Annotated in this window: 44 protein-coding genes (1 of these 44 running past the window's edge); 21 read left to right on the forward strand and 23 right to left on the reverse strand. The window is 43.3% G+C overall.

Translation table 11 applies throughout. The annotated features are described in order from the left end of the window. The 3 genes from Q0R52_RS24570 to Q0R52_RS24580 all read right to left on the reverse strand — a co-directional run. On the reverse strand, window positions 1-579 hold a 579-nt coding region (locus Q0R52_RS24570), incomplete at its 3' end, for an ATP-binding protein (protein WP_295799952.1). A gap of 10 nt (window positions 580-589) precedes the next feature. After that, window positions 590-2638: a hypothetical protein gene (locus Q0R52_RS24575; protein WP_295799954.1), complete on the reverse strand. Its 2049-nt coding sequence runs from the start codon at window positions 2636-2638 to the stop codon at window positions 590-592. A gap of 91 nt (window positions 2639-2729) precedes the next feature. After that, window positions 2730-2948: a hypothetical protein gene (locus tag Q0R52_RS24580; protein WP_295799957.1), complete on the reverse strand. Its 219-nt coding sequence runs from the start codon at window positions 2946-2948 to the stop codon at window positions 2730-2732. Between the two features lie 104 nt (window positions 2949-3052). Here Q0R52_RS24580 and Q0R52_RS24585 point away from each other — a divergent pair, with 104 nt between their 5' ends. The 6 genes from Q0R52_RS24585 (at window position 3053) to recN (ending at window position 12160) form a co-directional block, all read left to right on the forward strand. Then, window positions 3053-3811 carry a helix-turn-helix transcriptional regulator gene (locus Q0R52_RS24585; protein WP_295799959.1) on the forward strand — a complete coding sequence of 253 codons (759 nt, stop codon included), beginning with the start codon at window positions 3053-3055 and terminating at the stop codon, window positions 3809-3811. 781 nt (window positions 3812-4592) lie between these two features. Beyond that, window positions 4593-4964 (forward strand): BlaI/MecI/CopY family transcriptional regulator, encoded by a 372-nt coding sequence (locus tag Q0R52_RS24590; protein ID WP_295799961.1) that lies wholly within the window; start codon window positions 4593-4595, stop codon window positions 4962-4964. A gap of 116 nt (window positions 4965-5080) precedes the next feature. Continuing rightward, on the forward strand, window positions 5081-6982 hold the full coding sequence (locus Q0R52_RS24595) for a M56 family metallopeptidase (protein ID WP_295799964.1): 1902 nt from the start codon (window positions 5081-5083) through the stop codon (window positions 6980-6982). 37 nt (window positions 6983-7019) lie between these two features. Beyond that, on the forward strand, window positions 7020-9089 hold the full coding sequence (locus Q0R52_RS24600; RefSeq protein WP_295799966.1) for a M56 family metallopeptidase: 2070 nt from the start codon (window positions 7020-7022) through the stop codon (window positions 9087-9089). A 178-nt stretch (window positions 9090-9267) separates the two neighbouring features. Next, a complete protein-coding gene (locus tag Q0R52_RS24605) occupies window positions 9268-10290 on the forward strand; it encodes an alpha/beta hydrolase (protein ID WP_295799969.1) in 1023 nt (340 codons plus the stop codon). Window positions 10291-10468: 178 nt separating this feature from the next. Beyond that, window positions 10469-12160 carry a DNA repair protein RecN gene (gene recN / locus Q0R52_RS24610; RefSeq protein WP_295799971.1) on the forward strand — a complete coding sequence of 564 codons (1692 nt, stop codon included), beginning with the start codon at window positions 10469-10471 and terminating at the stop codon, window positions 12158-12160. A 130-nt stretch (window positions 12161-12290) separates the two neighbouring features. Here the strand turns inward: recN and Q0R52_RS24615 are convergent, their stop codons facing one another. Further along, on the reverse strand, window positions 12291-12893 hold the full coding sequence (locus tag Q0R52_RS24615) for a hypothetical protein (RefSeq protein WP_295799973.1): 603 nt from the start codon (window positions 12891-12893) through the stop codon (window positions 12291-12293). Then, the gene (locus Q0R52_RS24620) at window positions 12877-13353 is read right to left on the reverse strand and encodes a sigma-70 family RNA polymerase sigma factor (RefSeq protein ID WP_295799974.1); all 477 of its coding nucleotides are present in this window, start codon (window positions 13351-13353) and stop codon (window positions 12877-12879) included. Before Q0R52_RS24620 ends, Q0R52_RS24615 begins: the two co-directional genes overlap by 17 nt. 728 nt (window positions 13354-14081) lie before the next feature. Between Q0R52_RS24620 and Q0R52_RS24625 the strand changes: the two genes are divergently transcribed. Next, entirely contained in the window at window positions 14082-14894 is an 813-nt protein-coding gene (locus tag Q0R52_RS24625) for an SDR family oxidoreductase (protein WP_252788596.1), read from the forward strand. Between the two features lie 169 nt (window positions 14895-15063). On the opposite strand, the gene Q0R52_RS24630 is transcribed toward Q0R52_RS24625, so the two are convergent. After that, window positions 15064-15456: a hypothetical protein gene (locus Q0R52_RS24630; protein WP_295799979.1), complete on the reverse strand. Its 393-nt coding sequence runs from the start codon at window positions 15454-15456 to the stop codon at window positions 15064-15066. A 183-nt stretch (window positions 15457-15639) separates the two neighbouring features. Between Q0R52_RS24630 and Q0R52_RS24635 the strand changes: the two genes are divergently transcribed. Next, window positions 15640-16755, forward strand: a complete 1116-nt coding sequence (locus Q0R52_RS24635) for a carboxypeptidase-like regulatory domain-containing protein (RefSeq protein WP_295799982.1) — start codon at window positions 15640-15642, stop codon at window positions 16753-16755. Window positions 16756-16861: 106 nt separating this feature from the next. Here Q0R52_RS24635 and Q0R52_RS24640 read toward each other — a convergent pair whose 3' ends face one another. From Q0R52_RS24640 to Q0R52_RS24660, 5 genes are all read right to left on the reverse strand, one after another. Further along, complete coding sequence (locus tag Q0R52_RS24640; RefSeq protein ID WP_295799985.1) at window positions 16862-19324, reverse strand: TonB-dependent receptor; 2463 nt, start codon at window positions 19322-19324, stop codon at window positions 16862-16864. 18 nt (window positions 19325-19342) lie between these two features. Further along, on the reverse strand, window positions 19343-21814 hold the full coding sequence (locus Q0R52_RS24645) for a TonB-dependent receptor (RefSeq protein ID WP_295799987.1): 2472 nt from the start codon (window positions 21812-21814) through the stop codon (window positions 19343-19345). Between the two features lie 279 nt (window positions 21815-22093). After that, window positions 22094-22630 carry a dCTP deaminase gene (gene dcd / locus Q0R52_RS24650; RefSeq protein WP_295799990.1) on the reverse strand — a complete coding sequence of 179 codons (537 nt, stop codon included), beginning with the start codon at window positions 22628-22630 and terminating at the stop codon, window positions 22094-22096. 242 nt (window positions 22631-22872) lie between these two features. Next, on the reverse strand, window positions 22873-24066 hold the full coding sequence (locus tag Q0R52_RS24655) for a Gfo/Idh/MocA family oxidoreductase (RefSeq protein WP_295799992.1): 1194 nt from the start codon (window positions 24064-24066) through the stop codon (window positions 22873-22875). A 112-nt stretch (window positions 24067-24178) separates the two neighbouring features. Then, a complete protein-coding gene (locus Q0R52_RS24660; RefSeq protein ID WP_295799995.1) occupies window positions 24179-25021 on the reverse strand; it encodes a phytanoyl-CoA dioxygenase family protein in 843 nt (280 codons plus the stop codon). Between the two features lie 99 nt (window positions 25022-25120). Between Q0R52_RS24660 and Q0R52_RS24665 the strand changes: the two genes are divergently transcribed. Genes Q0R52_RS24665 through Q0R52_RS24675 form a run of 3 tightly spaced genes read left to right on the forward strand, consistent with a single transcriptional unit; the run spans window position 25121 to window position 27229 of the window. Then, window positions 25121-25756: a 4'-phosphopantetheinyl transferase superfamily protein gene (locus Q0R52_RS24665; RefSeq protein ID WP_295799997.1), complete on the forward strand. Its 636-nt coding sequence runs from the start codon at window positions 25121-25123 to the stop codon at window positions 25754-25756. A 4-nt stretch (window positions 25757-25760) separates the two neighbouring features. Continuing rightward, window positions 25761-26504: a lipoyl(octanoyl) transferase LipB gene (lipB, locus tag Q0R52_RS24670; protein WP_295799999.1), complete on the forward strand. Its 744-nt coding sequence runs from the start codon at window positions 25761-25763 to the stop codon at window positions 26502-26504. Continuing rightward, on the forward strand, window positions 26501-27229 hold the full coding sequence (locus Q0R52_RS24675; protein WP_295800003.1) for an SGNH/GDSL hydrolase family protein: 729 nt from the start codon (window positions 26501-26503) through the stop codon (window positions 27227-27229). Before lipB ends, Q0R52_RS24675 begins: the two co-directional genes overlap by 4 nt. Window positions 27230-27248: 19 nt before the next feature. Here Q0R52_RS24675 and Q0R52_RS24680 read toward each other — a convergent pair whose 3' ends face one another. Further along, window positions 27249-28565 (reverse strand): aminotransferase class V-fold PLP-dependent enzyme, encoded by a 1317-nt coding sequence (locus Q0R52_RS24680; protein WP_295800007.1) that lies wholly within the window; start codon window positions 28563-28565, stop codon window positions 27249-27251. 91 nt (window positions 28566-28656) lie between these two features. Beyond that, on the reverse strand, window positions 28657-30084 hold the full coding sequence (locus Q0R52_RS24685) for an L-serine ammonia-lyase (RefSeq protein WP_295800009.1): 1428 nt from the start codon (window positions 30082-30084) through the stop codon (window positions 28657-28659). Window positions 30085-30204: 120 nt separating this feature from the next. Between Q0R52_RS24685 and Q0R52_RS24690 the strand changes: the two genes are divergently transcribed. After that, window positions 30205-30702: a DUF5684 domain-containing protein gene (locus tag Q0R52_RS24690; RefSeq protein WP_295800012.1), complete on the forward strand. Its 498-nt coding sequence runs from the start codon at window positions 30205-30207 to the stop codon at window positions 30700-30702. After that, on the forward strand, window positions 30702-31067 hold the full coding sequence (locus tag Q0R52_RS24695) for a DUF2752 domain-containing protein (protein ID WP_295800014.1): 366 nt from the start codon (window positions 30702-30704) through the stop codon (window positions 31065-31067). Before Q0R52_RS24690 ends, Q0R52_RS24695 begins: the two co-directional genes overlap by 1 nt. Here Q0R52_RS24695 and Q0R52_RS24700 read toward each other — a convergent pair. After that, entirely contained in the window at window positions 31049-31774 is a 726-nt protein-coding gene (locus tag Q0R52_RS24700) for an RDD family protein (protein WP_295800016.1), read from the reverse strand. The genes Q0R52_RS24695 and Q0R52_RS24700 overlap by 19 nt on opposite strands. Window positions 31775-31860: 86 nt before the next feature. Here Q0R52_RS24700 and Q0R52_RS24705 point away from each other — a divergent pair, with 86 nt between their 5' ends. Genes Q0R52_RS24705 through Q0R52_RS24730 form a run of 6 tightly spaced genes read left to right on the forward strand, consistent with a single transcriptional unit; the run spans window position 31861 to window position 37978 of the window. After that, window positions 31861-32838 (forward strand): stage II sporulation protein M, encoded by a 978-nt coding sequence (locus Q0R52_RS24705; RefSeq protein ID WP_295800020.1) that lies wholly within the window; start codon window positions 31861-31863, stop codon window positions 32836-32838. Next, window positions 32822-33694: a hypothetical protein gene (locus tag Q0R52_RS24710; RefSeq protein ID WP_295800024.1), complete on the forward strand. Its 873-nt coding sequence runs from the start codon at window positions 32822-32824 to the stop codon at window positions 33692-33694. The genes Q0R52_RS24705 and Q0R52_RS24710 overlap by 17 nt, the downstream gene beginning before the upstream one ends. Window positions 33695-33697: 3 nt before the next feature. Further along, complete coding sequence (locus Q0R52_RS24715; RefSeq protein WP_295800027.1) at window positions 33698-34423, forward strand: DUF4129 domain-containing protein; 726 nt, start codon at window positions 33698-33700, stop codon at window positions 34421-34423. Then, the gene (locus Q0R52_RS24720) at window positions 34420-35598 is read left to right on the forward strand and encodes a DUF4350 domain-containing protein (RefSeq protein ID WP_295800032.1); all 1179 of its coding nucleotides are present in this window, start codon (window positions 34420-34422) and stop codon (window positions 35596-35598) included. Before Q0R52_RS24715 ends, Q0R52_RS24720 begins: the two co-directional genes overlap by 4 nt. A gap of 4 nt (window positions 35599-35602) precedes the next feature. Beyond that, entirely contained in the window at window positions 35603-36580 is a 978-nt protein-coding gene (locus Q0R52_RS24725; protein ID WP_295800483.1) for a MoxR family ATPase, read from the forward strand. Between the two features lie 51 nt (window positions 36581-36631). After that, window positions 36632-37978, forward strand: a complete 1347-nt coding sequence (locus tag Q0R52_RS24730) for a DUF58 domain-containing protein (RefSeq protein ID WP_295800035.1) — start codon at window positions 36632-36634, stop codon at window positions 37976-37978. 125 nt (window positions 37979-38103) lie between these two features. On the opposite strand, the gene Q0R52_RS24735 is transcribed toward Q0R52_RS24730, so the two are convergent. The 8 genes from Q0R52_RS24735 to Q0R52_RS24770 all read right to left on the reverse strand — a co-directional run bounded on the left by Q0R52_RS24735 (window position 38104) and on the right by Q0R52_RS24770 (window position 47655). Next, window positions 38104-38757 (reverse strand): mechanosensitive ion channel domain-containing protein, encoded by a 654-nt coding sequence (locus Q0R52_RS24735; RefSeq protein WP_295800038.1) that lies wholly within the window; start codon window positions 38755-38757, stop codon window positions 38104-38106. A 559-nt stretch (window positions 38758-39316) separates the two neighbouring features. Further along, window positions 39317-40951 (reverse strand): chaperonin GroEL, encoded by a 1635-nt coding sequence (gene groL, locus Q0R52_RS24740; protein WP_252788619.1) that lies wholly within the window; start codon window positions 40949-40951, stop codon window positions 39317-39319. A 103-nt stretch (window positions 40952-41054) separates the two neighbouring features. Continuing rightward, entirely contained in the window at window positions 41055-41330 is a 276-nt protein-coding gene (locus Q0R52_RS24745) for a co-chaperone GroES (RefSeq protein WP_252788620.1), read from the reverse strand. Between the two features lie 236 nt (window positions 41331-41566). Beyond that, the gene (secG, locus tag Q0R52_RS24750) at window positions 41567-41920 is read right to left on the reverse strand and encodes a preprotein translocase subunit SecG (protein WP_252788621.1); all 354 of its coding nucleotides are present in this window, start codon (window positions 41918-41920) and stop codon (window positions 41567-41569) included. 11 nt (window positions 41921-41931) lie between these two features. Continuing rightward, the gene (locus Q0R52_RS24755) at window positions 41932-44187 is read right to left on the reverse strand and encodes a hypothetical protein (protein WP_295800043.1); all 2256 of its coding nucleotides are present in this window, start codon (window positions 44185-44187) and stop codon (window positions 41932-41934) included. Between the two features lie 18 nt (window positions 44188-44205). Beyond that, window positions 44206-44727: an LptE family protein gene (locus tag Q0R52_RS24760; protein ID WP_252788623.1), complete on the reverse strand. Its 522-nt coding sequence runs from the start codon at window positions 44725-44727 to the stop codon at window positions 44206-44208. A gap of 6 nt (window positions 44728-44733) precedes the next feature. Further along, window positions 44734-45972, reverse strand: a complete 1239-nt coding sequence (locus tag Q0R52_RS24765; protein ID WP_295800048.1) for a sigma-54 dependent transcriptional regulator — start codon at window positions 45970-45972, stop codon at window positions 44734-44736. A gap of 138 nt (window positions 45973-46110) precedes the next feature. Further along, complete coding sequence (locus Q0R52_RS24770) at window positions 46111-47655, reverse strand: MiaB/RimO family radical SAM methylthiotransferase (protein ID WP_295800050.1); 1545 nt, start codon at window positions 47653-47655, stop codon at window positions 46111-46113. Between the two features lie 424 nt (window positions 47656-48079). On the opposite strand from Q0R52_RS24770, the gene Q0R52_RS24775 reads away from it, so the two are divergent. Next, complete coding sequence (locus tag Q0R52_RS24775) at window positions 48080-49891, forward strand: hypothetical protein (RefSeq protein WP_295800052.1); 1812 nt, start codon at window positions 48080-48082, stop codon at window positions 49889-49891. Window positions 49892-50015: 124 nt separating this feature from the next. Next, complete coding sequence (locus Q0R52_RS24780) at window positions 50016-50720, forward strand: head GIN domain-containing protein (RefSeq protein ID WP_295800055.1); 705 nt, start codon at window positions 50016-50018, stop codon at window positions 50718-50720. Between the two features lie 300 nt (window positions 50721-51020). On the opposite strand, the gene sprA is transcribed toward Q0R52_RS24780, so the two are convergent. Then, window positions 51021-57671, reverse strand: the 3' portion of a protein-coding gene (sprA, locus tag Q0R52_RS24785; protein WP_295800057.1) for a cell surface protein SprA. It continues 366 nt past the right edge of the window; the window shows 6651 of its 7017 coding nt (coding positions 367-7017); its start codon lies beyond the right edge, outside the window; the stop codon is at window positions 51021-51023.

Consider the following 57671-nt stretch of genomic DNA (forward strand, 5'->3'; position numbering starts at 1 on the left):
GTTCCACAATTCTTTTACCTCCTGTAAGGTATTTTGTGTTAAATCCCCGGCTTCGTCAATAATTACAATGGGGTTGGGTATCATTTTCAAATAGCACTTTATGTCCTCTTTTACATCGTACCATTTGCCGCCGCTATCAAGGCCGATGGCCTTTGCCAGTATGCGGGTAAACAGGGTTATTGATTTGCCCTGGCTGGCATCAACATAAAAGCAGTTTGGCAGGGTTGCAGCAAGGTATTTTGCTGTAAATGTTTTACCTATGCCGCATTCATCAACACAAAGCTTTGCCTTACTGTATTTTTTACAAAAAAGTATATCCTCCTCAATGGTGTTAAAAACATCAGTTCGGGCCATATTCCATTGTCTGTCAACCTGGTTAACCTGCAACTTGCGTCCGAGGCGCAGCCATTGATTATCTGGCATTAAGTTTTCTAATCTGCCTAAACGTAATTTAAGGCAGTTGGCGGCGCTTATACTATAGAACTTATAAAAGGCCTCGTCGATTGTCGATCGGTCTTTTATAACCGATATCAGCGCTGCTGCAACTTTATTTTTAAAATCAATGCTTAACTGCTCCATTGCGTTTTTATTAAAATCTGTCTTTCAATTCCCTTACAAAGCTTTGTGCCGGCAACAGATCGTAATCATCTGCTGGCAAGCTTGGCATTATACCGCCGCTTTCTTTTTTAGTCTCGTTCTTTTTAAGGCCGGGCATTACGAAGTCATTAAATTGAGCCTTCCTATAGTCAATTACCGTAACTTTTTCTATCGACTGTTTTACCCGCCTGCCATAGCCCTCAATTGTTGCCACGTAAGCGCTCATAATGGTACGTGCGGCTGCATCTTCCGGTCCCTGCTCTATCTTTGCACGGTTGTAGGTTGGTTTTGGTAACGCCTCGCAAATCAGTTGGTCGTCAATGTAAACAAGCGCTTTAAATACAGCGCCTTGATTATCATCAAGCCAATACACATCAATTTTTTGCCCCTCTACCTGTTTCATTAAGTTAATCAGGTTAGCCCCGAGGCTTACCTTGCCATTATTGCCAAGCAAAAACTCTTTACGGTCGAGCCTGATAATTCCCACATTGCAGCTTGTTTGGGTTTTGTAGCCTATATATGGCAGTATGGCGGCGTAATTGGTAGGCTTTAAATCAGGATGCTGCTTTTTGCAAAATACCTGCCAGCGGCTCAGGTGTGTATGAACGCTGTGCGGTTGGTTATTCCATGTTTCAATATCAGTTAATGCATTTTCAACGATAGTTGAATATGGCAGGGCAGGCATATCGTCAGCGCCGGGCTGATTGCTCTCACTTAATGCAAAGGGCCTTGCAAGCCAGCCATCGCGCTCCTTTTCAATTTCATAACGTAGGGTTCTAAAATAGCGCTCTATCCGTTTACCTCTTGCATTATTGGCCTCGATACGCACGTGCTCAAACATTGCGCCCTCGCGTAAAAAGCTATTAACATAGCTACTATTTAAACTTGCCTCAGCTTCTAATTCGGCAGGTAAGCTAAATCCCCATTGGGCGTAATTCCTTACAAGTTGCCTGTAAAATTCAAGTATAATACCCTCTTTAGTGCTGCCATGCACCCAGCAGGTAAATGCTTCACTACCTAGGTCTATACCGTTATAAAACCAAACCCTTTTACCGTCAGCCATTTTAAACGGCGGTTGCCTGTCATCAATTGAAATGATGCTACCGGCGTATTTTGGTTTATCGAGGGAATGATGCGGCTTAAACTGCTGCATAAGTGTTTGCCGGTTACCGCTGCGTATGGCGTAGGTGCCTATTTTACTTTGCCAGCTTGCCATGTATTTTTTAACAGTGGTATCGCTTAGCTTTTTAAAGTCGGCAGGGTTGTACACCTCGCCTGATGCATTATTGATAACTTCAATGTATCCGTTTAAAAAAACTTTATATTCCCGGTGTACTTCGGTAGCGTTTGGTTTTTTACTGCGGCCTGCAAAAAGGCTTTGCAGTAGGCTTAAGGTTTCGTCTGTAACCTTTCGGGTGTTTTGGTTGCCGTGTTTATCAGATATCAGGCTTATGTAACCTTGTGTTTCAAAGTCATTTAAAACCCGTTTAAAATGCCTTTCGCTGGCCGGTAAGCTGTGTTCTATATTGAACTTTGCTTTAAGGGCTTGATTAAAGCTTTGTACATCATTATGCAGGGCATCGCCTATTGATGGCACAGTGGTATTGCCGTTAATATCTTTTTTGCGTTTGAGGTTTCCCTTCATTGATCGCCGCATGTCGATACGCGCCAGGTTTAGCAATATGGCAGCTTTTAAAACACTTGCATTTACAATGTATCGCTCCTGATATTTCATATCGAGCGTCTCTCCATTTTCAAACTGGTAGGTTGAGTAAAACCTTACAGCTTCGCCGTCTTCTTTGTAGTACTTTAATAATATGTGGTCAACTTTGCGCGGGTCTCCTAGGCAATCTTGTATGTGTGGGGGTAATGTATCAAAATCAACAAGCATTTGATGGCCGGGGCTTGACCTGTTGAGGCGCTTAATTCCGTACGTATTTTCTTTATGCCGCCAAATAACCTTTTTAAGGGCATCATAAGAATACCATGGCACAAGTTCAGCCGCATTTACACCAACTTTTTTTCCTATTTGCTGTGGCATTATTAATTATTAATTGGGGTTATTGTTCCCGCCGGTGTGCGAAGTCCGGTAGCGCGTTCGGGAAAATTATTTTCTGTAGCCGTACCTGCCTTTAGTTAACTAATGATGCCACCTTAGCATTTAGTTCATTCTGTTTGGTTTTATGTTTTTCCATAAACTCAACTGCCGCTGTAAGTACATCCATGTTGTCAGACCGGCCATCTAACACCTTTTTTACGGTGTCGTTCGCCACGCCCACTTGTTTCGCAATAGCCGTTATACCACCCCAGGGTAATGCTTCGAAAAGTTTTTTTAATGCTTGTTTGTCCATGATTCGCTAATTTTAATATATTTACATTGATTATAGTACAATTATCACTAATTATATTCTTATTTGCAAATTTTTGTTGATTTTAATAGATTTTTATTTACAAAATGAATAGTTTACGCTCAAGAATTAACGAATTAATAAGCCATTTGAAACTGTCAAAAAATGAATTCGCAAGAGAAATTGGCCTTTCAAGCGCTATGGTGTCTAAAATAACCACAAAGGACATAAACTTCGGCATCGATGTGTATCAGAAAATAATTAGTAAATACACTAATCTAAATCAGCAATGGCTACTAACAGGAGTAGGTGAAATGTGGCTATCAAGCGAAAGAAATGCATCGGTCCGCGATTCCGATTCAAAAGCTACTGAACCATCTAATATGATTGATGTCATAAATTTAGGGGTCAAGTTGAGCGAGGATATTAGTAATAGGCCGGTGCTTTACGGCGGATATTTCGAGGAGAACAAACTTGCTTTTTATCTAAAACATTCTGATAAACGATTAGATGGTCTGCTTTCAAACGCAATAGACGACCTAAAAAACGTTTATGAGGCTTATCGAAAGCTTATCCTTTTTTCGGAAAGCATGGGCGCTCCTGATTTTGTTTTAGAAAAATTTCCGGCTATAGATGAATTCAAGGTATATAAACGAAAATTTGTAGATGCTGAATTTAAAGAAACATACGGGGTAATAACAGATAGTAAGGTGCTTAAATGTGCTAAGTTAATCGACTATGAAAGCAACCTTGAGCATTATACATTTTTACTTAACAAGCTTATTGAATATATGTACAGGTACGCAGATATGTACCAGGGATATCTAACGAGCGACCCGCTTAACAGAACTAATCAGCACCAATAATGCGGCGTATTAACGCACTTAAAGAGCACAAACAATACGCAGATACCTACGCGCACACAAAATTTAAAATCTAAGTTTTTTGTAAATACTTTATTACTTATTGATTTACAACAAGTTACACTTTTTTTAACAATATACTTAAATTGTTTTATCGGGGTACTTACGTGCAAAAAATTGCACTTTAACCCCCTTTTTTTGCACTTATCGGGGTACTTACGCGTTAAAAAATACACGGTAATGTCCCCCTGTTTGTCCCCCTGTTTGTCCCCCTGTTAACAAAACAATATCAAAACACCCTTTTTTGCAACGTTTTAGGCCTTACCGCTGTCATATAACCAGGCGCAAAACAGCCGGTTATGGCAGCGTATCCGGCCGTTTTTGAGTAGTTATAGGGAGTTCTTTAAAATATTAGCAAGGTATATAAAGTGTTTTTACAGGGCAAAAAAGGCCGTTTTATACAAGTTAAGCCATTTTTTTGAGTGTAAAATATAAGATAAATGGCAAGAGTGGGCCAAAAGCAGCCGGTTTGTACAAGTATTATCGTAGATAAACCAAGAATGTACATTTCGTTTTGCCCTGATGCTCTTTTAAAATCGGCTTAAAATCGGCCTCTACAATATCAAAAAGGCCGTTTTTTTGCGTTTTGCCGTTTTATCTTCTTTTGTACGTTTGGTTATACCCCCTATACCCGCGCGTCTTTTTTAAAAAAGTTTATAAATAATTTGCAAATACGAAACTTATCGTACATATTTGTACGAAGAAATTCGTATAACTATTTAAAATGGAAATTAAACCAACAGAAAGCGAGCTTGAGATACTACAGGTAATCTGGAAAAAGGGCCAGTGTACCGTACGTGATGTGCATGAGGAATTGGCAAAAAATAAAGATGCCGGTTATACTACAACTTTAAAGCTGATGCAGATAATGCACGACAAAGGAATGGTTGAGCGCGACACAACCGCCAAAACCCACCTGTACAAATCATTGATAACCCGCGAGCAGGCACAACAAACAGCCATCGATAAAATAATCTCGACAGTGTTTAAAGGTTCAACATCTGATTTGGTGATACAGGCCCTGGGCCATCACCGTGCATCAAAAGATGAGATAGATGCAATTAAGGATTATTTGAAACAGTTTGAGGGGAAGTGATTGGAGATAAGAGTTTAGAGATTAGGCAAAAAAGACAGGTAATAAATAAAAAGGTAAACGACAGGAGCCCCGGGATTGTAACTAATCTCTAATCTCCGGTCTCTAATTAACTAAAAATGGAAACTATACTATACAACATAAGCCAGGTTTTAGGCGTCACCATTATCCACTCGTTGTGGCAGGGTTTGGTGGTGTATTTTATTTTGAGGATTGTTTTCGCCGGCTCATCGTCGTTAACGGCTACAAAAAAATATAACCTGGCTATTGGCGCAATGGTTGCCATTACAGTTTGTTTTATTTATACGCTGCTTACCGAAATTAGCGCTTACAGCTGGGTAACCTTAAAGAAAAATCAGCTTTTGGCGTTATTGCCTTATTTAAATTTGCCTACCAACAGTCACTATCAGCCGGCATGGTACTATAAAATTTCGGGGTACCTGCCATTTATATGTGCAGTTTACTTTACCGGCCTCACCATAAATCTGGCAAGGTTGGCTATGGAATGGAGCAAAATAAGGCAAATAAGGCTATCAGTTTTACCCGCCGAACAAATGCAGCGGTATGTAAACACGTTCGCACAAAAGCTGGGCATCAAAAAGCATATCCAGCTAAAATTCAGCGAGCTGATTGACGTGCCCTGTATGATAGGCTACTTTAAGCCACTTGTACTTTTACCCGTATCGATATGTACAAACCTCTCGGCTGATGAAGTTGAGGCCATTTTATTACACGAGCTTTCGCACATCAAACGGAACGACTACCTGGTGAACCTGCTGCAGCAGTTTATAGGGGTGTTGCTCTTTTTTAATCCCTTTACCCAATTAATTACCCGGATTGTAAACCAGGAACGTGAAAACGGCTGCGATGATTTAGTAGTTGAAAAAACCGGCGAGCCTTTAATATATGCGCAAGCTTTAATAAAGCTTGAAGAGGTGCGCAAAACAAATTTTAAGCTGGCACTTGCGGCAACCGGGCAAAAGTTCCATTTATTAAACAGAATTGAACGTATCATGAAAACTAAAAAACATATTGGCAGCATCCGCCATTTAATGATAGCCCTGTTTTTATTAGCAGGCACCCTTAGCTGTATTGCATGGTTTAACCCTAAAACTGCAACACCCAAAACCCTTTTAACCGATTCCACAAACTACAGCTTGCAAAGCGATACCACCAAATACAAGCACAAAAGCAAAACTGTAGCCAAAAGTCAAAAAAATAAGCTGAAGGCCGGAAAGCAAAAAACAGGCAAAACCGAGCAATCTTACAGCAATACTTATTGGGGTGATGACGCACCTGATTCGGTTAAACGCTTTTTTAATAGCGCCGAATGGAAAAGCCAGATGGATGCAGTACGCAAACAAGGCCTGGAAATGCAAAAGCATTTTAACAGCGCCGAGTGGAAGGCTCAAATGGACCAAATGAAAAAACAGTTCAACAGCCCCGAATGGAAAAAACAAATGGAAGCCATGAGCAAACAGGGCCTTGAAATGCAAAAACACTTTAACAGCGCCGAATGGAAAAGTCAGATGGACCTGATGAAAAAGCAGTTTGACAGCCCCGAATGGAAAAATCAAATACTGGCCATGGCCAAGCAGTCCGAAGAAATGAGTAAGCACTTCAACAGTGTTGAATGGAAAAACCAAGTTAAAGAACTGGAAAAACAAGGCAAGCTGATGCAAAAACAATTTGACAGTCCTGAATGGAAAAACCAGTTTAAAGAAATGGAAAAACAGGGTAAGCTGATGCAAAAACAGTTTGACAGCCCTGAATGGAAAAACCAAATGAAAGAGCTGACAAAACAATTCGACAGCCCGGAATGGAAAAACCAAATGAAAGACCTGACCAAACAGTTTGACAGCCCAGAGTGGAAAAACCAAATGAAAGAGCTGAAAAAGCAATTGGACAGCAAAGAGTGGAAAAAAATGAAACGCAATGGCCATTGGGTATTAACCGACACAACCGGCGATGTTCGTATCTACAGGTCGAAGAAGGACACTACTGAAAAAGAAGACCAATAACAAACCGGCCAAACATTAACCTTTAGCTTTTATTACCATGCAAAATATATTATTCAATATTAGCCAGGTTTTGGGTATTACCATTATCCACTCGTTGTGGCAGGGGCTGATAATATATTTTGTGCTAAAGCTGGCGCTGATGTTTGGCGGCCAATTATCCGCCTCGAAAAAGTACCTGATGGCAACGGTAAGCCTGCTGGCTATTACCGGCTGGTTTGGCTACACCCTGCTTAACGAGATACATCTTTATAACTGGTTAGCTGTAGTACCATCAAAATTATCGGCTTTGCCGGTACTGGCCGAACTGCCACAGGGCATTGGGCAATTTAACGACCAGACCATCCGGTACTATTACAGTATTGAAGAGTACCTGCCTTATATAACAGCAGTTTATATTGCAGGTTTATTGTTTAATACGGGTAAGCTGATACTGGCGCGTAAAAAAATAAATGCTGTAAAGCGCAGTATGGTGGTCGATAGCGCCATTCAATTCTCGGTAAATAAATTTACTGCGATGCTAAAAATCGGCAAAACAGTAAAAGCCGGCATGAGCAAAATGGTTGATGTACCCTGCATGGTGGGTTATTTCACACCGGTTATTTTGCTGCCCTTCAGCCTGGCCACTTATCTTTCGACCGAAGAAATTGAGGCGATATTACTGCACGAGCTTGCCCACATAAAACGCAACGACTACCTGGTGAATATGTTGCAACAGGTAATAGCCATACTGCTATTTTTTAACCCCTGTGCACAACTCATAAACAGGATTATAAACGAAGAACGTGAGAATTGCTGTGACGACCTGGTTGTAAAGGCCACCGCAGACCCTATCATCTACGCAAAGGCTTTGTTAAAGCTGGAGCAAAACCGCCAAAACGACTGGCAGCTAGCGCTGGCCGCAACAGGCAAAAAATACCATTTATTAAACCGAATTGAAAGAATCATGAAAACAAAGAAACAAATACCCAGCCTGCGCCCAACCTTGTTGGCCATGCTTATATTAACCGTGGGCATAGGCGCCATGGCCCTGCTTAATCCCGAGGTAGCGCAGGGAAAAATTTCGGTAAAGGCTATAAGCCCCGTAATCAGTCGCATGTTTGCCGATACTGGCCGAAAAGCAGCAGCAAAAAAGAAAACTGTTGTTCACAAAAAAGTGGCACACGCAGTTAAAAGCAATGACGGTGATAACGACAACGATAACACCAATGACAATAACAACCATAACGTATACGCTTACTCAGGCGATGACAGGTACGATGGTTCATGGGATTTTAAGGACCCTGAATTAGACCGGTTGAGCAAAGAAGTTGAAAAGCACGGTAACGCCATTGGCAAATATTACGAAAGTGGCGAGTTCAAAAAAACACAGGAAGAACTGGAAGCTAAAGGCAGGGAAATGCAGGCATTTTACGACAAGCCCGAACTGAAGGAACTGCAGGCCAAAATGGAAAAGATAAGCCAGGATTTCGAGAAAAACTGGGGCGAAACATCTGAAACGAGAGAACTTGAGAGCAAACTGGAAAAGCTCGGCAAAAAAATTGAAGTATATTACGAGAGCCCCGAATTCAAAAAGCTGAACGAATCGATGGAAAAAAAATACGGTATACCGCATGACCGTAACTATAACGATTATGACCGTGATAACAACTACAGGGCATACGAAGCTGAATTAAAGAAAAACATCCCCGAAGACGTACGCCAGGCTCAAGTTGACATTAAAGCAGCAGGCCGGCAAATGCGCGAACGCACCCACTCTCCTGAATATGAAAAACAAAGGGAATTATTGCGCGCTACCGGCGATAGCTTAAGAAAGGCTTTCCATAACCCACAGGCTGAGCAGCAAAAAGAAGAAATGCATGCCCTAAGCGCAAAAATGCGCGGGTATAGCCACAACCCTGAAATTGAAAAAGAAAAGGCAGCTTTACACGAAGCAACTGCAAAATTACACGCCTATATGCGTACGCCAGATTTCAAAAGGCGGTTGCAGGAATACAAGAAAACACATCCGAGAAAGTTCCGTTGGTCGGATGATAATGACGACGACAAAGGGGACAAAGCTGATAAGCCTGAAAAACAGGAAAAAGATGATACCAGCGACCAGCAATAATATAAGCACCCTGATTATATAATTCAAAGATTGAACAAACCAATTTACGTCCCTTCGCGGTGAAAACTGCAAGGGGCGTATTTGTTTGGGGTTCGATATAATAAAGTCAATACTTGCATATTTAAGGTGCCTTATAAAACTTAATTTTATATCGTTTACAAAGTATAAAGTCGTTACGATGCATCAGCTCCGTTCATTAATCAGCATACCAATCCTTACGCTAATATTTACAGGCAGTATTGCAACCGCTGGTTATTCTCAAAATACTCAAACTCCTCTCCCACCGGGAAAATTGGTTGATGCAGGCGGACACCTGTTGCATGTAAACATTACAGGTAAGGGAACGCCTACTGTGATATTGGAAAGCGGCAGTGGCGATTTTTCATTTATCTGGAGCCTGGTGCAGCCTGCAATTGCAAAAACTGTTACATGTGTAAGTTATGACAGAGCCGGCTTTGCATGGAGCGAACAAGGTCCATTGCCGCGGTCGGGCAGACAAATTGCTTATGAATTGCATACAGCGCTTCATAACTCAGGCATAAAAGGGCCGTACATTTTGGTTGGGCAGTCATTTGGCGGCTTCCTGGTACGGTCATTCGCAAGATTTTACAAAGACGAGGTAGCGGGTGTTGTTTTGGTTGATGCGTTGAATGAAGACTCAAAAATAGTGTTGGATAAAAAAGCCGTGCGCATCCGTGATTTTGCCAAAGGCCAATACGCCCCGGAACCCAAAAACATAACCAGCAAAATTATAGATACCAGTTCAGCCGCCCTCAAACCGGTGGCGCTGGATACAAGTATTGAACCTCCGATGGATAAACTGCCGAAAAAAAATCAGCAGATGCAGATATGGGCCCAGTCGCAACCAGTATTCAGGAAGGCTGCGGGTAATGAAATGAACTGGTCGCCCGAAGATGTTGCAGAAATGTATACAAACAAGGGTAAGCCCGCCTTTATGCTGGGAAACATCCCATTAATAGTATTGGCACGGGGCGATGGCGGTTATGCTGGTATGCCTGATGCTGCTGAACTGGAGAATGACCGATTAAAGCTACAGGCCGACTTGGCGAAACTATCAACAAACAGCAAGCTTATTCTCGACAAAAACAGCGGCCATAATATCCACCTGGAAGACCCTGCTGTTGTAATTGATGCCATCAAACGAGTTATTGTGGCGTACAAAACAGGTGCGAAGCTGTAGTTGACCAGGTTTATTACGTTAGGTTGAGTTGATTAGGTTAATAATTAATCAGCACTCCTTGATTATCGTTTTGAACAGGCTTTTTTTCTTTCGGACTTTCCCGACTTTTCCGACTTTCGGACTCAACTTAATCAACTAAACCGTAATTTAGTGCCTTCCAAACAGAAGGTATTTTTTTATGCTTCAGAAGCTCAGCATTAATAATTACGCGTTAATTGACAACCTTGAAATCAGTTTCGATGGCGGTTTAAATATACTTACCGGCGAAACCGGCGCGGGTAAATCAATCATTTTAGGGGCGCTTTCGCTTATCCTCGGCCAGCGTGCCGAAAGCCGTTATTTTTTCAATCAACAAAAAAAATGTGTTATCGAAGGCACCTTTAAAATAGGCGCATTTCATTTAAAACAATTTTTTGAAGATAATGACCTCGATTATGAGGCTGAAACCGTTTTACGCCGCGAGATATCGGCCGACGGCAAATCAAGGGCTTTTGTAAACGATACCCCGGTTAATCTAAATTCGCTAAAGGCTTTAGGCGAAAGGTTGATTGATATACATTCGCAGCACGCAACTCAGGAAATTAATGACCCGGAGTTCCAGCTGCTGGTGGTCGATGCTGTTGCCAAACATGATGATTTGTTGGCAGATTATCGCACCAAGTTCAGGGCGTATAAAAAAGGCGTATCAAAGCTGCAGCAATTAATTGATGACAGCGACAAAGCCAAAGCCGATTTGGACTATTACCAGTTCCAGTTTGATGAACTGGAAAAAGCTGCACTTTCGACCGATGAGCAGCAATTGCTGGAGCAGGAACTATACTCGCTCAATAATGCCGGTGAAATAAAACGGAACCTGCTGGGCGCCTTTTACCTGATGGAGGAAGGCGAAACGTCCGCCATTATACAATTACGCGAGGCTGGTCACCAGTTATTGGCACTCGAAAAGTTCAACCCGCAAATTGAAGAACTGCACCAGCGCCTCAACAGCGCGGTTATCGAACTGAAAGATATTGCTGCTGAAATTGAAAATATTGAACAACGCACGGTTACTGATGACGCGAGGGCCGAAGAAGTAAATACCCGCCTCAGCGTTATCTACCTGTTGCAAAAAAAACACCGCGTAAACACCAATGCCGAACTATTGGATTTACAAAATGAGCTATCCGATAAAATACAACAGGCTGTTTTTGGCGATGAAGCCATTGAAAAACTGAAGGCCCAGCTTGATACCGATAAAAAGGAGCTTGAAACATTAGCCGGTCAGCTATCAGCCAATCGAAAAAAGGCAGTTCCATCTATAGAAACAAAGGTGCTGCAAACACTTGCCGAAATGGGCATGGCTAACTCCAACCTGAAAATTGAACAGTTAGTCCGAAAGTCCGAAAGTCCGGAAGTCCGAAAGACGGAAAACACTGATGTGCTTACTAAAAATGGGGTTGACGAGATTAAATTTCTGTTCACCGCCAATAAGGGCCATGCATTGTCAGAGATGAGCAAAGTAGCCTCGGGCGGCGAGTTATCCCGACTAATGCTCAGCATCAAATCGCTCATTGCTCAAAACACTGCCTTGCCCACTATTATATTTGATGAGATAGACACAGGAGTTTCCGGCGAGGTAGCCAACCAGGTGGGCCAGATAATGGAAAAACTTGCCGACAACCTGCAGGTTATAACCATAACCCACCTGCCGCAAATTGCCGCCAAAGGCCAAAGCCACTACTTTGTTTATAAAGACGATGAAGGCGCAACTACTTATACCCGTATTAAGCAGTTAAATAACGACGAACGTGTTTTGGAGATTGCCAAAATGCTAAGCGGCGATAAGCCGGGCGAAAGCGCATTGCAGAATGCGAGGGAATTGCTGGGCTAGCCCTGGGCTAAGTTATAAACTTTGTCAATGCTGTAAGGAACGAAGCAATCGCGAACTATGGAGAGCCGCTCTGTAAAGTTCGCGGTTGCCGCGCTCGTTCCTCGCTCGCAATGACAAAGTTTTTTATTTTTTAGTTTAGAGGACTGTCACCAAACTGCCCATTCACCTCTTCCAGCCTTGCAATTATATCATTTATGGCTTTTTGCTGCTTTTTAATAGTGCGTGTCTTGATATAAATCCAGTTAAAAATTATCCAGGCGAACGTTATCCCGTAAGCCAGCACCTGGAACAGCAAGCTGCCGCGGCTTGCATATTCTATAAAGTAAAGCGTGATACCAATTGATAGCAAAATAAAATAAACCGTAAGCATGGTTTTATTTAAAAACTCCTGCTTATGCTTAATCCTGATCACTTGCTCCAAAAAATGCCGGCTATCAGTCTCCTCATCCGCTTTGGCTAATAAAGGTGATAGCTGGTTGGTAGTAACCAGGAAAATCACGATGGCAATTAGTATTAATATCAGCCCTATTTTTGTAGTAAGTAATTGCGGCTGGTAATACCACCAGATAAATATCATCAGCAAAATGGTTATTGATAGAATGATATTGCTCCACCATATTTTACAACGTGTTTTACGGGTAAGCCGGTTTGCTTTTGCAAAAATTTCACTCACATCGGGTGCGCTGGCCTTGCCGCGGTTCCACAGTTCCTTAAAATCAATATTCTCGCTCATATTGCTTAAATTTTTGAGTCAGCTTTTCTTTTATCCTGAATATTTTTACCCGCACATTGCTTTCGCTAAGGCCGGTTATCTTTGCTATTTCAGCTTGTTTCACATCTTCCAGTTCCAATGAAATGATGATACGGTCGGTTTCGGGCAGTTCGGCAATGCATTTATAAAGCAGGCGGCTCTGCCATTCCATATCGGGTTCCAGGGTATCTTCAATTTGTTCGGGTAATTCGGTTTTGGGCATGCGGTTACTGCGCTCAATTTGCCGCAGGCAATTGTTCGATGCGATCCGGTAGATCCAGGTACCAACCGCCGACTCATTCCTGAATTGCGGCAGCTTTCGCCAAATCAAAATAAAAGTTTCCTGCGCCATGTCTTTCGCAAGGTCCTTGTCATTCACATAGCCCATGCAAATGCGGAATACCTTGTTCCAATAGTCGCGGTAAATATCTTCAAACACCATAAATGGTTTTTACTTTGTATCCGGGTTAAGGTATGTAATTTAGCTTATCCGGGCGTTTATTTGGTGGTTAGATACGGGGGATTTAAAAATGCTACAGTCTGTAGATAAATTCCTCAGCGCTTTACCAAGGCGCGCCAACTGTTTCGTTCTGTTTCGCATTGTTCTATTCCCCACCCGGACGAAACAGCAAACCAATTATATATTCATGCTTTTATATTGATTATTTATAATATGTCTATTAATAAAATAAACAAGCTATATATATTAATTAGTTTACAAACTAAAGTGTTCCGTTCTCTTTTTGTTCGGCACATTGCGCAACAAGCCGAAACAATGCGACCTGGGAAAACATACATCTGCTAAATAACCAGCTGACATTAACTGTTTCGTTCGCTTCCTGTGCCGAACATCATGACACGGGGTGAAACAATTCATTGACAAAATTCCCAGGTGTGAGCCAATATCTAAATCTGTTTCGTTCGCTTCCTGTGCCGAACATCATGAAACAGGGTGAAACAATTTAGTGGCTGAAAATTTCCAGGGACTGCAGAAAGATAGTGTGTTTCACCTTGTTGCGCAACGTTTCGTTCAGTTAGCGAACGGAACAGCAGCAGGCGAAACTTACCTTGCAACTGATCAAAGTTTAAGCATCAATCTAACAATTTCCATCCATTTTATTGTAAACAATAAATATATACCTTTGCCACTATCATTATTAAAATCAACACATGGCTTACAACTTATTAAAAGGTAAAAAAGGGATAATTTTTGGCGCTCTTAACGAGCAATCTATCGCCTGGAAGGTAGCACAGCGCGCTGTACAGGAAGGTGCCGAAATTATTTTGAGCAACGCCCCTATCGCACTCCGCATGGGCGAATTAAATAAACTGGGCGAAGAATGTAATGCCCCAATCATTGGTGCCGATGTGACCAATAACGACGACCTGGTGAACCTGTTCACCAAAAGCCAGGAGCATTTTGGCGGCGGTGTTGATTTTATACTGCACTCGATAGGGATGAGCGTTAACGTTCGTAAGGGCATCTCCTATCCTGAAAACAATTACGATTTTACCCATAAGGGATTAGATATATCGGCGCTTAGCCTACACCGCGTTTTGTCCACCGCCATGAAAATGGATGCGATAAACGAATGGGGTTCGGTACTGGCCCTAACATACATCGCCGCCCAGCGTGTATTCCCTGATTACAACGATATGGCCGATAACAAAGCCTATTTAGAAAGCATTGCCCGCAGCTTTGGCTACTACTATGGTAAAAAGAAACATGTACGTATCAACACCATATCGCAGTCTCCAACACGCACAACCGCTGGCTCGGGTGTAAAAGGATTTGATGGCTTCATTAGCTACGCTGAAAAAATGAGCCCGCTTGGTAATGCGGATGCCGACCAGTGCGCCGACTACTGCGTAAGCATGTTTAGCGACCTTACCAAAATGGTAACCATGCAAAACCTCTTCCACGATGGTGGTTTCTCCTTCACCGGTGTAACCCCTGAAGTGATTGAGCAGATGAAAAGTTAGTTATTAGAGGTTAGAGATAAGAGATTAGGAATATCTTGATCATAAAAAAGCCTGTGGGATTACCCACAGGCTTTTTTATGATCCTTTCGACTGCTTAAGATAACTAGTCTCTAACCTCTGCTCACTAATCTCCGTCCCCGACTAATCTCTAATCTCCAGTCTCTAATCACTAATTAGATTCAATCAGTAAAAGTTTCACAACTGCATCATCTGGCCGGCTAATTGCCGTTACACCGTCAGACGCCTGCGCATAAAGTGCTAAGCTGCCTTTATTGTGGGTATAGCTGTATGATATGCCCTGGTAAACTTCAGGTACCTGCTCATACACCCCATCGGTAAACGAAAAATAAACCAGCACCCCGCCATGGTCGTTAAAGTAGCTGTCGATTTCAGGAGCGTCGATAACTGCCGAATATGTTTTTCCACCATCTGTAGTTGTCCAATCGGTCGATTTAACATTCAGCAAAATGGTTTGGTTGGGGTTAGGGGTAATGTACTTTTTGGTACATGAAGATGCTGCCAGCACTACAATGCAGCCAATAATAGATAAGATTCTTTTCATACGAGTGTTGTTAATTTATATATAAGAACAACGTTTTTAAAAAAGGTTTAATATGCTTTGAAACTTTTTTTAAAAAAATAGTTATGTCCGGCAAATGCCCCGCTTAAACAACTTAGCATCAGAAAAAATCATTAATATTAAAATAAACTATAAATTTGCATTAACTAACAACTTAGTTGTTTTATGCAAAGATTCGCCTCCCTGTTATTTTTTATTTTACCATTTGCCTGCCTGGGTCAATACACCATTACAGGTAAGGTAATTAATAGCAACGATAAAACCCCCGTGGCCAACGCAAGCGTATTTTTTAATAACGCAGTGGCTGGTTCAAAAACTGACGACAAAGGTGGGTATACGATAACAAATGTCAGGCCCGGCCAGTACGACTTTGTGGTAACGTGCCTGGGCTACGAAACTCTACACCAGGCCGTCACGATAAATGGTGATTTAAAATTGGCCGACATTAGCCTCACCCCTAAGGTGATGATGCTACAGGAAGTAAAAATAAAACCAAAAACAGATTGGTTAAAAAACTATGAATTTTTCACGGAACACTTTTTCGGTACATCGGCTTATGCCCAATCCTGTAAGATAACTACAAAGGGGCTGCCCGATTTGCTTGACCTGGATTTCGACAAAAAAACCCAGCTCTTTACAGCTAAATCATTCGACTTTTTTGAAATAGAAAATAAAGCGCTTGGCTACAAGATTAAGTATATGCTGATAGATTTTACGTTCAACCGTAAAGATGGAAGTTTTTATTTTGAAGGAAACTCATCATTCGAAGAGATGAAGGGTTCAAAATCGCAGATGAAGCGGTGGAAGGCAAACAGGTTGAGCGCCTACCAGGGCTCGAGCATGCATTTTTTACGTTCGGTAATCGGCAATACTTTTTCAAGTGAGGGCTTTAAAGTGATGCGGCTGATACGAAAACCAAACCCCGAATACACCGGAATCGGCCCAAAATACATCCAGACGCTGGTTAATAAACCCTTGGCAGCGACGGATTTTGTTAAGCTAACCAATGTAAAAGGTACTTATGCATTAAACTTTAGCGATTGCCTGTATGTACTTTATAACAAAAGGCGGGCCTACGCAGGCAACCAAGCAACAAATACTACAACCCAAACACCCGAATTTTTAGATGACCCTTTAGCTACGACGCTTATATTTAACGAAGAGTATGCCCTTTTTGATGCAAACGGCATTTTTGCAAATCCCCAAAGCGTGTCCACCGATGGCAACTGGGGCCACCGGCTAACTGCGGAACTGTTGCCGGTTGATTATGTGTCGGAGTAGAGATTAGAGGTTAGTTGATTAGAGATTGGTTAACGGCGGATTCGGGCCATCAAATGCGCAAATCCTGGTTGCTTAACTAAGCTCTAAATCAACTAATCACCAACCCCTACTCCACCTTATACCTCACCACCTGCCTGCCAAGGTTTCCATCAGCATCAATACCTTCAATAACCATGCGATAGTTGCCTTTGCCATCCGCATTAAAATAACTGAACGATGCTTTGCCGTTTTTGTCGGTAATAATATCAGGTTTCCAAAAAATGGTACTGCGCAGGTCGGTTATTTTGGGGTTGGTTTTTGAATTATCATATTGAGGAGAGTAAAATTCTTTTGCCAGGTAAAAACCTTTAGGTCTGATAGTCGCAACTCCCGGCGCATAGCGGTAATACTCCTTGCCTTTTTTACCTCTTTTTGTAGTTACTATCAATCCTCCGTTGGCCATTCGCGTTCCATATATAGCCGCGTAATGCTGGCTGAGCACTACTTCAATGCCTTCAATGTCTGCCGGGTTCATATACATGAAATCCGTGGCATCCACAAAGTCGCCGTCGACTACTACTGCCATCGGGGCCATTTTCATTCGCGCGTTCAGCGGAACGTTATTCCTGAATATTACCGACGACAATACACCTGATAAACAATCAGTGATTCTTCCGCATGTAAACCTTTCCATATCTTTTGCACTTATCACCTGGTCAGCGTTGCCTGGGCCGTTAAGGTTTACCGAGTGTGGCACCGGGCTTATTTTCTGGTCTTTTATTACAACCTCTTTCAATATAACAGCATGTTTATTAATCCCATATTTTTCCAGTTCATCGTTAAATTGTTTCTGGTTGTTTACATAAGCTGTCATATCAACGGCCGCGGTGGTTTGTAAACTATTTACGGTGATGTTTTTCACAGGCACGCCTGGTGCGGCTGCACTGTCAATTGTAAGTACCACATCATCCTGTCCTTTTGAAACTTTCGATTGAACTACAAACTTGGTGCTATCGTTAAACGCCAGGTTTTTAAATGCAAACCGGCCGTTATCATCAGTTACAGTATCCAAAAGCATCGGCATACCGCCCGCTTTACTCAGCAGGGTCACTTTACCGCCCGCAACTGGTTTCGAACCTTTTTTAACCGTACCGGATATTACCATCGCTTTTTCGGGCTGCCAGGTAATGGGTTTGGTGTCTCCGGCTAAAACTTGTTTCCATTCAAAATGCCGGTAGCCTTGTGTAAGCATTAAAGCATCAAGGTCGGCCCTGGTAGTTTCGTTTATGTTGGTGAAATAATAATTGGGCTGCTCAATATTGCCTTTTAATACCGATGTAAGTAGTAAATTGGTTAAGATGGTATTTTCGTTCAGCTCATCAAAAGGCACTTTCGTTTCGTCGGTAACCGCTACCGAAAAACTGCCTGTTGCGGGTTTGTTATCTTTGCCTTTAGCATTTAAGTCGATTTTTACTTTTTGCCGCGTGATGTAAGTTGGTTTTGCATTTATATCAAGCTTCAATTCCGCCGGATTTTGAATAAATGCCAGGCGTTCATTTAAGGGTTCGCCGGTTTGTGAAAACAATGTGAACTGCACAACCCCGGTCGGGAACTTACTTTTAGGAATTACCACGTTAAAAAACTTAGCAAAGGGCCCGCTTTGCACGGCGTAATAAACAGCGCCGTTGACCTGTGCTACCAGGCTCAATTGGCTTTGAGTACCATCACCACCAGCAGCAACCCTCACGCGGATGGTATCGGCGTTTGAATTGTTAAGGTTGATGGTATAGCCATTGGCAACAGCTTTTGGCAAATCAACAGTACCTGTTGTGCCATCCGCATAAGTAATATTAGCTTTATATGTTTTATCGGCATGTGGTACCAAACTAAAAACGCCCATACCCAGGTGTGTCGATGCAAACGTAGTTACCTCGGTTCCATCATTGTCGGTTATAGTTCCTTTTATATCTGTCCCTAAACCTCCGGGCGAAATGGCTTTAAAAGCTATTTTTGAATAATTACCTATTACCAGGCTGCCGCCTTCAGGTAAAAATTGCACATCGGGCTTACCGGCAGTCATTTTTGCAGGTCCTGTCGCATTAGCTTTCCCGCCATTTGCATTGGCATTAATTATTGAGGCAGACCCAACCATAAGCGACTGATCGAAAAAGGAATCGTCCCCTTCATTACGCATCCAGTTGGTGTAGGCCCTTACCAGGTAATTGCCCCCTTTTAATGAATCGGCCAAAACAAAATCGCCCCAGGCAACACCGGCAGCAATAGGCAATTTTATCGACCGGCTTATTGCACCGCCCGGACCAATTAAGTCAGCGTAAAATATGCCGCTTAATGCCGAGAGCTTATGCTGGGCGCCGAGTGTTACATAAGCTTTAAAATAAATAGTGTCGCCAATAGCATAGTAAGGCTTATCAAATTGCAGGTAAGCTTTTTCGATACTATGGTTGGCAGTGTAGGTGTTAAGCTTTTCGGTAACGGATTGTATTACGGTGTCGCCGGTGGCTTTTTGCGTCGCCTGGCTGAGTGCGTAAAATGGCAAAAGCAGGGTTAGAAAGGTTAGGGATTTTATCATTTAGTTGTTAATAGTTAATTACTGTACGGTGTATCTGTATACCTGCCTGCCGATATCGCCATCGGCATCAATGCCTTCTATAACTACGCGGTAGGTGCCCTTATTATCGCTGTTAAAAAAGCTGAAGGAAGCTTTGCCATCCTTATCGGTTATTAAGTCCGGCTTCCAGCAAATAGTGCTTCGGTAATCGCCGATCCTGAAGTTGGTTTTTGGATCGTCATACTGCGGCGAATAAAACTCGCGGGCTTTGTAAAAGCCTTTAGGTCGATAAGTTACAACACCAGGCGTAAAACGATCGTAACTATAATCGCCAGCCCTTTTGGTTGTTATTACCAAAATTCCATGCCCTCCTTTAGTACCGTACATTGTGGCATAATTAGGGCCAACCAGTACCTCGATACTTTGAATCCTGTCGGGGTCGATATTATTAAACTGCTCATAATCCAGGTATCCGCCGTCTACTACAATAAGCATTGGCGCAGGTATCGGATCCATTGCCCGCTTGCTATAAGGGGTGCCTCTATAATCGAAGTTGACAAGGCCAAAAAGCTTACTCTTTAAACGAAACGAAAGTGTTGCCCCTACCATGTCCTTTAATTCATCCGCAGTGATAATTTCGTCAGCATTGCCGGGGCCGTTCATGTTTTCGGAGCGCTTCACAAAATCTTTTTTCGACTTTATTTTGACCTCTTTCAGCATTATTGCATGTTTGTTGATCCCATATTTTTGCTGTTCATCGTAAAATTGCCTTTGGTTTACAAGATAGGCTGACAAACCAGCCAGAGTGCTATTGTCTAAATTATTAATAAGCGAATTTGGTATAACCGATGGGCTGGGAGCCGACAATGTATCCAACTCAAGTGTCACCGCGCTTTGCCCCTTACGCACTTTTGATTGTATCACAAACCTTGTACTATCAGCAAATGCCAAATCGTTAAATACAAATTTGCCATTTTTGTCAGTCACAGTATCTATCATAAAAAAGCCGCCTTTGTTGGTCATAAGGCTCACTTTTGCCCCCGCAGCAGGTGTATGCCATTTAACAACCCGGCCACCAATCTGCATCAATTTTTCGGGCTGCCAAGCCAGCAGCGCAGGCTTATCATCCAAGACCTGTTTCCACGTAAACTGACGGTAACCCTGCGTAAGCATTAGAAGGTCAAGATCGGCTTGTGTTTTTTCGGTAACGTTTGTGAAATAGTAATTGGGCTGCTCAACAGTTCCCTTTAAATCGGATGTTAGCAGCAGGTTGGTGAGTATTGTGTTTTCATTTTGCTCATCAACGGGCACGGCGGTTTCATCTGTAACGGCTACCGAAAAGCTGCCCGTTACGGGTTTTTTATCTTTAACGCCGGCACTTATTTCGATGTTTACTTTCTGCCGCGTATTATAAGTTTCCTGTGCTTTTACATCGAGTTTAAGCTGATTATTGTTATTGATAAATGCAAGCCGTTCATTCAATGGCTCGCCGTTTTGCGAAAACAATGTGAACTGTACTACCGCTGTCGGGAATTTACTTTTTGGTATTACTACAGTAAAAAACTTGCTAAATGGCCCGCTCTCGGCTGCGTAATAAACAATGCCGCCTGATTGTGCTATAAGATTTAACTTATCCTGCGGGCTTTCGGAGCCAGCAGCTATTCGCAAGCTGATGGTATCCGGATTGGCATTGTTAACATTTATTGTATAACCATTATTTACAGCCTTTGGTAAATCAATTGCCTGTGTTAGGCCATTAGCATAAGTTATGTTGGCGGTATAGGTTTTGCCGGCCTGTGGAACAAAGGAAAATTCCCCCATGCCCAAATGCGCAGTCGCAAATGTTGTTACTTCGTTACCCTCATTATCCTTTAAAGTGCCCTTTATGGCAAGCCCAAGGCCGTTTGGCGCTATCGCCTTAAAGGCTACTGTGGAATAGTTTCCCGCCACTAATGTGCCGCCCTCGGGTAAAAACTGGACATCGGCTTTGTTTAAAACACCTCTTTTTGCCGGTTTTACAGCACCCGGTTCTCCGCTTTCAGGAATTCTTTTTGCCGATGCTATGCCGACAGGTATAACTTGTTCAAAAAAAGAGTCGGGGCCATTGTTGCGCATCCAGTTTGTATAGGCCCGAACGCGATAATTACCTTTGGTTAAGGTATCGGCTAAGGCAAAATCCCCATGGGCAGTGCCGGCCAAAACCTGTAGTTTTATTGACCGGGCTATTTTATTGTCGGGGTCGATTAAATCGGCGTATAATATTCCGCTCAGCGCCGATAGCTTGTGTTGCGCCCCAAGCGTTAAGTATGCTTTAAAATAAATGGTATCGCCAACCGCATAATAGGGTTTATCAAATTGCAGGTAAGCTTTTTCGGCACTGTGATTTGCGTTGTAGTTACCGAGCTTCGAGGTGACAGACGGTATTACTGCGTCGCCGGCGATTTGTTGTGAAGCCTGGCTAAAAACCCAAAATGGCAGCATAGCAATTACAAAGGATAAGGTTTTCTTCATAAACTCACTGAAAATAGGGTTTTAGAACTAAAAATAGTTAAATATCCATACCGATCGCCTGTAACAAGGTTGTTATAGAAAGTGAACGGGCTGGTTATTAATCCTTTGAACTAAAAAATTAGTAAAGGTTTAATCGAACATGAAAATTTTATGAAAAAAGATTTGAGACCATGGAACATAGTCGATAGACCATGGTTTATTAGGGAATATACGGGAGATTATTCATTAAGACTTCAACGGTTTTACCGACTATGGTCTATCGTCCATGGACTATGGACTCTAAAATACATTCTTCCACATCATGCTTTCAACCGGTTTGGTTGATGGCGAGTTGTATTTGGCGTTGTCTTTAGTATTATAAAAGGTTTCTATCTCCCCTTCAACTACAAAATATATCAGCTGGCCGATTGGCATACCGGCATAGATCTTAACTGGTTGGGTGCACGAAATTTCTAAGGTCCAGGTATTGCAGAAACCTACATCGCCTTTGCCGGCCGTCGCATGTATATCAATACCTAACCTGCCTGTGCTCGATTTCCCTTCTAAAAACGGCACATGGTTATATGTTTCTGTGTACTCCACAGTTACACCAAGGTATAACGTATTGGGTTGCAGAACGAAACCATCTTTTGGGATTTCGAAGTAAGTAATTTCGTTATGCAGCTTTGCATCCAGCACCCTGTCGCGGTAGGTGGCCAGGTATTTTCCAAGGTGCACATCGTACGAATTTGTTCCGAGGCAGGTGCGGTCAAAAGGTTCAATTATAATACGCCCTTCCTCAATTTCTTCTAAAATTCGCTTGTCTGATAATATCATGATGCCCTGTAAAGAGGGGCTAAATTATAACTAATTGACGGGGTGGACAATGCTAGTTTACCAACAAAAGTTTTGTAAAGATGTTGGTAATATGATTTCACCGATTGAAAAATGATTACGCCGATTTTGTCTGAACCTTGATTTACCTGATTAAAAGATTGCCTGATGCCTGGCCGATCAAGAAAATCCCTGAATCAAGAAAATCAAGGTTCAGACAATCAGCGAAATCAACGTAATCATCATTAATCAGCGGTTATCTCGCGCACCACTACCTCGCCTGTAATCTTGTGCTTTAATATCAGCTTATGCTCGCCGGATGGCAGTATCTCCTTTTTAATTAAATAGTAATTTTCATCGTACGATGTGGTTGCAGGGCCGTTGTCGGCATCCGTACTGCCGCGCCAGCCTTCAATTTGTACCGGTTCCCACCTGCCGCTTTTGGCAGAAAGATAGGCAGCATCTATTATCGCATTTACAATATAGCCATCATAAAACGTCTCCATCGGTTCTGTTTTATTTTCGATGGAATTAAACATATCGGTAAACATGTTGGTGTAGCCCAACTCGTGCACCTCATCACCCACGGGGAATAACCATCCGCTGCTGCTTTCGGCTTTTTCGGCTACATAGCCGCCTTTGCCTGCGCTAAACATTTCGAAGCCGGTACGCAAGAAATTGTTTAGCCAGATGGTGCCTTCGGTGCCCATTACTTCATCGCGCAAGTCCATACCACCTCTAAAGCACCAGCTTACCTCGAACTGCCCGATAGCGCCGTTAGCATATTTTACCAACCCAATGGCATTATCCTCGGCCTTAATGGGGTGTACCTGCGTAGCCGCCCAGCACATCACCTCAACCGGCCGGACATCTTTACCTATAAAGCCGCGTGCTATCTCGATACAATGGCACCCCAAATCAACAATAGCACCACCTCCCGATTGCTCATGGTCCCAAAACCAATCGCTGTGCGGACCAGGGTGCGCCTCGCGCGATTTTGCCAGCAATACTTTACCGATGCTTCCATCTTTAACCGATTTAAGCGATTTGAGATATTTAGGTGTGTAGCATAAGTCTTCAAGGTAGCCGCCCATTATACCGGCTGCCTCAACCATGTCAAGCATCCGTTTTGCCTCGGCGGCATTACGACCGAGCGGCTTGGTGCACAGCACATGCTTTTTTGCTTTCGCACAAGCAGCCACAGCTGCTTCGTGCAGGTTGTTTGGTAGCGATATTACCACGCAATCCACATCGGGACGGCTGCAAACCTCGTCCATATCGTCGCTGTAAAACGACAGTTTATAATCGTCGGCAAATTTTTTGGCCTTATCGATGTTGCGCGAGTAAACGCTGATTAAACTATCCTTTGCGCGCTGCGCCTGCAGCGAGTCTGCATAAAAACGGGCAATGAAACCCGAACCTAACATGGCTATTTTCATATGGTATTTTTATATTATTTTATATAGTCTGTAGTCTTAAGTCCTAAGCCTTGAGTCAAACCCCAATTAAGCAAAACTTTTGACTCGAGACTAACGACTTTGGGCTCAGGACTTAATTCTCCCATCCTGTTGGCTTCAAAGCCGGGTCGTTTTCTTTTTTCAGGAAATCTGCGTTTGATAGTGATTCTGGCTCCCATTCCAAAATAGCTTCATCCGGTACAATATCAACAGGCACTTTGTATGATGTTGATGTTTCGTTATAAGCCAGGTTCGATTGCAGGTTGTAACACGAAATAACCGACCACCGCGGCCTGTCGCTTAGATTAGCTTCCGAGCGGTGCAGCAAATTGCTGTGAAAAACAAGGGCATCTCCGGGTTCTATTTCAACATAAACAATGTCCATAGTTTTAAGAGCATTGTCCACCATAACCATATCGGCGCCCACCTGCTCGCCGGCAAAGCCATGGTTTACCCGGCCCAGTTTGTGCGAGCCTTTTATTACCAGCAGGCATCCGTTTTGTTTGTTAGCTTCGGTTAATGCCACCATTATGCTTATTAGCTCATCAGGAAACATAAACTGGTTTTTGTACCAGTAACCGTAATCCTGGTGCCACTCCCAGGCGCCGCCAACTTTCGGCTCTTTTTGCATCAGCTTGCTATGAAAATGGCAAACCGGCGCATCGCCGCCCATTAACTGTTTAACTGTGCCCACAACTTTTTCGCTGCGGGTTAAATATCCAAAAACATCATTGCCCGGGGTAAACCATAGTGACAGTCGTGTTTTTTTCCCGCTTTGGTCGTTAAGGTCGAGCGCGTTGTTGCGCATAGCGTTGTCATCCAGCGCGGTACTGTACAACTTATCAATTTCGGCCGGCGAACAAAAATCTTTCAGGATGATATACCCGTCACGATTATATTGCTCAACCTGGGCAGGTGTAAGTTTTTCGGTTAGCATGATGTAATTTTATTAGCGTTGGTTGTATAATTAACAAAAAGCGATACAATTTAGTGTTATTTGATATAAGTTTGTTGTGCTTTTTGCAATTTTACTTTTATGGCTATAGCATACCGGCAGCAGGTTGATGACGATACAGAATTTGCGATCTGGAAGATTGAGGAACAAGCTGACGAATTGTACAGTCAACTGCGTTTAGACGAGCAGGAACAGGCCCACTACGAGAGCCTCAAAGTTGGCAAACGCAACCTGCATTGGCTGGGTACGCGTGTGCTACTGCGCAAAATGCTGCAAACTGATGAGTATATTGATTGCAAAGTCGACTCACATGGTAAGCCATATTTGGTTAATATGCCCTATCATATATCATTAAGTCACTCTTTTGATTATGCCGCCGTAATGATTGGTAAAAACCCGGTGGGTATCGATATTGAGCAGGTAAAACAAAAGGTAGAGCGTATAGCCCATAAATTTATGCGGGAAGAAGAACTGGCTTTCGTTCAGGGGCCGGATAAAATAAACCAATTGTATGTTTGCTGGTGTGCTAAGGAAGCGGTATACAAATGCTTCGGCCAAAAAGAGGTATCATTTGCTGATAACATATTATTGGAACCGTTCCAATTTGAGGGCCATGGATGGGTTGACGCCCGGCTGCTTAAAGGAGACACGGATATTAAATACGATGTTGGCTACCTGCAATACCAGGATTATATGGTTGGCTACGTAAAGGGATAATGCGATGAAAAATAAACAGGTAATTTTCCAGGATTGGGGATTGATTGATTATAAACAGGGCTGGGACCGCCAGGAAGCTTTATTTGCCGAAACTGTAAACGAAAAAATTGCCATACGGAACAAAGAAGTTGCATTGGCCGATGGCACCGGGCACACGTACGACCACAGCGTAGCCAGCGAAACATTGAATTACCTTGTTTTTTGCGAACACCCGCATGTTTACACCCTTGGCAAAAGTGGGAAGCCCGAACATTTATTGCTGGATGAACAAGGCCTAAAGGAAAAGCAGGCAGTTTACTATCCCATCAATCGTGGTGGCGATATCACCTACCACGGACCAGGACAAATAGTAGCCTACCCTATTCTCGACCTTGATAATTTTTTTACCGACATACACCTTTACCTGCGTACGTTGGAAGAGGCTGTGATACTTACTCTTGCCGATTACGGCTTAACAGCCGGTCGCTACCCGGGCTATACAGGCGTTTGGTTTGATGCCGATAATGAAAATGCACGGAAAATATGCGCACTTGGCGTACGCTGCAGCCGTTGGGTTACCATGCATGGCCTGGCTTTTAACGTAAATACCAACCTTGATTATTTTAAAAACATTGTTCCTTGCGGCATTGATGATAAGGATGTAACCAGCATGCAGCGCGAGTTGGGGCGCGAAGTTGATATAAACGAAGTAAAAAAAATCCTAAAACATCATATTTCCGTGTTGTTTAATATGGAGATGATGTTATGAAAATATTACAAATTATTTTGATTGCGGTAACAGCCTTATCAGGCTGTACAAAAAAGGCTGCAGTACCAGCCCCCATAGTTAAAACTGATACCTCTGTAACCTCCAAACCCATGACGACTCCCGCTACTTATCTTGCTTTGGGCGATTCATATACCATCGGCGAGGCCGTGCCGCAAAATCAATCATTCCCTTACCAGCTTGTCAACTCGTTAAATTCATTTAATTTTGACGTACAACCACCCGACATTATTGCTGTAACCGGTTGGACTACCGATAATTTGATAGCCGCTATTTCACAAAGCGACTTTAAAGATAAACAATACGATTTTGTTACTTTACTAATCGGGGTTAATGATCAATACCAGTTTCAGAGCAAAGACAATTACCGTACAAAGTTTGCACAAGTGCTGCATACGGCAATCAACTTTGCAAAGGGCGATGCCAGCAGGGTTTTTGTTCTATCTATCCCTGATTACGGCGTCACCCCGTTTGCTGCAGGGCGCGAGAACACAATTGGGCCAGATATTGACGCTTTTAATGCGATTAACAAGGATGAAACGGCAAAAGCTCACGTTTCAAATTATATTGATATAACGACTATATCAAGGCTGGCAGCTACAAACCCGTCATTGATCGCTGCCGATGGCTTACACCCCTCTGCCCAAATGTATCAAATGTGGGTGCAGGCACTTGAGCCTTCTGTAAAAGCAAGGCTGGAGAAATAACATCCTTCTTTATTTCCGATTATTTACTGCCCGTTGATTTGGCTTTTGTGGCAATTTCATCAATTGCCCGCGCAAACTTATCCAAATCGTGCAACGGGGTGTATACATGCGGCGTAACACGCACACAGCTTATGTTTTCAATTTTTATACCTACCACGTGTATTTTATAATTATTGAACAGGGCGGTGTCCAATTCGCCTGGCGTCATCCCATCGACACTTACACCGCAGATTGCACACGAGTACTTTGGATTTAATGACGTGTGCAACTTTACGTTGGGTATCTGCTGAACCTTTGTGGCCCAATAGTTTTTAAGATACCTGATGCGTTCTTCTTTCCGTTTGCTGCCAATACCTTCATGAAAGTTGATGGCCTCGCCTATTCCCTGCTCGATAGGGAAACTACGGGTGCCCAGCTCTTCGAATTTGCGGATGTCCTTGCTATGCGGCTCGCCGCTGCTCGATAGCGGCCATATTTTTTCTATCTTTTCCTTTCTAATCCACATCATTCCGCTACCAATTGGAGCAGAAAGAAATTTGTGCAGGCTGGTGCCAAAATAATCGCAGCCCAGGTCGGGTATTTTAAAGTCCATTAACCCAAATGAATGCGCACCATCAACTATAACTTCAACGCCTTTGGCGTGTGCCATGTCGCAAATCTTTTTTACCGGCAATATCTGCCCAACCCAGTTAATCACGTGGGTAACATGCACTAATTTTGTTTTTGAAGTGATGGCGCTTTCATAAGCTTTAACCATTTCCTCATCATTTTCACATGGCAAATTAAGGTTCACCTGGTTATAAACTATGCCATCGCGCATAACACGTTGCTTGTAAGCCTGCACCATGTGCGGGTAATCAAATTTACTGCCTACAACTTCATCCCCGGCTTTTAAATCCAGGCCTAGTATAATAGTGTTTAAAGATTCTGTTGCATTGCGGTTAACCGCAATTTCTTCAGGGTTTACACCGGCCAGGTTAGCCAGTTTCTCACGCAAAGGCTCGCGCCCCTGGTCTAGTATGCGCCACATAAAATATGACGGCCCCTCGTTTGCCAGCAGGTTGTACCGTTCCACGGCTTGCTGCACCACTATCGGCGATGGCGATACACCACCATTATTTAAATTGATAATATTGGAGTTTACACTAAACGATCGCTGGATAACTGCCCAATAATCCTCGTCCTGTGCAGCCTGCTCAGGGGTAAGATGGTTGATTTTTTGTGATGCCTTTTGCCATTCGGCGGCATGTGCCTGGTTGAACAGGCTGTTAACAGAAAAAGCACCTGCAAGGGTTGCTGCCTGTTTCAAAAATATGCGGCGGTCGTTTGTCATCATGATAAACGAATTTAGGGTTTTAAATATTGATTAACAAGCGAATGCCAAAATCAAACAAGCCTTAAATCAGGCGAATCAAGGTTCAGACATTTTAACACTCCGGCAAACTAATCGGAATGTTTATCGCCAGCCCACCGTCCGAAGTTTCTTTATATTTCGAATTCATATCCAGCGCTGTTTGCCACATGGTTTTTACTACGGCATCAAGGCTTACCTTAGCATTATCAGGATTGGTTTGCAGGGCCAGTTGCGATGCGGTAATGGCTTTTATAGCGCCCATGGTATTGCGTTCGATGCAGGGCACCTGTACCAATCCGCCAATTGGGTCGCAGGTTAGGCCGAGGTGATGTTCCATGGCAATTTCGGCAGCCATTAAAACCTGGCGCTGTGTGCCGCCAAGGCATTCGGTAAGGCCGGCGGCGGCCATTGCAGATGACACGCCGATTTCGGCCTGGCAACCGCCCATGGCAGCAGATAAAGTCGCGCCTTTTTTAAATATACTGCCGATCTCGGATGCGGTTAGTAAAAACTGTACGATACGTTCATTACTGTAACCATCACAGAAAGCTATAAAATATTGCAGCACGGCAGGTACCACTCCTGCAGCTCCGTTAGTAGGCGCAGTAACAACGCGACCAAACGAGGCATTTTCTTCGTTAACTGCCAGCGCAAAACAGCTAACCCAATCCAGCGTGTTCTGGAAGCTATTGCCGGTGCTACGAATGGCGGTTATCCATTCATCATAATTATTATAAGTACGGTCGCCTAATAATCGTTTGTTAAGACTAGCGGCGCGACGGGCCACATTAAGGCCGCCGGGCAATGTGCCGCGGGTATGGCAACCACGGTAAATGCATTCTTTTAGCGCAGTAAAAATATTTTGTACGCCCTGCAGGGTCTCCTGTTCGCTGCGCCAGGCGAGCTCGTTTTCCATTACCACTTCCGATATCTTGAGACCGGTTTTCATGCACCAATGCAGCAGGTTGCTGGCAGTATCAATGGGGAAAGGTAAGTCAACTTCGGCTTTTTGCAAGCCTTCGGCACCTTCTTTGACCACGAAGCCGCCGCCTATTGAATAGTAAGTTTCAGAAACAGCATTACCGTTACTCAAAAATGCCTGGAAGGTTACTGCGTTTGGGTGAAACGGCAGGCTTTCGTTAAAAAGAAACAGCAAATCGGCATCAACGTCAAAATTAATCTGGTGCTTGTCCGCAAGTATAAGCTTGTGCGAAGTATGGATATTAGTCGTTTTAGGGCCAACCTGGTCAACCTCGAAAGTTACCGGGTCATCGCCACTCAAGCCTAATAATATGGCTATATCGGTACCGTGGCCGCGGCCTGTTTTTGCTAACGAGCCATAAAGTAAAATTTTCACCTGCTCAACCAATGGCAGCACCTGTTTATCTTCTAAAGACTGCACAAACTGCTGTGCCGCCCGCCAAGGGCCAAGTGTGTGTGAACTTGAGGGGCCTATACCTATTTTAAAAATATCGAAAACTGAAATTTGCTCTCTTTGCACGGGTCAAATTTATGATAATATGCTTGTATTTATCTTTAAATAAAAAGTTTACAATGAGGGTTTTACAATTAATTTTTATATTTTGCATATAATTATTAACTCACTTATAAACCTAAAACTATGCAAAATTACGATTTAGATTCAAGTCCGAGCGGCTTTGTTGGTGTAATTGTGGCAGTGATCCTGGCCGCTTTAATTCCAATTCTTATTGTTGCTGTTATCACCATTGTCGGTAAATGGAAAGTTTATGAAAAAGCCGGCAAACCAGGATGGGCGGCAATAATCCCGATTTATACGTGGATTGTAATGCTTGAAATTGTGGGCAAACCAATCTGGTGGATAATTTTGTTTTTCATACCGTGCGTTAACATCATATTCATGATATGGACTATAAATCTGATGAGCAAAAGCTATGGTCAAAGTGAGGGATTTACCATTGGGCTGATATTATTGGGTTTTATCTTCTGGCCGATACTTGGTTTTGGCAATTACCAATACCTGGGCCCCTCGGCGGCAGAAGCAGGTGGGTTGAGACCACGTGACCCATTCAATAATCCTAATGCCAATAATAATTACCAGGACCCTTTTAGTAATAACCCGCCGCCACCGCAAGCTTAGTGCTACTAAAAGTTGATATTATACAAGTGTTTTGCAGCCAGTTAAACTTTATTAACTGGCTGCAAAATCATTTAATACCCTGCCCATTCAAGTATTTAACCGGCCTTGATTGCCCTGGCTGCGGCTTTCAACGCTCAATGGTTGCACTTATCCACGGCGATTTTCATAAAAGCGTTGATCTATACCCGGCAGCCATTCCGCTTATTTCATTGTCTATCTATCTTATTTTTGATAAATACTTCAAGCTCGACAACTCAAAAAACGTTGTAAAAAAAACGCTTTTTATGATTGTCGGTGGTATTATCCTGACCAGCTACTGTATAAAGATGTGGGGATTATTCAGCCACTACAAAGCATCTGCCTGAGCCGAAATATGACTGTAGTCTTTTATAATAGTTTGTAAAAACACGAGGCTGTTCATCCTTTCAGGCGGCGTTATGGTAAGATGGGCCTTAACCTTTTCGGCCATGGCGAAAACAATACTATTGTTGCCGGTTTTAAAATAATTGGCAATTACATCGTGTATTAAAGCAATATCTCCATCGTTTAATTCACCCGCCTGGCTAAATACAGGTTGGTAGGTGCTTTCGGTATTATTAAAAACAATGTTGTTCATTTTGGTGCGGGGCTCGGTGCGTACCATAACTGTGCCGGCAACAATATCACCAATACGCTGGCCATTTTCACTCATCGCAGCGGTAATCAAGGCCCCTAAACCGCCGGTAATGCCAAAGTCAACCATCCTGAATAACCAGCGTAATAAATACTGGCTAAACTTAGGGCGCGCCCCGTCGAGACTTATCACCCGTATTTTCATAACCAATTTGCCTACGCTCTGCCCGTTAAAAAAAGCTTCGCACAACAAATCGTAAAACACAAATAAAACTACCATAACTATGGCGTATACAGCCGATGCATATTCTGTGACAGCGGGAACAATAAACATAGCAGCAATAACAAATGGAATAAACACGGCATAATCCAGTAACCGGGCCAATATTCGCTCGCCCAGGCCGCCAATTTCGTAGTCTATATCAATATTCTGGGCGGTGTGTACTGTAATTATTTCCATCGTGTAACAAATATAAAATTGTTATTTATAAATTGTTTGCGGATTAAAAATTTGTATTACATTAAACAAAAAATATAATTTAGAAAATGCGCGAAGCCTTGTTTATAAAACAAAACACGCAAAGGTGGAAAGATTATGAAAATTCAAAGGCGACAAGCCCGGATGAGCTTGCGGAATCGTTTATAAGCATTACCGACGACTTGGCTTACGCCAAAACATTTTACCCAAAATCAAACACAACAAAATATTTGAATGGGCTGGCCGCTGCCTTTCACCAATCTATCTACAAAAACAAAAAAGAGAAAACCAACCGTTTTATTACTTTCTGGAGATACGAACTGCCGCTGATATTTTATAAACACCGCAGGCCGCTGCTTTACTCACTCCTGTTTTTCCTTGTTTTCTGCCTGATGGGTGCGCTATCAGCAAAATACGATAACACCTTTGTGCGCCTGATAATGGGCGATGATTATGTGAATATGACAAACGAAAACATTGCCAAAGGCGACCCATTCGGCGTTTATAAGCAGGAAGGCTCCTTTTTAATGTTTTTATTTATAGCGGCAAACAATATTAAGGTCGAGTTGATGATTTTCGTGATGGGTATATTTCTGTCAGTGGGCAGCATATACCAATTGTTGATGAACGGCGTAATGTTAGGCTCGTTTCAATATTATTTCTTCAGCAAGGGCCTGGGCTTAAAATCTATAATGATAATATGGCTGCACGGCACACTCGAAATATCCGCAATCATAATAGCGGGCGGGGCGGGACTTATCGTTGGAAACAGCCTTCTGTTTCCCCGAACTTACACACGCATCGCGTCACTTAAAAACGGCGCCAAAGACGGCCTTAAAATCGCTATCGGCATTGTCCCCATATTTATTATCGCAGCTTTTTTCGAGGGCTTTGTAACACGCCACACAGAAATGGCTATTTGGCAAAGTGTAACCATTTTAACATGCTCGCTGGTATTTATAATTTGGTATGTTATATTGTACCCGGCAAACCTTAACCGAAAATTAAATCGCAATAACCTGACTATAAATGAAACAACCTATTGAACTAAGGCGAGTACGAGACTTTGGCCAGGTTATTAACGACAGTTTTACTTTTTTAAAAGAAAATTTTAAGCCATTATTTAAATCGCTGTTTATTATCTGCGGCTTTTTTTTGGTGCTTGGTACCATTACTACTGCCTTTGCCTACCTTAAAATGTCGTCGATGTTTACCGGTCGCTTCCAAAACATACAGGGCGGGCAATACGACTATATCATCAGTTTCGTTATCAGTATGTTCTCGTTGATTGCAGCGCAGGCCTGCATACACCTGGTTACGCTTTGTTATATTTCGGTCTACCTTCAAAAGGGCAATGTAAAGCCGACGTTTGCAGAGGTATGGGGTTATTTTAAATACTACTTTTTTAGGGTATTTGGCAGCACTATTCTAATTGCAATTATGTCGGTCATAGGGTTCCTCCTTTGTGTTATACCGGGATTTTATGTATTCCCGATTTTTTACCTAATCATACCGATAATGGTTATTGAAAATTCGTCGTTTAGCTACGCCTTTAACAAAGCATTCCGAATAATCAAGGAAAACTGGTGGTCAACCTTCGGGGTTATATTTGTAATGGGCATGATAGTGGGTATTGCCAATTCATTCGCTCAATACCCTATAACCATTATCAGCATGAGCAGCACGCTTGTGTCGCTTAAAAATATTACAACGCCCCTGATCATTTTCTTTAGTGCGCTCCGTAATATTTTAATGCTTGGCTATGCCCTGCCGGGTATTGCCATCTGCCTCTGTTATTTTAGCTTAGCCGAGCAAAAAGACGGGCTGGGCTTGCTTGAGCGTATTGAAAAATTCGGCACCGGCGCAGCTGACAACTCAAATTTACCAACTGAAGAATATTAGGCAATGCAAAGGTTATCGCTGGCTTTTTTGGTACTGTTTATGGTTATGTTTTGCGGCACTGGTTTCGCGGCAGCAAAAAAGATACCCTTAAAAGTAATTACTGATACGTCAAAAATCGGCGCCCGACACTTTGACCAAAAAGCACTTGATAAATACAAAGCAGACAAAGATTTTGATTATAGCGGACAAAGTATAGGAAAGCCCTCGCTTTGGACGAGGTTTTGGGACTGGGTATGGTATCAAATTGGCCGCCTGTTTAACAGTATTCCATTTAGCGGTACGGCTCTGAAGTACTTTTTCGCTGTTTTAGCCGTCGCGTTTTTAGCTTTCGTCATATTCAAATCGCTTGGGATTGATCCGATTACCTTTTGGCGTGGGGAAGCGGCTAAAATTGCGGTTCCGTACAGCGAATCGCTGGAGGATATCCATGGAATTGATTTCGACGCCGAAATTGAACGGGCGGTAGCGCAGCACAATTTCAGGCTTGCAGTGCGCCTGTTATATTTAAAATGCCTGAAACAGCTTAGTGATAAAGACTTGATACAATGGCAACCCGATAAAACAAACACAGCCTATATTTCGGAGCTGACAGCCCCGGAGCAAAAGCGGGTATTCGGTTTGCTTACGCGCCAGTTTGAATTCGTGTGGTACGGAAACTTCGCTATTAATAAACAGGCATATACCAATATAGATATGCTTTTCACGGACTTTAAAAAGCAACTGCCATGAAAAGTCTGAGAATATATCTTATTGCCGGAGCTGTTATACTGGCCATTTACCTCACCGCGCAGTTTAACCGCCCCAAAGCGGTTGACTGGACCGAGACATTGAGCAGTAAAAGTAAAATACCGTTTGGCACCTACATCCTGTCGAAACAGCTTACCGACGTTTTCCCTGGCGCTAAAGTGACTACCTACCGTCAACCGGTTTACAACGTTATTGCCGAAGACTCCATTGCAAATACATCATACATAATAATTTGCCCGGGTGTACAGCTCTCTAAAACTGATTATAACCAGTTAAAAAAATATGTAGAAAAAGGCAATGATGTTTTTATTGCCGCAGATTATTTCGGCGGCCCGCTTACTAAAAACCTGAATATTGAAACAAAGCAAATTTTTAAATCGTTCGATTCATTTGCCGAGGTTAACTTTTTAAGCCCGCATCTTAAAACGCGAAAAGGTGTACGGATTGCCAAAGACATTGCAACTACCTTTTTCTCACAAATTGACACCGCACAGGCAACAGTTATAAGCCAAAACAGCGACGGCAAAGCCAACTTTGTCAAGTACACCTTTGGCAAAGGAAACTTGTACCTGTGCAGCACCCCGAAATTTTTCGGCAACTATAGTATGCTTAACAAGGATGCTTCAGAATATGCTGCCAAAATGTTATCCTTTGTAAAAAACACCAAAAACATAGCGCTGGACGAATATTACACCCAGGGCGATTTAGGTGATGAATCGCCGATGCGATTATTTTTGGGCAATCCCTCGTTACAATGGGCCTACTACATCGCCTTGTTTAGCCTGCTTCTATTTGTGTTATATGATATTAAGCGCAGGCAGCGCATTATACCTGTAATTGAGCCTCTAAAAAACTCATCGCTTGAGTTTGTGAACGTTGTGGGGCGGGTATATTACGAAAAGCGGAATAATGCCAACATCGCCCAAAAAAAGGTGCTTTATTTTTTAACCTGGCTGCGCGATGAGCACCAGGTAAAAACCAATAAACTTGATGAAGAATTTACTGAAAAAATTATAGGCAAGCTGGGAATTTCCCGCAATGCTGCCAACGATTTGGTAAATTATATCAGCTATATAAGCGTACAGGAGCAGGTAACCGACACCGAACTGATTGAACTAAATAAACTGATTGAACAAATTTATAACCAAGCCAGGTAAATATATGGAAGACGAAATATTTGAGCAGCGAACAGACCTTAGCGGACTAAGCCGCGCTGTTGAACAGATAAAAGCCACTTTATCCACCATAATTGTGGGGCAGCATGACAGTATCGACCTGCTTATTGCGGGTATACTTGCCGACGGACATGTGTTGATTGAAGGTGTGCCGGGCGTTGCCAAAACTTTAACTGCTAAGTTGATTGCAAAGTCGATAGACGCCAAATACTCCAGGATACAGTTTACGCCCGATTTGATGCCATCGGATATTCTGGGCACGTCAGTTTTTAATCCGAAGACTACTGAATTTGAGTTTAAACACGGGCCCATATTCGGCAACATTATATTGATTGACGAGATTAACCGGGCGCCGGCGAAAACACAATCGGCTTTATTTGAGGTGATGGAGGAGCGGCAACTTACCATGGATGGCATCGCTTACAAAATGGACGAACCGTTTATTGTACTGGCCACCCAAAACCCTGTTGAGCACGAAGGCACTTACCGTTTGCCTGAAGCTCAGCTTGACCGTTTCCTGTTTAAGATTGAAGTAAAATATCCAACCCTTGATGAAGAGATAGCCATAATAACACAACAACACAATCAAAAAACTGCCGATCAGTTAGGTCACGTAAAACCGGTGCTTTCGGCGCACGAAATAGTTACACTCAGGCAGGTAGTAAAGAATCTCCATGTGGAAGACAAACTGGTGGTATACGTTGCGCAGATAGTTCACGAAAGCCGCAATAACAAATCGCTGTACCTTGGTGGCTCGCCGCGCGCGTCGCTGGCAATCGTAAATGCAGCCAAAGCCATAGCTGCCATTAAAGGCCGCGATTTTGTTACCCCTGACGATATTACCTACGTGGCCGCCCCGGTGTTAAGGCACCGCATAATGCTTACGCCTGACAAGGAAATGGAGGGCATAACACCGGATGATGTTATTGGGCAAATTATACACAAAATAGAAGTGCCACGGTAGAATGGTGAGTGGTGAGTAGAGAATGGTGAGTAGTTTTAAGAAAGATACTAAGTGAAAAAAGTTTTCAGGCTGTTTTATACGGATTTATTTTTTACCGGGCGCATTTTCATGGCGCTTGGTTGCAATGCAGCGCTGTTTATGCTTGCTTTCTTTTTTCCTTGGATGGAGACGATACCTTTACTGCTATTTTTAACGCTCACTTTACTTTTTATTACAGACCTAGCGATGCTTTATGGCACACAAAAAGGTGTGTTTGCCAAACGCCATGCACCCGAGCGTTTAAGCAATAGCGATGAGAATGAGTTGGGTATTTATATTGAAAACTGGTACCCATTTAACGTTAGTATCGGAATAATTGACGAGATACCTTTCCAATTTCAAAAGCGCGATATCTGGTTTAAAACGGCTTTAAAACCGAGGCAGCGTAAACTTATCAGTTACAGCCTGCGCCCAACCCGCCGCGGCGAATACGAGTTTGGCTATATCAGGGTATTTGTAACCTCGGCGTTAGGACTAGTTAGGCGACGCTATAATTTTAGCCAGGGCGAAACGCTGGCCGTTTACCCTTCGTTTTTGCAGATGCGCAAATATGAGCTGATGGCCATATCAAACAACCTGTCCGAAATAGGCATAAAAAAGATACGGCGACTCGGCCATAGCCTTGAATTTGAACAGGTAAAAAGTTATGTGCAGGGCGACGACTACCGCACCATAAACTGGAAAGCCACTGCAAGGCATGGAAGCCTGATGACCAACTCGTACATCGACGAAAAATCGCAACAGGTTTATTGTGTAATTGATAAATCGAGGGCGATGAAGATGCCATTTGAAGGGATGAGCCTTTTGGATTATGCCATTAATGCCAGTTTAGTGCTTTCGAATGTGGCGCTGTTAAAAGAAGATAAAGCCGGCCTGATCACTGTTGCCGAAAAAATTGGCGCGGTAGTGCCGGCAGACAGGCGGCCAACACAGATAAACAAGATATTAGAGGTGTTGTACAAAGAGAAAACACGCTACCTCGAAACTAATATGGAGTTGTTATACGCCACCATTCGCAACGTGGTGAAACAGCGAAGCCTGGTGGTCTTCTTCACCAATTACGAAAGTATGTATGCACTGCAGCGGCAACTGCCGTTTTTAAAACGGATAGCACGTTTCCATCTTTTACTGGTCGTATTTTTTGAAAATACCGAACTCAAAAAAGTCAGCGAAACCACTGCGGACGACGTTGAAGGCATCTACATAAAAACCATCGCCGAAAAATTTGCTTACGATAAAAAGCTGATTGTCAAAGAACTGGCGAAATATAATATTCAATCGATATTAACTACTCCGCAAAATTTGACGATTAATACCATCAACCGGTATTTGGAATTGAAAGCGCGGCAGAAGATTTGAGGGACAATTCAAAATTTTGTCATTGCGAGCGAGGAACGAGCGCGGCAATCGCGAACGATGCAAGGCGGACTTGCATAGTTCGCGGTTGCTTTGTTCCTCGCAATGACAAAATTTTATATCTTAACTTAACCCGGCTTCGGGAAATTAATGCCTGCAGCGCCCAGGTTCTTAATGATCGTCTCCATCAGAGCTATCTTAACATCTAAAAAGTTAGCTGGTTCAACCCAAACGTTTACGGTTATCCGTATACAGTCGGTATCAAGCCCTACGAGGCCAACTCTAATTGCCGGTGTGGTTAACACATTTTTGGTCGATTTTACGGCATCCAGCATTATTTGTTTGGCCTTATCAATATCAGCGGCATAACCCAACCTTACATCAAAGTCCAAACGCCGCTTACCCTCGCGGGTTACGTTTACAATTACTTCGTTAAACAGCTTTCCATTCGGGATGATAACTGTTCGATTATCCGCAGTAAGCAATACGGTATAGAATATTTGTATGGATGTTACCTTTCCCTCCTGCCCCTGCGCTACAATGCTATCATCTACGTCGAACGGCTTTAATAACAGTATAAGTACGCCACCGGCAAAGTTTTGAAACGTGCCCGATAGTGCCAAACCTGCCGCAACAACAAACGAACCGATTATGGTGGAGAATACGCTTAACGGGTACCCAAGAATAGAAAACACCAATAAAATAAGGGCTATATAGAGAGAAGTAATTACAAGACTGAAAAAGAAGGGCTGTAATGATGAGTGGACTTCTCTTTTACTCATCCGGACACGTACCCGGGTGCGAAAGAACCTGATAAGCCTATAGCCTATAGCCTATAAACAATACTATAAAACCCGCAATAAACCTTGTGCCGTTGATTAGGACCCAGTCGTAAACCAGGTCGTAGTATTTTTGAAGCCTCGCATGCATAACGGGCGCAAAAATAACAATTTATTACTTACCGTAGATGGTTATGAAAAGCTCGGGGCCTTTTATTAGTACCCAGTCGACCAATTGGCTCTGGATAAATCTGGCTGCTTCTGTTATATTTTTCATAGTATTGTTGTGTATTCAAATGCTGTGCCTAAACTGTGGCTCTCTATTTAACACCCAAAAATACTGCTAATTGTAACCTAATTTTTACTTAATCAATCATTTGATTAACAAATGACCGTTCGTTTACCTTGCTATGACGAAACGGGGTGTTTCAAAAACAAAACCCTTGTCCACTAAAGCAGACAAGGGTTTTTTATTAGTCTTGAGTCATTAGTCTAAAGTCAAAAGTCAAAATTAATGACCTTCAGACTTCAGACTTAAGACTTTTGGCTCAGGGCTTCACGATTACATCATGCCGCCCATGCCGCCGCCGCCCATTGGGGGACCACCAGCAGGAGCATCATCCGGATCATCAGCCAATACACACTCTGTTGTTAACAACATCGATGCAATTGAAGCTGCGTTCTCTAATGCTACACGACCTACTTTAGTTGGATCGATAACACCGGCTCCAATTAAATTTTCGTATTTGTCGGTACGTGCATTGTAACCGAAATCGTCTTTGCCTTCTTTTACTTTCTGTACAACGATAGAACCTTCGATACCTGCGTTTTCGCAGATCTGGCGTAATGGCTCTTCAATTGCACGACGGATGATCTGGATGCCTGTGTTTTCGTCTTCGTTAGCGCCTTTAAGGTCGGCCAACGATGCTACTGCACGGATGAATGCTACACCACCACCTGCAACAATACCTTCTTCAACAGCCGCACGGGTTGCATGTAAAGCATCGTCAACACGGTCTTTCTTTTCCTTCATTTCAACTTCAGAAGCTGCACCGATATATAATACAGCAACACCGCCTGATAATTTGGCTAAACGCTCCTGTAATTTTTCTTTATCGTAATCAGAAGTAGTGGTTTCAATCTGAGCTTTGATCTGGCTTACACGAGATTTGATCTCTTCAGCCTGGCCAGCGCCATTGATAACAGTAGTATTGTCTTTATCAACAACAATCTTCTCAGCTGTACCTAAATAGGTAAGATCAGCATTCTCTAATTTGTAGCCTCTTTCTTCAGAAATTACGGTACCACCGGTAAGGATAGCGATATCTTCCAGCATTGCTTTACGGCGATCGCCAAAACCTGGCGCTTTAACAGCGGCAACTTTCAGTGAGCCGCGGATTTTGTTAACTACCAAAGTAGCTAATGCTTCACCGTCAAGATCTTCAGCAATAATTAATAAAGGCCTGCCTGTTTGAACTTGTTTTTCAAGTACCGGCAACAATTCCTTCATCGAAGAAATCTTTTTGTCGTAGATAAGGATGTAAGGGTTTTCCAACTCTACTTCCATTTTATCAGCGTTGGTTACAAAGTATGGAGAAAGGTAACCTCGGTCAAACTGCATACCTTCTACAGTTTTAACTTCAGTTTCAGTTCCTTTAGCTTCTTCAACAGTAATAACACCGTCTTTACCAACTTTTTCCATTGCTTCAGCTATTAACGCACCGATCACCTCGTCGTTATTAGCAGAAATTGAAGCAACTTGTTTAATTTTGTTGTTGTCCTCGCCGATAGTTTTCGACTGTGCTCTTAAGTTTTCAACAACAGCTGCAACAGCTTTGTCAATACCGCGTTTCAAATCCATTGGATTTGCACCGGCAGCAACGTTTTTAATACCTGCAGTAACAATAGCCTGGGCTAAAACAGTAGCAGTAGTAGTACCATCACCTGCTATATCAGCAGTTTTTGATGCAACTTCTTTTACCATTTGGGCACCCATGTTTTCAATCGGGTCTTTCAACTCAATTTCTTTAGCTACCGTAACACCATCTTTAGTGATAGCCGGTGAACCGAATTTTTTATCGATAATTACGTGACGGCCTTTAGGACCTAAAGTTACTTTAACTGCATTAGCTAAAATGTCAACACCCCTTTTCAGGGCGTCGCGTGCTTCCACATTATATTTGACTTGTTTTGCCATTTTATTTTTGTTTGAATGTTTGAACGTTGTAAAGTTGAAATGTTATGAAAATCAATGTCGGAAGGCAACTTTACAACCTTTCAACATTGCAACTTTACAATAATTATAATACCGCGTAAATATCAGATTCGCGCATAATTAAATACTCTTTTCCTTCGTACGGGATTTCGGTACCGGCATATTTACCATATAAAACCTGGTCACCAACTTTAACGGTTAAAGGCTCATCTTTTTTGCCTTCGCCAACAGCAACTACAGTTCCACGCTGCGGTTTTTCTTTTGCAGTATCGGGGATGATAATTCCCGATGCAGTTTTCTCTTCGGCCGGAGCAGCTTCCACTACTACCCTGTCTCCGATAGGTTTAATGTTTAATGACATAGTTATACAATTATTAATTTATAGTAATTTAAGTTCTGCCTGTGTTCAACATCAATTATGCCAAGCAGGCGTAAAGTTCAAAATTGGCATGCTTAGTGTTCAAATTGTCACCTTATAACAGCGAGCAGTTTTCATTTTTAATGATAGCTTAACATCACAATGCCATCATGTCAGTAGGTTTTAAATTAAAAAGGCCCTGGAAAAATCCAAAGCCTTTACTAATAATTTTATAAACCTTATTTAGTTTTTTGTGCAGGTGTTGTAACCGGGCCTGGTAAGGTTTGTGACGGTGCGTTATTAACCGGTGCAGTTTTTAATACTTTTTCAGCCTGCCCTTTCGATTGCGAGCTGTCGGCTTTATCGGCGCCGCCTTTTACAGCAACGTTAATGGCAAGTGATAATACCATTAAGGTGATAGCCAAAATCCAAGTGCCTTTTTCTAAAAAGTCGCCGGTTTTTTGCACTCCCATTAACTGGGATGAACTCGAGAAGTTTGATGACAAACCACCACCTTTAGGATTTTGAATCAACACGATCAACACCAAAAGGACACACACAATGATCGCTATGATCAGCAATAATGAATACATTTTATATTAAATTAATTGGTTTTCTTTTCTAATTGTTCAATCTTTGCCGCAAAGTAACGGCTTTTTTCCGGAAATCTCAACATCAATTTTTTGTATGATGCTATGGCCTTGTGGTAAAGCATCTGGTCGGAGTAAATGGCTGCCAGTGTTTCGGATACCAATTCGTCCCTGTCTTCCGAACTTTTCTTAGCCTTGTTCTCATTGTCCAGCTTATCACTGCTTTGAGGTCTTATCTGGGGTTCTTCCTGTATAAAGCGTTCTATAATAACCTGCTCTTTTTTCTTGTGCTCAAATACAGGCGGTGCAGCAAACGGAGGTTGCGGCAAACTTTTGTCAAGTTCCTCTACTGAAGTGATGTGAAAAATATTTTCGTAATACTGCTGTTGCAGTTCATCGGTACCAGCTTTCAACCTGGCCCGGGGTCCGGCAGTGCTTGTTTCTTCCGGTGCTGTATAAGGCTGGTAAACACCTGAATGCTCTTTGCGGGTTTTATCAAGCCACCACAAAAAGCTGTAAGGCATTTTTTCATCGTGGTACTTTGACACGTCCTGCTGGTCCGTATCGCCGGCCAATTCATTTACAGGTTCAGTAGTAGCGGCAGGCTCATTTACTGGCTCCGGTTTTTTATGTTCCCCAAAAGCGCGGTCGAACATAAAAAAATCAGTACCCGCTATGTTACCAATAATATCAGGTTCCATGCCGCCTATTTCGTCGTAAACCTCATCATCAATGGTGTGGCTTACCTCTTCCTGTTTTACCTCCGGCTGGTGGCTTTCCTGGGGTGCCGGCTCTTCTTTAATTTCAGGCTGATGATGTTCTGCCGGAGCGGTTTCATCCCACGGCCGGTATTGCTGTACGGGTTCTTCTGTTACCTTTATCCGTTCGGCAGCATAATCGGATACCGCGTGCTGATGTTCTTCATGTATGTATTCATCAGGAACCGACGGTGGTGTATGTGTTTCTGGGGCAGCTACATCAACTGCCCAATGCTCTTCAGGAGCCGGTTGCGACATATGTTCTTCCGGAGCAACAATGTCAGCAACCAGGTGCTCTTCAGGTATTGGCGGTGGAGTATGCGCTTCAGGAACATCAACTACCAAATGTTCTTCGGGGACTGGTGGTGGGGTATGTGCTTCAGGAACATCAACTACCAAATGTTCTTCAGGAACCGGCGGCGGCGTATGTGCTTCAGGAACCTCAACTACCAGGCGTTCTTCAGGGATTGGTGGCGGGGTGTGTGCTTCTGGTGCAGCCACATCAACTGCTAAATCTTCTTCAGGTATCGGCGGCGGGGTATGTTCTTCAGGAGCAGCCGCGTCCACTTTCCAATGTTCTTCAGGGATTGGTGGTGGGGTATGTGCTTCGGGCGCACCGGGGTCAACTACCAAATGTTCTTCAAACAATGGCGTTGTGTGTACATCTGGCTCAAGATGTTCTGTAACCTCGCTAGCTTCGGGAACCGGAGGCAAATGTTCTGCATCCGGATGATCTGCATTTGGCAGTTCAACGGCTTCAACCGGTTCGGGCGGAAGCCTGTGGCCCATGCCTGCAGCGTAGTTTATTATAGGTTCCGCGATCGAAACTTCTTGTTCTGCTTCGTCTTTAATTTCGTTTGTTGTGGCATCATGAATATACCCGCTATTTTCATGCGGTAATTCTTCTAGCTGTGCCGCTTCGTGTCCTTCAGTTAAATCTGCAGACAGTTCTGCCACAGCATTTTCGCCTATCTCGTGATGTTCGGGTGATGGGGCTGCCGGCTCTTCAACCAGGTGGGATTCCACCTGGTCATCAACAGGTTGACTGTGTAATGTTTCCACAACATCTGTTGCATGGTATTCATCAACTGCAGGATGCGTAATTTCGTGCTCGGTTGCAGGCAAGTCATCGGCAGCCGACAGCGTTTCAACAGCGCTATGGTCGCTAAAATAATTTTCGGCGTTGCCCGTGTTTGTATCATGTTGCTGGTGACCGTTGTAGTTTAAAGGCTGCGAACCGTTTTGAACGATAATTTTCTCGTCAGCCACACCTATTAATGATGCAGGGGCATTTATTAATTTATAAAGTGCCTTTGAATTAAAATAAACTGACGCTTGTTTTAAATTCTTTTGGTCGCTGGTATGGGCAAGCAGGGCCTGTAAGATACCGCTCTGCGGAAAATCATTAACCAACCGTTGCAAATTATAGTTATACTGCTGGGCGTCGTCGGCCGGATGGGCCAACAATGTCCATAAAAACTCGTTCTGGCTGTTATTATAATTTTGATCCACGATTGTTGAAAATACGAATTACTCCCAATTTGCAAAAGCCTTGTTAAAAATATCTTCGGTTAGCTGCTTATTAATATCCTGTATCAGCGCCTGCTCCTGCGCACCAAGCTCACCTTTAAAATCTTTATATTTTGTAAATTGTTGTTCAAAACTAAGCTTTTTATCGGCATCATAGGTATATTTTACGTTTACCGTTATGGTTAAACGTGTTTGATCGGCTAGGGGCGCTGTTGTATTGTTGGTTGCCTGTACCGATACCGGCGCTATATTATAGTCTGTAATTGTGCCCGACATTACCGCATCGGCTTCGCCATTAACAACGCTGAGGCTGGTTGTGTTTCGGATACGTTCTTTTAACGCCTCGGTAAATTGCTGGCTTAAGGTATTTACAACAAGGGGGGCGGTATTCTCAAAAAACTCAACCCTTAACGTTTTCAAGTTGGCCGGTATCGACGCCCCGTTAAGACTAAGTTTATAAGTACATGCCTGCAACAGCCAAACAAAACCAATAAGTGTTAACGCAATCCCCTTAGTTCTCATTATCAATTATAAATTTAGTTCTTTTATTTTTCTGTACAAAGTTCTTTCTGATATTCCCAGCTCGTTAGCTGCAAGTTTGCGCTTACCCTTATGTTTTTTCAAAGCTTTCCTTATCAGGTCCGATTCCTTGTCGATAAGGGACAATGATTCCTCTACCTCTTCGGCATCCTGGGTTATATTATAAGGGTTTGCGCTATTATTATTGCTAATAACGGGCTGCTGCAAAGTAAATTGCGACTCGGGTCCATTTGGCAAATCAATATCTCTATACAACTGGTTGATAGTTTGAGAATGTGCTGCGTGATTAACAGAAACCCCGCCATGCTCAATAATATCGGCGACCAGTTTTTTCAGTTCAACCATATCGCGTTTCATATCAAAAAGCACTTTATATAAAATATCACGCTCCGAAAAATCTTCCTTCTGCTGGTTGTCGACCCGCATAGGTAGGTTTCGGCCGTTTACTTCCATCGGGATATAGCCCAATAAAGTTTGCGCGGTGATGACTCGGTCGCGTTCAAGCACGGCCAGTTGTTCGGCCATATTTTTAAGCTGGCGCACATTGCCCGGCCACGAATAATTGATCAATACTTGCTGCGCTTCCTCATCCAACTGGATAGGTGGAGTGCGGTATTTATCGGTAAAGTCTGACGTAAATTTGCGGAACAGCAGGTAAACATCCTCTTTCCTGTCGCGTAGCGGTGGTATGCGTAATGGCACCGTATTTAAGCGGTAGTATAAATCCTCGCGGAACTTGCCATTTTTTACAGCGTCATATACATCAACGTTGGTGGCGGCTATTACCCGTACATTGGTTTTCTCAACCTTTGATGATCCTACTTTAATATACTGCCCCGATTCCAGCACCCGCAATAAGCGCGCCTGGGTGCCCAGTGGCATCTCCGCAATTTCATCTAAAAATATGGTGCCGCCGTTTACGGTTTCAAAGTAACCTTTACGCTCGCCAACTGCACCGGTATAGGCTCCCTTTTCGTGCCCGAACAATTCTGAGTCGATAGTTCCCTCGGGTATGGCACCACAGTTAACCGCAATAAATGGCCCGTGCTTACGCGGACTCATTTGGTGAATGATGTGCGAAAACACTTCCTTACCACTCCCGCTCTCGCCTGTTATCAAAACCGAAATATCAGTTGGTGCAACCTGGTTAGCTATATTTATCGCGCGGTTCAACAAAGGCGAACTGCCTATGATGCCGAAGCGTTGTTTAATTTCTTGAATTTCCATTGGCCCCCCAACCCCCTAAAGGGGGAGTTTTAAGCCCCCTGCCCCTAAAGGGAGGAGGATATTTTTAATACTATCTATAACTCATTAACAGCCCCTGGCTGTAAACCACGACGATATCCGCCACGGCGTAACTCTCCGCTAGTTAGCGGAGGTTTGGGGGCTGTGCGCCATACCTATAAGTGTTGCCGTCGTGCATCGCTCTATTAGTACATCCACATATTCCCCCGGCTTATACCCCTCTCCCACCGGGAAAACTACTACTGTATTCTGATCACTCCGACCCGAATAATCTTTGTTCGATTTTTTTGAAAAACCTTCTATTAGTACTCTCTGCGTGGTGCCGACTAACTTTTTCAACCGCTCATGCGAATGTTCCTGTTGTTTGGCAACTACTTCCTGTAAACGGCGTTTTTTTATGGCATCTGGTATATCGTCAGCATATCGTTTTGCGGCTAACGTGCCCGGACGCTCCGAGTACATAAACATATATGCAAAATAAAATTGAACATGGTCCATTATACTTAAAGTATCCTGGTGTTCTTCTTCTGTTTCGCTGCAAAAACCGGTAATTATATCGGTTGATATGGCACAATTCGGTATGATGCGGTTGATGGCCGCTACCCTGTCCATGTACCATTCCCTATTATAGGTACGGTTCATCAGCTTCAGCACGCGGCTGTTGCCCGATTGTATGGGCAGGTGGATATAGTTGCAAATATTATCGTATTTAGCAATGGTGTACAACACATCGTCGGTAATATCTTTAGGGTGCGAGGTTGAAAAACGCACACGCAATTCCGGGCTTATCAGCGCCACCATTTCCAATAAATTGGCAAAAGTAACATCACCTTCCTCAACTGTGTGGTTGTACATCACGCTCAAATCCTCGCCCGATGCCAGCACCTTGTCCAGTAAATCCATGCCTAACACTGGTTTCTCGGTTTCCGTTTTCTGCTCCTGTTTGTTTTCGGGTTTCCACTTGTACGAGTCCACATTTTGCCCAAGCAAAGTAACCTCGCGGTAACCGCTATCAAACAAACCTGCACACTCGGCAACTATCGATTGCGGATCGCGGCTGCGTTCGCGCCCACGGGTAAACGGTACCACACAAAACGAACACATATTATCGCAACCCCGCATTATCGATACAAAAGCGTTGATACCGTTGCTGTTTAAGCGTACCGGGCTTATATCCGCATAAGTTTCTTCACGCGACAGCAGCACATTCACCGCTTTCTGCCCGCCGTCAACCTGTTCGATCAGGTTTGGCAGGTCGCGGTAAGCATCCGGACCAACCACCACGTCAACCAGTTTTTCTTCTTCTAAAAATTTCGATTTCAAACGTTCAGCCATGCAACCAAGCACACCTACCACAAGGCCGGGGTTTTTAACCTTAGCTATGGTGAAATCGCGCAGGCGATTACGCACGCGTTGTTCGGCATTTTCGCGGATCGAGCAAGTATTTATAAATATTACATCGGCCACATTATAATCGGCCGTTGTTTCAAAACCTTTTTCAGCTAAAATAGATGCGACAATCTCGCTATCCGAAAAGTTCATGGCGCAACCATAGCTCTCAATATAAAGCTTCCGGCCATTGCTTTCAGTTTTGGGTTCCAACAATAAAGCTTCACCCTGCCTGCTTTCATCATGTACTTTATCCGGAATTACCAAATCCATCATTATTATAAAAATTAGTCTGCAAAAATACACAAAATTTAAATACAGTGTGACAGATTGGCAGTTATTTTAGTTGATTGGATTTGAGTTGATTGGGTTGCTGATTTGAAAATTTGATGATGTGCTGATTTGAAGATGATCACACATATTCGAATTAAGCGCCCACAGACCGCTTTCTTCTAAAACTTTATCGTAGTGATTTTTGTTAAATGTCGACATAAAGGCTGTATCAACCAGCCTGATTTTGACGTCAATATTACACCTTGGGCTATTGCAACGCCGGATTGTTACGGCTGCTGTTACAAAAGTTAGCAACTTAATTAATAAATTTAGCGAAATTAAAACGACCGTACAGCACGGAGGGAAGCAAAAAGGCAGATAGCCAAAAAAGATTCCCAGTAAAAAGTAAGTAAAACAATGGCAATTAATGGCGTTTAAATATTTACAGAAAAAGTGGCAAAAGGTGACGCTGGCTGTTGTGCTGGGCTTTACTGTAATTATTTTGGTGGCGGCTATTTTTATTAACAGTTATTGGTCGCCCATACTGGAGAATAAGGTTAAAGATATTGTTAGCGCCAGCAGCGATAGTTTGTATAAAGTAGATTTTTCTTCGGCCGAGTTGCATGTTCTCAGGGGCACCATAGTTATTTTTAATATCACACTAAAACCCGACACAGCCGTTTACAATGCTAAAAAAAGGCTGCACCTTGCCCCTAACAACCTGGTTGAACTCCACATAAAAAAGCTGGTATTTTCGCATATCCACCCGCTTAGTCTTTACTTTCGGCAACGACTTAACATAGGGCAGGTATTGGTTTACAACCCTGAGTTGAATATTAGCTACCAGCTAAACCATACCCGCGACACCGTGGTGAAGGATAACCGCACCGCCTGGCAAAAAATATCAAAAAGCCTCCATTTTATTCACATCGGCGATATTTTAATGGGCGATGTTAAGTTTAGTTATAAGGACTACTCGGGCAATAAACTGGCAATTTCCGAACTTAAGGAGATGAACCTGAGCGCGCACGATCTGCTGATTGACTCGGCCACGCAAACTGATAAATCACGACTGCTTTACTGCAAGGATATAACTGCCGAACTAAATAATTACAAAGCCAAAACGCCAAATGGCCTGTACTCCTACAGCATAAAATCGGTTAAATTATCTACTTCAAAATCGCAGTTAAACCTAACAGGCATATCGCTTAAACCAGCAACAACGGATGTATTTTTTACCCGGAGTCACAAAGACAGGTTCACGCTCAGCCTGGATTCGGTGCAGTTGAATAATTTCGATTTTTTGAGCTATCACAAGTACCGCACTTTAACTGCGCAAAACCTACTTTTTCACAATGGCGCCCTGCAGGTGTTTGCCAACCCAAATAAGTCAGAAAAAAAAGAAGATAAAATTGGCAGTTTCCCCAATGTGGCTATAGGTAAGTTACCCATCGATATAAAAATAGACACTATTTTATTTAAGCGAATAAACGTTACTTATAACGAGTTTAATGTAAAATCGAAAAAGACAGGGACGATAACTTTTAATAATGCTAACGGGCGGGCGTTGAATTTTACCAATAACAAAGCGGCGCTGCAAAAAAACAATATTACAACAATACAGGTAAGCAGTTATTTTATGAACCGCGGTAAACTCAACGTTGCTTTCAACTTTAATCTTACCGATAAAGATAACAGTTTTAATTATAAGGGCAGCCTGGGGCCGATGAATGCCCAGGAAATCAATAAGGCTACTATGCCCCTGGCTATGGTTAAGGTGAACGCAGGCACAATTAAACGGTTTAGTTTTGATGTAAAGGCCAACCGCAATGGCGCCAAAGGAAAGGTTGAGTTGTTATATAACGATGTAAAAGTAAGCCTGTTAAAAGCCGACACCATAAACGATAAGCTTAAAAAGAAGCTTGTCGAATCATTATTTGCCAATATATTTATCCTAAAACATGACAACCCAGATAGCCCGGGCGAACAACCGCGGATTGCTTACGTTAACTTTATCCGCAAGCCCGAAAACGCGTTTTTTAAATCGGTTTGGCAAGTGTTGTTAGATGGAATAAAACCATCTGTTGGGCTAGACGAAAAAACGTTGCAATCCATTGCCCAAATGAAGGACCAGCGTGCCGTTGATAAACAAAATCGCCAGGTAAAAAAAGCGCAACGCAAGCAACGGCGTGCCGAGCGAAAGCTGAAAAGAGAGATAAAGAAGGCGGAAAGCAAATAACCTATAACTCCTACTCTATAAGTAAAACTTATGACAATTTTAAAACTTTGTAAGTTTTATATCCCCTTTGTGCAACGTTTCCCGACCCCGCCGCATCTTATATACAAAGCATAAACTAAAAATCATGAAAAAACTATCTTATACTATTTTGGCTGCAGTTTTAATGGTAGGTACCACTTTAATAGCATCAGCACAATCAACCGAAAGCCGCCAGGTATCGGGTTATAACAAAATTGGCTCCGGCGGTCCGTTTGAAGTGCACGTAAAAATTGATGGCACCGAAAGCCTGAAAATAAAAGCCCAGCCTGATGTAATTAAAGAAATTGAAACTATTGTTAAAGACGGCACCCTGCAAATAAAATTTAAGCACCACGAAAATTGGGGCGACCATAACTATGGCCCTATCGAGGTTTATGTTACTGCCAAATCATTGTCAGCTCTTGCCAATGCAGGTTCAGGTTCAATTAAGCTTGATGGCAGCCTTACCGGTAACAGCGTTAACATTTCGTTAAGCGGTTCGGGCAACGTTACAGCCGCAGTTAAAGGCGGTGATTTTCATGCGGCAATCAGTGGTTCAGGCTCGATAGATGTTAAAGGGAGCGCTGACAAAACAAATGTATCCATCGCCGGCTCGGGCGATTTGGAAGGCAGAAACTTTAAAACAGAAACTGCCCATGTTTCAATAGCCGGTTCGGGCAACGCCCGTTTCGGCGCCGATAAAACAGTTTCGGCAAGCATAGTAGGCTCGGGCAATGTAGTTTATTCTGGCACTGCAAGCATTACTGATAACCGCACCGTTGGCTCGGGCAGGGTTAGTCATGAAGACTAATTTGGTGAGTCGTGAATTTTGAGCGATGAGTAGTTGAAGCTAAAAAATAGCACTTAATAACTTATAATATATTCTTCAAGCTGCTGTAAAAGGCAGCTTTTTTTGTAATATAACAACCTCACAAAGTCGTCAATGCGAGGAACGATCCGCCAGCTGGCGGACTACACTCGCTAATCAACGGACCAAAAACTTTGTGGTGACCTAAACGCAGCTTTAAGGTCATCATAAACATCAAGGTCCATAATTGTCCGACTCGGAGATCGCTTCGTTCCTCGCAATGACGCGTGTAGAAAGTTTTATCTACTGCAGCAACAACTTCAAATTAATCCCGAAATTGGTAAAGGCTGTATTAAATGTTTGCGAGGTATATGGTCGGGTGATGTTTGAATCGTAAAAAATATTCAGGTTAAAGCGCTGGTTTATCACATAGTCGATAGATGGGCGCACGGTGATATTTTGTGCTCCTGATGATACTTCGGCAGCTTGTACATCGGCACGATATATCAGCGTTTTATTATCCTGTAATGAGAAATCTATCTTAAAGTTTACGTCATTGTCCGTCTTGCCACTCATCAACCCAAACGGGAACCTGAAGTTTTTTGCATGATAGCCCCAGCCAAACACAAAAATACTTTCATTTTGCTGTGCCAGCTGGCTGTTGAGCAGGCTTAAGCTTAACGCGCGGCTTTTGCGGTATTCAATATTAGCCGTCATGTTATTCTTAAAGCGGGCGTTCATGCCTAACAGCGGCACAAACTGCTCGAAAATGGTAACCTGCGAAAACTGGTAAAACGGCAAAAAGTCGTTATTGGCATCGCGCGAGCTAACCGCCCCATTTGCCGCCTGGTACTGAAGCAAAGTGCTGAACCCAGATACGGTATAGGTTGAACGGTAACCATGCGTTACGTCGAAGGAATCAAAAAGCTCCATAAAGAAAGGCACGTGGCTAAGGCCGTTATAAGTTACCTGCCAGTTTGGTATCGGTATCTTAGGAAATTGTCCCAGGCTTACTTTACCGGCGTCCTTACCTGAGTAAGCAGCCAGGAAAGCAGGCACCAATACGTTTTGCGAGTTAGCGCTATAACCATCTGCGAATCCTCCCGTTGGCGCAGCAATCGAATTTGGATTTTGTTGACCTAAACGCTGCGAAATAACCGACCTGTCGCTCAAAAACTTCTGGAAGGTCGGAGAAGTATTGTCGACCCCTTTTGCTTTTGCAAATGCGGTTCCAATGGTGAGGTATGATATAGTGTAGTCACCAGTGGTTACCGGGCTAAGGTTTTGTATATTGTTCGAGCCGTCGAGCGATTTAAAATTGGTTTGGTAAGTATGGTTCTGGGTTTTAAATGCCTGCAATTCTATCCGCAGGTAAGGCACAGGTTCAAACGTTCCCTTTAAATGTAAATCCTCGTTAAGTGTTTTTACATACAATTGATTTTGCAGTGTATCAGTACTTATCCAGCCATTGGCAACCGCTTTCTGCCGTAGGTCGGTTTGGCTGCCCAGCAAAAAGCCAAGGCCTGGAGCGCCTAAGTTCAAATCCTCACCGGCAAAATTCGATTGTGGCAAATAGCCCGGTATAAACGTACCCTCGGTACGGGTATAGGTACCGCCCAAATTTTTAACGCTTGTTAACAAGCCTACAAAAAACTTGGTCAGCCCGTCCTTATTATCGGGGCCCATTGCCTTTTTTATAAACTTAAACTTGTTATAAAACTGGTCGAAGTTTAAGGTAGGGTTAAGCTGGATGGTGCGCGAATTTTGGATGCTGTTACCTACATCAAACTGCGGGCTGGCTATTGCAAAAAGTGGTTGCGTTTGCCAGCGGAAGGTGGTGGTGTAGTGGGCAATCATGCTTGTCCAGTCCAATCCCGGTATTTTGGCAAGCGGCACGGTATAGTTAAAGTTTATAGTATGGTTATAATTTGTGGCACGGCCCAGGCGTTTCAAATTTTCCCAAAGTGTATCAACCTTCAAGCCGTTTATGCGGCCGGCCGGCTCGTCGATAGTAGCAAGGTTGGTAGCGTCGATATCCATCGAAAGTGACTTCGACAGGTTCCAGCCAATGCCGTACACCCTGGTAACCGTAAAGGTTTTATTAAAGGTTGTTGGTATGGGTATAAAGTTGTTTGGATCGTTATTCCGCAGGGTATTTTCCGAATAAAAGCGATCGAACGTAATGCTGAAGTTTAACCGCGACGGCACAAGGCTATAGTTAATATCCCGAAAAAGCGCCAGCATATTACTTTTTATAATCTTAGCAAAGGGGCTATAATATTTTGGCTGGTTGGTATAATTATAGTCTAACTCCGCCTTGTAAGTTTTTTCCAGGTCGTTCTGTGTAGTAAAATCGTGGTGCTGGTATTCGGAGAATGAATACGTCGCATTAAAGTTCGATAAATCGTACACGTGGTTTTTCGCCTTTGGGTCGGTTTTTGCAATGTGTACGTTGGTAAAGCTTATGCTTTTTCGTAATGTATAATCTTCAGCAGCAGTTTTTATCGAATCACGTTTCTTTGTGTCCGTAGTGGCAGCAAGCGTTTGCTTCAATGTCAAATCAGGCGACGATGGGTCGTATTGCGGCGTGCTGACCTGCGATGATACATTGATGTATGCAGGTATATGCACCCCGCTTTTATCAGGGAAAAACTTACCAAGCTCAACATTAGCTGCCACATCATACACCTGGTTATCATACAAGCTCCGGTCCGCAAGTCGCGAATCGAGGGCGCCAAAACCGGCGGTAGTTTTACTGCCGGATACGGTAACATCGGCAAAATCAGCAAGCTTGGCGTTAAGCCTTCCCGTTGCTGCCCAGCCCCCCTTTTGGTCAAAATCAGTAAGGCGCAGTTCATCAAACCAAATGGTTCCGTCCTTATCCAGGCCGTCATCATTACTTGTATTCGATCCCGATTTTAACGGGTTTCTCACACCAAGCATTACGGCTGTAAGTCGGCTCAGGTCAGGTTGGCCTACAATGGTGATTTTGTTTATCCCATCGCTAACCGTAAACGGCAGCGTTAACGGCCATGGCTTGCCCTGGTATTTGGCATTGTTACGCGCCAATTTTGCGTTGGTTAATAACGAAAGCTGCAAATTAAGCTGGTTGGCATCTGGCCAAATAGCAGTCGGCGACGCTGTGCCCGGCTGGGTGACTTTCAGTGGAATTTCGTATTCGTAGTAGTTGTCTACATAATCAACACCCAAACGTACAAACGCACTCAAATCGTTATCCTTTATTTGTGCACCTTCGGCATGTATAAACATTTGTAAGGTTTTATACTTACGCACATCGTTATTAAAAAGGCGGAAAGCAGCCCGCGAATAGCCATCCCTAAGGCTGGTTACTCTTAACGACAGCGACTGCTCATTAAGCTTGGTATTGGCTTGTATATTGTTATAGTCAACCTGGCGGGTAATGCCCGGTGGAACCACATACGGTATAGGCTGGCGGTTACCATTTGCTTCAATGTTTACCGTTTCAACATCAAGTATCGAGTTATCAAGCGGCGGGTTTAAGAGTGTGGGGTCTGCAATTACATTGTTCGGGTTATTTTCGGTATTAAATGCCCGCCATTCGCCGCGTACCAATTGTAACGATGCAAAGCGCAATACGGCCGTATCGGCAAAATGCGTCATAAACATCCGCATGTAACGGATAGATTTAAAATCCTGGATGCCGCCAACTGTCGAATCATGTGCAGTTATCGGCACCCTGAACTGGTACCAGGTAACTTTCTCGTTCGATCCGTTAGGCAGTTTAACTGTCGATTCTACTTTATCACTAATAAAGTTTTTACCTACAACCAAATCAGCTTTACGCATTGATATTTTGTACTGAAAATACTCATCATCCTGGTCCATGTTGTTATCATGGTTGATGTCTTCACCATCGGGGATAGAGGTTGATGCCGATGTTTGCAGCCCTAGCGTGGCTTGCGATTGCTCGGCAGTGGGCGAGTTACCATCGGTGCCGTTATAGCGGCTGTAACGCTGCAATATACCGGCGCCTGCATTATCCAGGTCAGGGCCCTGGTAGTACTGGTAATCGTCAGACGAAGGATCCTTTGCAAATGCAGCCGCTGCACCAGCGCTAACCTGGCCCTGCACCTGCTGAACCACGGTTGAGAATTTTTTCTGTTCGTCTGCATCGTTCAATCCGTCTAAACCAACATCCTGCAGGGTGCGCGATGCCGGGTTGCTGTCAAATGCATTTACAACCGGTTGCAGTTTTGATACGCGCCCCCAATTGGTTTCGTCGGTATTGCTGTAATTGCCATCAACCGGCAAACCGTTTTCGAGGCTCTTGCGACCGTCCTTCAATATATCTTCTGATATATTACCGAGGTTGATGTACAAATCGCCACCTTCTGAATTTGGTTTATAGATGTAAGGGTCCATCACCCAAAACTCGATATACTGAACGTTGAGCGATTCAAAATCATTCGTATTTATGCCGCGGACTATACCGCCCCAGCGAGATTTTGGATTTACCAAAGTACCGTTGTTGTTTAGCCCTGTTGTAGCAAAGTTATAAGGGCCGCGCACCATTGGGTAAAATGCAAGGTCAAGTGTGGAGATGTTTAGTGGCTGCCCCGTTGGCGATTGCTTGTACGGGTAAACTTCGTTTTGAAGTACCTGCCTTACGTAGTGATTTGATAGTTCGTTACGGCTAACTTTTGCTGTGCCCGAGCCGGTATAAAAAACCGGGTCAATATTATAAAAAGCGAGGCGCGCCCGGTTATACCCATAGCTTAAATCGTTAAACGAGCCTGACTCGGGGAACATTTGTGGTGTACCAGATATTTGCCAGCTGTTGGCGCTTTTAACATCGATAACCGACTGGCTGTTTTCGAAATCATCCAGGTATGAGGTGCCGTGCTTGGCGCCTGCAAAATTCAAGATTGATGGACTGCCCGGCAGCAGTTGCGCAAATTCGCCGTTAAAACTCACAGACGACGGGGCTTTGGTATGTATAAACGGAATCTTATCAACCAGTCTCGTTAAAAAACGTGAGTTGGAATTATAGTTTAAGTCAAAACCGTATATGGTATTTGAGATCGATTCCTCGCCAATAATTTCATTTTGAGTGATAGGCTGCTCAGTTAAGTGCATAATTGTCGCACCTAATGCCAGGTTATCGCTCACCTTATAATCAAACCGCGAGCCGAACAGCGATTTTTGTTGTACACCAAAAAGTTCGTTGTTCTCTACCTTAACCGTAATGGGTTGGCCAGAGGCAAGTAACGCGGTGTTCAGTATCCTGATACGACCGGCGCCATAATCGATGGTATAATCGGTTCCTTCGGCAAGTTTTAAGGTCCCGGCGTTTACAACAACCGAACCTTGCGGAATATTTACAGCGTTCAGCTGGTATTCCGACCCGCCTGTCGCAGTGTAGGTACCTTTTATCAAATACCGGTTTAGCTGAGGGAAGAATTGCTGCGCTATGGTTTTTGTAGAATCATATAATTGCTGGTAAACGTAGCGGCTCTTCAGCGCGCTTTCACCTGCCGTAAATTTCTTCGCCAGGTCCGAGCCGAAAGGCTCAAGTTCCGGAAAGACGATCCGCCCGTTTTGCGAATCTATCGTGATCCCTTCCAAAAAGTCGAAATAGCCATCGGGTTGTTTGCTCTGCTGTTGGTCGAGGTTATCCAGACCTGTTAATTGCAGCCAAAGTTTGCTCTTGGTATTCTGCCCCTCATCCATTATGGTTTTTTCGATGCCCGATTCGTCCAAACGGGTCACCGTCAATTTAAAATCCTTCGGACTAACCTGGAAAGAATTTAACGAATAAATATTCTTCATCATCAGCTTCCAGGTAGGCAAGCTGGTTTTAAGCAGTTGATTTTTCAGCAATTTCACATACAATACTTTCGGGTTAACTGGATCAACCGGAACATCGCTCGAAAACTCACCCACCTGGTATTGCACACCATTGTAGGTGTATTGATAAGCAACTGCAAGCACCTCATCGTTATTTAACGGATAGTTTAACGAGATGTATCCCAATTGCGGGTGCAGCGTAAACTCCTTTTCGGTTAACTTACGGGCGTAGGTAAGCTTGCTGTAGTTGTCAGATCCACCGGTTGCTTTAAAATACGAGGCAATGGTGTTTTGCGGGTCGTTAGTCAGGCGGCTCGCGGCAGGCAGGTTATCCAGCAAGGTATTTGACTGCTGCGGAAAGCCTGGCCCCTTAAACCCGGCCGGCAAACCCGAATAAGCGGGGCCGCCGTGTACTAGTGCGGTGTTATAGGGGTTATTTTCGCCCAAGTCCATAAACGCCAGTACATCTCTCGAGTTGGTGGTATTGTTGGTCCGGTTAGTTGTCCAAACCTCAATCTTCGTAATATTTATGTTCGATGAGATAATCGGGATATTTGACAGCGCCTTGTTGTACTGGTTGCGAAAAAACTGCGATAAAAAGTAGTGCCGATTGGCCTCATAATCAGCCGGGGTGAACTTAAACTGCCCTTGTTGCGATCCATTGGTAATGGTAATAGTTTTCGACTGCGAGCGCTGCTGCGACATAATAGCCGTAACATCCAACCGGCCGAATTTCAGCTTGGTTTTTACCCCAAAAAGGGCCTGGCTGCCAGTTATCAGCGTAGTATTCAGCGGCATACTTACGGTACCGGCCTCAATCTTTTGTATAATTTCGTCGGGGCGGCCGGTGTAGTCCAGCTTTATCTGGTTCTCAAATTGGAACTGGGCATCCGTGTTATAGTTGGTGGTAATTTTTAATTTATCGCCAATGCTTCCGGTTACGTTTAGTTGTATTTTTTGGTCGAAGTTGAAGTTAAACTGGGTGCGTTGTTTGGTATTATAAAGCGGGTTGGCGTTCTTATTTATCTGTCCTGCCAATATTGCCTCGGCCGAGCCCTGTGGCTTAATATCAATAGTTGAGCCCCCAAAAATCTGGTCGAATGTTTGGCTGCGTATTTTTATTTG

This window comes from Mucilaginibacter sp., from assembly GCF_025359345.1.
GTDB lineage: Bacteria > Bacteroidota > Bacteroidia > Sphingobacteriales > Sphingobacteriaceae > Mucilaginibacter.

Bases quoted from the DNA above. Each gene is read 5' to 3' on its own strand.
- Q0R52_RS24675 (WP_295800003.1), top strand. From the start codon at position 26,501: ATGAAAATATTACAAATTATTTTGATTGCGGTAACAGCCTTATCAGGC.
- Q0R52_RS24580 (WP_295799957.1), bottom strand. From the start codon at position 2,948: ATGGACAAACAAGCATTAAAAAAACTTTTCGAAGCATTACCCTGGGGT.
- recN (WP_295799971.1), top strand. From the start codon at position 10,469: ATGCTTCAGAAGCTCAGCATTAATAATTACGCGTTAATTGACAACCTT.
- lipB (WP_295799999.1), top strand. From the start codon at position 25,761: ATGAAAAATAAACAGGTAATTTTCCAGGATTGGGGATTGATTGATTAT.
- Q0R52_RS24680 (WP_295800007.1), bottom strand. From the start codon at position 28,565: ATGATGACAAACGACCGCCGCATATTTTTGAAACAGGCAGCAACCCTT.
- Q0R52_RS24770 (WP_295800050.1), bottom strand. From the start codon at position 47,655: ATGATGGATTTGGTAATTCCGGATAAAGTACATGATGAAAGCAGGCAG.
- Q0R52_RS24705 (WP_295800020.1), top strand. From the start codon at position 31,861: ATGCGCGAAGCCTTGTTTATAAAACAAAACACGCAAAGGTGGAAAGAT.
- Q0R52_RS24640 (WP_295799985.1), bottom strand. From the start codon at position 19,324: ATGATAAAATCCCTAACCTTTCTAACCCTGCTTTTGCCATTTTACGCA.
- Q0R52_RS24630 (WP_295799979.1), bottom strand. From the start codon at position 15,456: ATGAAAAGAATCTTATCTATTATTGGCTGCATTGTAGTGCTGGCAGCA.
- Q0R52_RS24665 (WP_295799997.1), top strand. From the start codon at position 25,121: ATGGCTATAGCATACCGGCAGCAGGTTGATGACGATACAGAATTTGCG.
- Q0R52_RS24620 (WP_295799974.1), bottom strand. From the start codon at position 13,353: ATGGTGTTTGAAGATATTTACCGCGACTATTGGAACAAGGTATTCCGC.
- dcd (WP_295799990.1), bottom strand. From the start codon at position 22,630: ATGATATTATCAGACAAGCGAATTTTAGAAGAAATTGAGGAAGGGCGT.
- Q0R52_RS24595 (WP_295799964.1), top strand. From the start codon at position 5,081: ATGGAAACTATACTATACAACATAAGCCAGGTTTTAGGCGTCACCATT.
- Q0R52_RS24645 (WP_295799987.1), bottom strand. From the start codon at position 21,814: ATGAAGAAAACCTTATCCTTTGTAATTGCTATGCTGCCATTTTGGGTT.
- Q0R52_RS24585 (WP_295799959.1), top strand. From the start codon at position 3,053: ATGAATAGTTTACGCTCAAGAATTAACGAATTAATAAGCCATTTGAAA.
- Q0R52_RS24690 (WP_295800012.1), top strand. From the start codon at position 30,205: ATGCAAAATTACGATTTAGATTCAAGTCCGAGCGGCTTTGTTGGTGTA.
- Q0R52_RS24700 (WP_295800016.1), bottom strand. From the start codon at position 31,774: ATGGAAATAATTACAGTACACACCGCCCAGAATATTGATATAGACTAC.
- groL (WP_252788619.1), bottom strand. From the start codon at position 40,951: ATGGCAAAACAAGTCAAATATAATGTGGAAGCACGCGACGCCCTGAAA.
- Q0R52_RS24745 (WP_252788620.1), bottom strand. From the start codon at position 41,330: ATGTCATTAAACATTAAACCTATCGGAGACAGGGTAGTAGTGGAAGCT.
- Q0R52_RS24625 (WP_252788596.1), top strand. From the start codon at position 14,082: ATGGCTTACAACTTATTAAAAGGTAAAAAAGGGATAATTTTTGGCGCT.
- Q0R52_RS24590 (WP_295799961.1), top strand. From the start codon at position 4,593: ATGGAAATTAAACCAACAGAAAGCGAGCTTGAGATACTACAGGTAATC.
- Q0R52_RS24725 (WP_295800483.1), top strand. From the start codon at position 35,603: ATGGAAGACGAAATATTTGAGCAGCGAACAGACCTTAGCGGACTAAGC.
- Q0R52_RS24720 (WP_295800032.1), top strand. From the start codon at position 34,420: ATGAAAAGTCTGAGAATATATCTTATTGCCGGAGCTGTTATACTGGCC.
- Q0R52_RS24575 (WP_295799954.1), bottom strand. From the start codon at position 2,638: ATGCCACAGCAAATAGGAAAAAAAGTTGGTGTAAATGCGGCTGAACTT.
- Q0R52_RS24765 (WP_295800048.1), bottom strand. From the start codon at position 45,972: ATGGAAATTCAAGAAATTAAACAACGCTTCGGCATCATAGGCAGTTCG.
- Q0R52_RS24605 (WP_295799969.1), top strand. From the start codon at position 9,268: ATGCATCAGCTCCGTTCATTAATCAGCATACCAATCCTTACGCTAATA.
- Q0R52_RS24635 (WP_295799982.1), top strand. From the start codon at position 15,640: ATGCAAAGATTCGCCTCCCTGTTATTTTTTATTTTACCATTTGCCTGC.
- Q0R52_RS24775 (WP_295800052.1), top strand. From the start codon at position 48,080: ATGGCGTTTAAATATTTACAGAAAAAGTGGCAAAAGGTGACGCTGGCT.
- Q0R52_RS24780 (WP_295800055.1), top strand. From the start codon at position 50,016: ATGAAAAAACTATCTTATACTATTTTGGCTGCAGTTTTAATGGTAGGT.
- Q0R52_RS24735 (WP_295800038.1), bottom strand. From the start codon at position 38,757: ATGAGTAAAAGAGAAGTCCACTCATCATTACAGCCCTTCTTTTTCAGT.
- Q0R52_RS24710 (WP_295800024.1), top strand. From the start codon at position 32,822: ATGAAACAACCTATTGAACTAAGGCGAGTACGAGACTTTGGCCAGGTT.
- Q0R52_RS24655 (WP_295799992.1), bottom strand. From the start codon at position 24,066: ATGAAAATAGCCATGTTAGGTTCGGGTTTCATTGCCCGTTTTTATGCA.
- Q0R52_RS24760 (WP_252788623.1), bottom strand. From the start codon at position 44,727: ATGAGAACTAAGGGGATTGCGTTAACACTTATTGGTTTTGTTTGGCTG.
- Q0R52_RS24615 (WP_295799973.1), bottom strand. From the start codon at position 12,893: ATGAGCGAGAATATTGATTTTAAGGAACTGTGGAACCGCGGCAAGGCC.
- Q0R52_RS24715 (WP_295800027.1), top strand. From the start codon at position 33,698: ATGCAAAGGTTATCGCTGGCTTTTTTGGTACTGTTTATGGTTATGTTT.
- secG (WP_252788621.1), bottom strand. From the start codon at position 41,920: ATGTATTCATTATTGCTGATCATAGCGATCATTGTGTGTGTCCTTTTG.
- Q0R52_RS24600 (WP_295799966.1), top strand. From the start codon at position 7,020: ATGCAAAATATATTATTCAATATTAGCCAGGTTTTGGGTATTACCATT.
- Q0R52_RS24660 (WP_295799995.1), bottom strand. From the start codon at position 25,021: ATGCTAACCGAAAAACTTACACCTGCCCAGGTTGAGCAATATAATCGT.